49 protein-coding genes and 2 tRNA genes (1 of these 51 running past the window's edge) are annotated in these 57,671 nt (G+C 68.0%); 17 read left to right on the forward strand and 34 right to left on the reverse strand.

Annotated elements, in window-relative coordinates; genetic code table 11:
• A partial coding sequence (locus VNN10_15730; protein ID HXH23469.1) for a DEAD/DEAH box helicase occupies positions 1 to 1,208 on the reverse strand: 1,208 nt, incomplete at its 3' end.
• Positions 1,209 to 1,504: 296 nt separating this feature from the next.
• Between VNN10_15730 and VNN10_15735 the strand changes: the two genes are divergently transcribed.
• Both VNN10_15735 and VNN10_15740 read left to right on the forward strand, forming a co-directional pair.
• Positions 1,505 to 1,750 carry a helix-turn-helix transcriptional regulator gene (locus tag VNN10_15735; protein ID HXH23470.1) on the forward strand — a complete coding sequence of 82 codons (246 nt, stop codon included), beginning with the start codon at positions 1,505 to 1,507 and terminating at the stop codon, positions 1,748 to 1,750.
• A gap of 1,613 nt (positions 1,751 to 3,363) precedes the next feature.
• Positions 3,364 to 4,062, forward strand: a complete 699-nt coding sequence (locus VNN10_15740; GenBank protein ID HXH23471.1) for an acetate--CoA ligase family protein — start codon at positions 3,364 to 3,366, stop codon at positions 4,060 to 4,062.
• 251 nt (positions 4,063 to 4,313) lie between these two features.
• Here the strand turns inward: VNN10_15740 and VNN10_15745 are convergent, their stop codons facing one another.
• The 6 genes from VNN10_15745 to VNN10_15770 form a co-directional block, all read right to left on the reverse strand.
• Positions 4,314 to 4,649, reverse strand: coding sequence for a nitroreductase/quinone reductase family protein (locus VNN10_15745; protein HXH23472.1), 336 nt, complete (start codon positions 4,647 to 4,649; stop codon positions 4,314 to 4,316).
• Positions 4,646 to 5,392 carry a Type 1 glutamine amidotransferase-like domain-containing protein gene (locus VNN10_15750; GenBank protein HXH23473.1) on the reverse strand — a complete coding sequence of 249 codons (747 nt, stop codon included), beginning with the start codon at positions 5,390 to 5,392 and terminating at the stop codon, positions 4,646 to 4,648. Before VNN10_15750 ends, VNN10_15745 begins: the two co-directional genes overlap by 4 nt.
• Positions 5,389 to 6,264 (reverse strand): alpha/beta hydrolase, encoded by an 876-nt coding sequence (locus VNN10_15755; protein HXH23474.1) that lies wholly within the window; start codon positions 6,262 to 6,264, stop codon positions 5,389 to 5,391. The genes VNN10_15750 and VNN10_15755 overlap by 4 nt, the downstream gene beginning before the upstream one ends.
• An 8-nt stretch (positions 6,265 to 6,272) precedes the next feature.
• A complete protein-coding gene (locus VNN10_15760; GenBank protein ID HXH23475.1) occupies positions 6,273 to 7,082 on the reverse strand; it encodes an enoyl-CoA hydratase/isomerase family protein in 810 nt (269 codons plus the stop codon).
• A gap of 53 nt (positions 7,083 to 7,135) precedes the next feature.
• Positions 7,136 to 8,284, reverse strand: a complete 1,149-nt coding sequence (locus VNN10_15765; protein ID HXH23476.1) for a cytochrome P450 — start codon at positions 8,282 to 8,284, stop codon at positions 7,136 to 7,138.
• Between the two features lie 101 nt (positions 8,285 to 8,385).
• On the reverse strand, positions 8,386 to 9,381 hold the full coding sequence (locus VNN10_15770; GenBank protein HXH23477.1) for a hypothetical protein: 996 nt from the start codon (positions 9,379 to 9,381) through the stop codon (positions 8,386 to 8,388).
• 132 nt (positions 9,382 to 9,513) lie between these two features.
• Here VNN10_15770 and VNN10_15775 point away from each other — a divergent pair, with 132 nt between their 5' ends.
• The 4 genes from VNN10_15775 (at position 9,514) to VNN10_15790 (ending at position 19,534) form a co-directional block, all read left to right on the forward strand.
• Complete coding sequence (locus VNN10_15775; GenBank protein HXH23478.1) at positions 9,514 to 11,505, forward strand: alpha-1,4-glucan--maltose-1-phosphate maltosyltransferase; 1,992 nt, start codon at positions 9,514 to 9,516, stop codon at positions 11,503 to 11,505.
• A 9-nt stretch (positions 11,506 to 11,514) separates the two neighbouring features.
• Positions 11,515 to 14,823, forward strand: a complete 3,309-nt coding sequence (treS, locus tag VNN10_15780) for a maltose alpha-D-glucosyltransferase (GenBank protein ID HXH23479.1) — start codon at positions 11,515 to 11,517, stop codon at positions 14,821 to 14,823.
• Positions 14,820 to 16,793 (forward strand): 1,4-alpha-glucan branching protein GlgB, encoded by a 1,974-nt coding sequence (gene glgB, locus VNN10_15785; GenBank protein HXH23480.1) that lies wholly within the window; start codon positions 14,820 to 14,822, stop codon positions 16,791 to 16,793. Before treS ends, glgB begins: the two co-directional genes overlap by 4 nt.
• 323 nt (positions 16,794 to 17,116) lie before the next feature.
• Positions 17,117 to 19,534: a DUF3536 domain-containing protein gene (locus VNN10_15790; GenBank protein HXH23481.1), complete on the forward strand. Its 2,418-nt coding sequence runs from the start codon at positions 17,117 to 17,119 to the stop codon at positions 19,532 to 19,534.
• Here VNN10_15790 and VNN10_15795 read toward each other — a convergent pair.
• Positions 19,531 to 20,436 (reverse strand): SMP-30/gluconolactonase/LRE family protein, encoded by a 906-nt coding sequence (locus VNN10_15795; GenBank protein HXH23482.1) that lies wholly within the window; start codon positions 20,434 to 20,436, stop codon positions 19,531 to 19,533. The genes VNN10_15790 and VNN10_15795 overlap by 4 nt on opposite strands.
• A 134-nt stretch (positions 20,437 to 20,570) precedes the next feature.
• On the opposite strand from VNN10_15795, the gene VNN10_15800 reads away from it, so the two are divergent.
• Positions 20,571 to 21,776 (forward strand): AI-2E family transporter, encoded by a 1,206-nt coding sequence (locus tag VNN10_15800; GenBank protein ID HXH23483.1) that lies wholly within the window; start codon positions 20,571 to 20,573, stop codon positions 21,774 to 21,776.
• Positions 21,777 to 21,971: 195 nt separating this feature from the next.
• On the opposite strand, the gene VNN10_15805 is transcribed toward VNN10_15800, so the two are convergent.
• Positions 21,972 to 22,400, reverse strand: a complete 429-nt coding sequence (locus tag VNN10_15805; protein HXH23484.1) for a hypothetical protein — start codon at positions 22,398 to 22,400, stop codon at positions 21,972 to 21,974.
• Between the two features lie 1,612 nt (positions 22,401 to 24,012).
• Positions 24,013 to 24,088: transfer RNA gene (locus VNN10_15810), tRNA-Ala, on the reverse strand.
• A gap of 151 nt (positions 24,089 to 24,239) precedes the next feature.
• On the opposite strand from VNN10_15810, the gene VNN10_15815 reads away from it, so the two are divergent.
• Positions 24,240 to 24,860, forward strand: coding sequence for a hypothetical protein (locus VNN10_15815; GenBank protein HXH23485.1), 621 nt, complete (start codon positions 24,240 to 24,242; stop codon positions 24,858 to 24,860).
• An 8-nt stretch (positions 24,861 to 24,868) separates the two neighbouring features.
• Here VNN10_15815 and VNN10_15820 read toward each other — a convergent pair whose 3' ends face one another.
• Complete coding sequence (locus VNN10_15820; GenBank protein HXH23486.1) at positions 24,869 to 25,663, reverse strand: SIMPL domain-containing protein; 795 nt, start codon at positions 25,661 to 25,663, stop codon at positions 24,869 to 24,871.
• Positions 25,664 to 25,941: 278 nt separating this feature from the next.
• Between VNN10_15820 and VNN10_15825 the strand changes: the two genes are divergently transcribed.
• The 4 genes from VNN10_15825 (at position 25,942) to VNN10_15840 (ending at position 27,693) form a co-directional block, all read left to right on the forward strand.
• Entirely contained in the window at positions 25,942 to 26,301 is a 360-nt protein-coding gene (locus tag VNN10_15825; protein HXH23487.1) for a VOC family protein, read from the forward strand.
• A gap of 3 nt (positions 26,302 to 26,304) precedes the next feature.
• The gene (locus VNN10_15830) at positions 26,305 to 26,529 is read left to right on the forward strand and encodes a hypothetical protein (GenBank protein ID HXH23488.1); all 225 of its coding nucleotides are present in this window, start codon (positions 26,305 to 26,307) and stop codon (positions 26,527 to 26,529) included.
• Positions 26,526 to 26,864, forward strand: coding sequence for a VOC family protein (locus tag VNN10_15835; GenBank protein HXH23489.1), 339 nt, complete (start codon positions 26,526 to 26,528; stop codon positions 26,862 to 26,864). Before VNN10_15830 ends, VNN10_15835 begins: the two co-directional genes overlap by 4 nt.
• 121 nt (positions 26,865 to 26,985) lie before the next feature.
• Positions 26,986 to 27,693 carry a YafY family protein gene (locus VNN10_15840; GenBank protein ID HXH23490.1) on the forward strand — a complete coding sequence of 236 codons (708 nt, stop codon included), beginning with the start codon at positions 26,986 to 26,988 and terminating at the stop codon, positions 27,691 to 27,693.
• A gap of 87 nt (positions 27,694 to 27,780) precedes the next feature.
• On the opposite strand, the gene VNN10_15845 is transcribed toward VNN10_15840, so the two are convergent.
• The 21 genes from VNN10_15845 to VNN10_15945 all read right to left on the reverse strand — a co-directional run bounded on the left by VNN10_15845 (position 27,781) and on the right by VNN10_15945 (position 48,971).
• A complete protein-coding gene (locus VNN10_15845) occupies positions 27,781 to 28,656 on the reverse strand; it encodes a universal stress protein (GenBank protein ID HXH23491.1) in 876 nt (291 codons plus the stop codon).
• A gap of 110 nt (positions 28,657 to 28,766) precedes the next feature.
• Positions 28,767 to 29,297 (reverse strand): gamma carbonic anhydrase family protein, encoded by a 531-nt coding sequence (locus VNN10_15850; protein HXH23492.1) that lies wholly within the window; start codon positions 29,295 to 29,297, stop codon positions 28,767 to 28,769.
• A gap of 189 nt (positions 29,298 to 29,486) precedes the next feature.
• Complete coding sequence (locus tag VNN10_15855; protein ID HXH23493.1) at positions 29,487 to 30,569, reverse strand: TIGR03617 family F420-dependent LLM class oxidoreductase; 1,083 nt, start codon at positions 30,567 to 30,569, stop codon at positions 29,487 to 29,489.
• A gap of 100 nt (positions 30,570 to 30,669) precedes the next feature.
• Positions 30,670 to 32,007 (reverse strand): MFS transporter, encoded by a 1,338-nt coding sequence (locus tag VNN10_15860; protein ID HXH23494.1) that lies wholly within the window; start codon positions 32,005 to 32,007, stop codon positions 30,670 to 30,672.
• A gap of 155 nt (positions 32,008 to 32,162) precedes the next feature.
• Positions 32,163 to 32,975 carry a thioesterase family protein gene (locus VNN10_15865; protein ID HXH23495.1) on the reverse strand — a complete coding sequence of 271 codons (813 nt, stop codon included), beginning with the start codon at positions 32,973 to 32,975 and terminating at the stop codon, positions 32,163 to 32,165.
• A 128-nt stretch (positions 32,976 to 33,103) separates the two neighbouring features.
• Positions 33,104 to 33,484, reverse strand: coding sequence for an EthD domain-containing protein (locus tag VNN10_15870; protein HXH23496.1), 381 nt, complete (start codon positions 33,482 to 33,484; stop codon positions 33,104 to 33,106).
• Positions 33,481 to 34,869, reverse strand: coding sequence for an AMP-binding protein (locus VNN10_15875; GenBank protein ID HXH23497.1), 1,389 nt, complete (start codon positions 34,867 to 34,869; stop codon positions 33,481 to 33,483). Before VNN10_15875 ends, VNN10_15870 begins: the two co-directional genes overlap by 4 nt.
• An 83-nt stretch (positions 34,870 to 34,952) precedes the next feature.
• Positions 34,953 to 36,521 carry a glycerol-3-phosphate dehydrogenase/oxidase gene (locus VNN10_15880; protein ID HXH23498.1) on the reverse strand — a complete coding sequence of 523 codons (1,569 nt, stop codon included), beginning with the start codon at positions 36,519 to 36,521 and terminating at the stop codon, positions 34,953 to 34,955.
• Positions 36,518 to 38,020, reverse strand: a complete 1,503-nt coding sequence (gene glpK, locus VNN10_15885) for a glycerol kinase GlpK (protein HXH23499.1) — start codon at positions 38,018 to 38,020, stop codon at positions 36,518 to 36,520. The genes VNN10_15880 and glpK overlap by 4 nt, the downstream gene beginning before the upstream one ends.
• Positions 38,021 to 38,023: 3 nt before the next feature.
• Positions 38,024 to 39,340 (reverse strand): ArgE/DapE family deacylase, encoded by a 1,317-nt coding sequence (locus VNN10_15890; GenBank protein HXH23500.1) that lies wholly within the window; start codon positions 39,338 to 39,340, stop codon positions 38,024 to 38,026.
• Between the two features lie 5 nt (positions 39,341 to 39,345).
• Positions 39,346 to 40,164 (reverse strand): enoyl-CoA hydratase, encoded by an 819-nt coding sequence (locus tag VNN10_15895; GenBank protein HXH23501.1) that lies wholly within the window; start codon positions 40,162 to 40,164, stop codon positions 39,346 to 39,348.
• A gap of 337 nt (positions 40,165 to 40,501) precedes the next feature.
• Positions 40,502 to 41,464, reverse strand: a complete 963-nt coding sequence (locus VNN10_15900; GenBank protein HXH23502.1) for a hypothetical protein — start codon at positions 41,462 to 41,464, stop codon at positions 40,502 to 40,504.
• A gap of 109 nt (positions 41,465 to 41,573) precedes the next feature.
• A complete protein-coding gene (locus VNN10_15905) occupies positions 41,574 to 42,305 on the reverse strand; it encodes an ABC transporter permease (GenBank protein ID HXH23503.1) in 732 nt (243 codons plus the stop codon).
• Positions 42,298 to 43,200, reverse strand: a complete 903-nt coding sequence (locus tag VNN10_15910; GenBank protein HXH23504.1) for an ABC transporter ATP-binding protein — start codon at positions 43,198 to 43,200, stop codon at positions 42,298 to 42,300. Before VNN10_15910 ends, VNN10_15905 begins: the two co-directional genes overlap by 8 nt.
• An 11-nt stretch (positions 43,201 to 43,211) precedes the next feature.
• Entirely contained in the window at positions 43,212 to 44,060 is an 849-nt protein-coding gene (locus tag VNN10_15915; protein ID HXH23505.1) for a DUF4097 family beta strand repeat-containing protein, read from the reverse strand.
• 107 nt (positions 44,061 to 44,167) lie between these two features.
• On the reverse strand, positions 44,168 to 44,356 hold the full coding sequence (locus tag VNN10_15920) for a hypothetical protein (protein ID HXH23506.1): 189 nt from the start codon (positions 44,354 to 44,356) through the stop codon (positions 44,168 to 44,170).
• A complete protein-coding gene (locus tag VNN10_15925) occupies positions 44,343 to 44,576 on the reverse strand; it encodes a hypothetical protein (GenBank protein ID HXH23507.1) in 234 nt (77 codons plus the stop codon). The genes VNN10_15920 and VNN10_15925 overlap by 14 nt, the downstream gene beginning before the upstream one ends.
• Before the next feature lie 18 nt (positions 44,577 to 44,594).
• Complete coding sequence (locus VNN10_15930; GenBank protein ID HXH23508.1) at positions 44,595 to 45,125, reverse strand: toxin-antitoxin system HicB family antitoxin; 531 nt, start codon at positions 45,123 to 45,125, stop codon at positions 44,595 to 44,597.
• 88 nt (positions 45,126 to 45,213) lie between these two features.
• Positions 45,214 to 46,557, reverse strand: a complete 1,344-nt coding sequence (locus VNN10_15935) for a glycosyltransferase family 87 protein (protein ID HXH23509.1) — start codon at positions 46,555 to 46,557, stop codon at positions 45,214 to 45,216.
• A gap of 41 nt (positions 46,558 to 46,598) precedes the next feature.
• A complete protein-coding gene (locus VNN10_15940; GenBank protein HXH23510.1) occupies positions 46,599 to 48,116 on the reverse strand; it encodes a glycosyltransferase family 87 protein in 1,518 nt (505 codons plus the stop codon).
• A gap of 63 nt (positions 48,117 to 48,179) precedes the next feature.
• Positions 48,180 to 48,971 carry a GH25 family lysozyme gene (locus VNN10_15945; GenBank protein HXH23511.1) on the reverse strand — a complete coding sequence of 264 codons (792 nt, stop codon included), beginning with the start codon at positions 48,969 to 48,971 and terminating at the stop codon, positions 48,180 to 48,182.
• Positions 48,972 to 49,358: 387 nt separating this feature from the next.
• Between VNN10_15945 and VNN10_15950 the strand changes: the two genes are divergently transcribed.
• Both VNN10_15950 and VNN10_15955 read left to right on the forward strand, forming a co-directional pair.
• A complete protein-coding gene (locus VNN10_15950; protein HXH23512.1) occupies positions 49,359 to 49,856 on the forward strand; it encodes a hypothetical protein in 498 nt (165 codons plus the stop codon).
• Between the two features lie 132 nt (positions 49,857 to 49,988).
• Positions 49,989 to 50,063: transfer RNA gene (locus tag VNN10_15955), tRNA-Thr, on the forward strand.
• Positions 50,064 to 50,397: 334 nt separating this feature from the next.
• Here VNN10_15955 and VNN10_15960 read toward each other — a convergent pair.
• Entirely contained in the window at positions 50,398 to 51,123 is a 726-nt protein-coding gene (locus VNN10_15960; GenBank protein HXH23513.1) for an SDR family NAD(P)-dependent oxidoreductase, read from the reverse strand.
• 147 nt (positions 51,124 to 51,270) lie between these two features.
• Here VNN10_15960 and VNN10_15965 point away from each other — a divergent pair, with 147 nt between their 5' ends.
• On the forward strand, positions 51,271 to 54,726 hold the full coding sequence (locus VNN10_15965) for an AAA family ATPase (GenBank protein HXH23514.1): 3,456 nt from the start codon (positions 51,271 to 51,273) through the stop codon (positions 54,724 to 54,726).
• Here the strand turns inward: VNN10_15965 and VNN10_15970 are convergent.
• A complete protein-coding gene (locus VNN10_15970; GenBank protein HXH23515.1) occupies positions 54,719 to 55,309 on the reverse strand; it encodes an N-acetyltransferase in 591 nt (196 codons plus the stop codon). The two genes, VNN10_15965 and VNN10_15970, sit on opposite strands and share 8 nt — an antisense overlap.
• A gap of 136 nt (positions 55,310 to 55,445) precedes the next feature.
• Here VNN10_15970 and VNN10_15975 point away from each other — a divergent pair, with 136 nt between their 5' ends.
• Together VNN10_15975 and VNN10_15980 are read left to right on the forward strand one after the other, a co-directional pair.
• Entirely contained in the window at positions 55,446 to 56,681 is a 1,236-nt protein-coding gene (locus VNN10_15975; protein HXH23516.1) for a CoA transferase, read from the forward strand.
• A gap of 8 nt (positions 56,682 to 56,689) precedes the next feature.
• Positions 56,690 to 57,671 carry the 5' portion of a CoA transferase gene (locus VNN10_15980; GenBank protein ID HXH23517.1) on the forward strand. Its footprint extends 371 nt past the window's final position, so the window shows 982 of its 1,353 coding nt (coding positions 1–982); it begins with the start codon at positions 56,690 to 56,692; its stop codon lies off the right edge, out of view.

Consider the following 57,671-nt stretch of genomic DNA (forward strand, 5'->3'; position numbering starts at 1 on the left):
GCCGGCGCGCTGCCGTTGGCGGCCGGGCGCGGCTGCGGCTCCGGGCGCGAGCGCATGGCGGCGCGCATCTCGGGCAGCGGCTGGCGCGGGGCGATGTTCAACTCCGCCACGGACACGCGCGGCAGCTTGTGGCCCAGCTTCGCCTCGATCTCCCGCAGCTTCAGGAGGTCCACCGCGGTCACGATCGTGATGGCGCGGCCGGCGCGGCCCATGCGGCCCGTGCGGCCGACGCGGTGGGTGAAGAGCTCCGGCGTCTCCGGGATGTCGTAGTTGATGACGCGCTCGATGTCCAGCATGTCGATGCCCCGCGCGGCGACGTTCGTCGCCAGGAGGACAGGCACGTGGCCGGCGCGGAAGCGGGCCATGATGCGGTCGCGGGCCTGCTGGCCCAGGTTGCCCTGCAGCGCCTCGACCTCGTAGCCCATGCGGTTCAGGCGTCGCGCCAGGTTCTCGACGCCGTGCTTGGTGCGCCCGAAGACCAGGGTCGCGCCCTCGACCTCTTCGTCGAGGAGGGCGAGGAGGATGCCGAACTTGTCGGCGTTCCAGGCCTCGATGACGATGTGCTCGATGTCAGGCTTCGACTCCGTCTTGACCGACACCACCTTCGGGTTGCGCAGGTACTTCGCCGACACCTTGTGCACCCACTCCGGCGTCGTCGCCGAGAACAGCGCCGTCTGGCGCCCGCGCGGCGTGCGGTCCAGGATGCGCTCGATGTCGCGCGCGAAGCCCCGGTCCAGCATCTCGTCCGCCTCGTCCAGCACGGCGTAGCGGATGGAGCGCGTGTCCAAAGCGCCGCTGCCCAGGTGGTCGAGCACGCGGCCCGGCGTGCCAACCACGACCTGCGCGCCGGCGCGCAGCGCGTCCAGTTGGGGGCCGTAGCCGACTCCGCCGTAGATCACGGCGACGCGCAGGCCGGCGGGCTTGCCGATGTCTTCGAGCACCGACGCCACCTGCTGCGCCAGCTCGCGCGTCGGCGTCAGGACCAGCGCCTGCGGCGCCTTCAGCGCGGGGTCGCAGCGCTCGACCAGCGGCAGCCCAAAGGCCAGCGTCTTGCCCGAGCCCGTGTGCGCCTGCCCGATGACGTCGTGGCCTTCGAGGAGGAGGGGTATGGTCTGCGCCTGGATAGGGGTGGGGGTCGTGATGCCCTGGGCCTCGAGGGCCTCCACGGAGCTAGGGCGCAGGTTGAACGAACGGAACGACAAATCCATGTCCTTTCGGAGAATGCGGCTCTCCCATTCGGGTGCAAGCCCTCTCCGACAAGGACGCGTGGCCGTGATTCGACAAGTGGTTTGGGAAGGAGGCGGAGATTCGGTCTGGTCCGGACAATCGAGAACCCTTCACGTGGAAGGGAGCTGTCGGAGCGAGTGTCAGTTCGACGCTAATGAAATCGTTACTCCTTCTTGCGCTTATGTTAGCACACCAAAACGATATGCGGACGATAGACTCTCGCCCTGCGCGCCGCCTGCCCTGCCGCGATATGCTCTCAGGCGAGCTATGGCCCCGTATGAGGCCGACCACGAGCGGGCACGACAGCACGGACTCACCGAGCGCGGGGCTCGAGGTGTTACGCCTTGCCGCCGAGGGACTGAACAGCCAGGAGACCGGCTTGCGCCTCCACATCAGCGAGAACACCGTCCGGACACACTTCGCCAGGGTCGCCGGCAAGCTGGGGGCGAGGAATGCCTGCCAGCTCGGCGCCCGCGCGGTGGAGCTTGGGATACTGCGACCAAGTGATGTCAACAATCGTTGACACGACACGAGAATCAACGTTTGTTGATACCAACTTGACCTCCACAACTGTACGTTTGTCCCCACCAGATCATCTCGGAAGAGCCTAGGAGGGGGCCATGCGCCTTCTCAGAGGGCGCGAAGCATTTCGTCGATCATTCCTCGGCATTGCCGCCACAGGAACAGTGGTGGTCCTAGCGGCCATCTCAGTGTTTCTAATTGTCCGGCAAGCCGCGGTCGGTGGGGGCGTCTCTGCGCGCCCTCAGGCCACGGTCCTTCCCGGGACCCTTGTCTGTGGAAAGACCTTCGGGCCAGCAGGAGAGGTCGTGGAATCGTATTGTCTCCCCGGCTCGCCGCCTTCGGAGTTCTGGTACGTACCGCTCTTGGAGGCTGACAGTAAGAAGCCCCGGGCCAATGGCGTTGTGAACGGGATGCTGATCGGGCCTTCAGTCCAGCCCCGAGGTGGCCCGTGTGATACTCGCCTTCCTGATGGCCGCTTGCCTTCGCCAACTCCGGCAGCCGCCTCGGAAGCCACGGGGACCGAACTCGAGGTCAGGCCCAAATATCTGCCGGTAAAGACGGATTTCGTGAGCGCAGAGGCCCTGCGATGCGGTGCTGGACCGGCAGGATTGTCGTGGGTCGAGATGACCTTTCACGTTCGGCCAGATCCCGCCTCTCTGGGCGCTACGGCGGCATGCTGGTCATACTACGCACGCGTGGCGAACAAGCCGCGCAAGTGGATGTTCCTGCTGATCGCGTGGCGAGTACGACGGTGGCTGGGCGCCGGAGTGTCGCAGTCCGGCCGCTCACCGAGGATGGGTTCGGGGATTCAGCGTTAGTGATCGCCGAGCCATTTGGTGTCACCGTCATTCGCGCTCACGGGATTCCCTTCGCGGAACTGGAACGCATAGCGGCTGGACTCTACTAAAGGAGAAATTCATGCGCCGCATTTGTGCCTTCCTGATTGCTGCGACCCTTGGAGGGGCAGTAGTCGGGTCGCTTTTTCCCGTGTCCTCAGCTGCCGCAGTCTACGTAACGCTCTATTCCCATGGGGGAGCTGGCAACTACCTGGAGTGCGGTTGGCACGGCGTATGCATTAACCCTCCAAGCCCAGGAAACGCGCTGGATTGGTCGTCTCACAGCGGCTCTCCAGAAAACGTCTTTTGGCGGTCGTACGGTGAGAGGAGCGATTACACCGACTACATAGCAGTCGCTACTATCCGGACTCAACACAGTGGATGTCACAGGGTCCGGGTCGACGTGTCTGACGCCTTTGGATTCTCGAAGGGCTCGATTCTCTATACTCATACCAACACATCGAAAGCCGGACAGGCATTCTACATCTATGGGGGGCCTAATCCAGCCTGGACGAGCTCATTGATCGCGTCCACTGTGTGGGACGGGAGCAATTGCTCCTGGTCCGGCTACCATAATCACCAGTTATCCACGGGGTACCCTTGGTACGACAATTGGTCGAGGTATCCTTCCGCTCCCGCCAATGGCTGGTCAAACCCGACGCTCTGGCTCTGGCATCAGTCGCTCCAGGGATGGTGTTGGTCTTGTTAGTGGCGATCGCCGCCCGCTCCGCCCCATCCGCTTGCCCTCACACCACCCGTCACCTACGATTGCGAAGCTGTGACAACGCTTGCTGAAGTCGTGTCAGCGGCCCGCTCGCAGGGACGCCGGCTCCTGAACGAGGTCGAGGCGAAGCAGGTGCTGGCCGAGGCCGGCGTGCCCGTCGTGCCGGCAAAGCTGGCGCGGACGCGGGACGAGGCCGTCGCCCTGGCGCGCGAGGCCGGCTTCCCCGTCGCCCTCAAGGTCGTCTCGCTCGATATCGCCCACAAGAGCGATGTCGGCGGCGTGAAGCTCGGCCTCGCCGACGAGGCCGCCGTCGCCGCCGCCTTCGACGAGATCATGACCTCGGCGAAGCAGGCGCAGCCTGACGCCCGCATCGACGGCGTCTCCGTCCAGGAGATGGCCGCGCCCGGCACCGAGGTCATCATCGGGGTGAACACGGACCCGCAGTTCGGGCCCGTGCTCATGTTCGGGCTCGGCGGCGTCCTCGTCGAAGTGCTCGAAGACGTCGCCTTCCGCATCGTCCCCATCGAGCCCCGCGACGCCCGCCACATGGTGCGCGAGATCAAGGGCTTCAAGCTGCTCGAGGGCTACCGCGGCTCGCCGCCGGCGGATGTCGCGGCCCTGGAGTCGCTGCTGCTCAAAGTCTCGGAGTTCGTCGACGCCCACCCGGAGGTGGCGGAGCTGGACCTTAACCCCGTGTTCGCCTACCCGGACGGAGCGGTGGCCGTGGACGCGCGCATCGTCCTGGCGGATTAGCGGGGAGGACAGAGCGCGGTGCCAGAAGGGTGCAGCGCGGACCTGAGCGGACTGTCAGCCGTCAGACGTCGAGGGAGTAGGGATTGAACAAGCGTAAGAGAGTGGCCTGGGCGAAGCACCGCAAGAAGGCGAAGAAGCTGCTTCTCAAGAAGCGAGCCGCCAGGGAGTCGAAGTAACAGGCCTCACCTGAATTCCGCCCGCTGTCCCGGGCCGCTGCCGGCCCCAGCGACAGCGTCACAGCGTCCGCAGACTCAACCCTCGAGGTCGATAGCCACGGGAAGCGCGGAGCGGCCCCAGTCCGCGAGGTCTCCCGAGTACCCCGGACTGTACTTCTCGAGTAGCAGGCGCCGGGCGAGGGCGTCCTCTTCGCTGTCCGCGTCCACGAGCCGGGCGCGGCCGGCATGGTCGACGTCGGCGATGCGCACCCGCACCTCCGGGTTGCGCATGAGGTTACGCACCCAATCGGAACGGTGGCGGCCGCCGGCGAGCAGGTACAGGGTATCGCCCTGGCGAGCAAACCAGATCTCGATAGTGTGCGGCCTGCCGGTGACGCGGCCTGTAGTGGTGAGATAGCAGTAGGGTGTCACCGCGCCCGCTCAGGCGGCGGGAGCGAGTCGATGACGTCGCCCGGGCGGTAGAGGCGGGGCGCGGCGCCTTTCTCGAAGACCTGGACGCGCTTGTGGCCCATCGCCCGCCAGGCGCCGTCGTGCCAGACAATCGCCGTATCCTCGTCCACGCCGGCAAGCTTCTGGCCCGGCGCGAGACCATCGATGGCGCGCTGCAGCATCTCCGGCCGGCGCTCGGCGAAGCGGTCGAAGTGGGACATCGCCCGCACCGGCGCGGCCAGACCAAGGCCCGTAGGGCCGGGTGGCGCCTGGCCATCGGGACCGGGCTGGTGCACGTGGGGGTTCAGCACCCCGAGGCCGCCGCTGGCCCCGGCGACCGCCGCGCCGGCTGCATTCGCATCCTGGAGGGCTGCCCAGGCGAGGGTGCCGTCGAAGGAGCGGGCGAGGTAGGCGGCGCTGCCGCCGGAGAACCAGACCAGGCCGGCGTTCGCGATCAGTTCGGCGTGCTTCTCGATGTTCGCCTCCTCCTGATTGCGGATGCGCACCGGTATCGCCTCGACCCCGAACTTACGGAAGTGTCGCACGCCGAGCTGCTCCCACCAGGCCATGCGCTCGTCCCCCTCCATGGCGCAGGCGGTGGCGATGAGGATGACGGCGCGCCCGTTCAGCACTTCCAGCAGGAAGCGGTCGACGACCTCCATCGTCTCCGTGTACTCGCCGGAGCCGGCGAGCACCAGGGGGCCGATACCGCCGTTCGCGGTCATGGCGCGCTCCGTGCCGGGACCTCGGCGGCGATGCGCTCGGCCCAGGAGCGGAGGGCCGCCGCGGCTTCCGGGTGGCCGAGGATGCCGTGCCGGCCGCCTTCGATGGCGTGGAACTCGGAACCGGGGATGCCTTCGTGCAGGGCCTTGCCCCAGGCGAAGGGCACCGTCTGGTCGGCGGTGCCGTGGATCACGCACACAGGCATCTTCAGCTCGGCGAGCCTGGGCGCGAAGTCGAACCCCACGTAGGCGGCGAAGTTCCGGATCTCGCCGGAGGAGTAGCGGAAGAGTTCCTCGTCCGAGAGCGCCTCGAGCGCCGCCTGGAGGGCGGCACGCCGCTCCTCGGTGCCGGGTTCGCCGGCCTGGGCTTCCGCTGCCGGCGCCTCGCGCAGGCGATGCTTTCTCGACTCGAAGACAGCGCGGGCGCCCTCGCTGCGGAAGCGCTCGACGAGCGCGAGCCGCTGGCGGGAGACTTCGCGGCTCTGATCCATCAGGTTGGCGCCGGTGTTCGGGAGCGCGAGGGCGGTTGTGCGCTCAGGCCGGCTGAGCGCGAACTGCAGCGCGATCGGCCCGCCGGCCGAGCTGCCGATAATGACCGCGCTCCCGATACCGAGATGGTCGAGGAGGGCCGCGGCGTCGTCCGCCAGGTCCTCGAGGTCGTAGTCGCCATCCACGTACTCGGTCTGGCCGCGGCAGCGGCGGTCGTAGGTGACGAGCCGGAAGCGGTCTTCGGGAAGGACCTCGCGGATAACCTCCCGCGGTGGGGCAAGGGTGGTCGCCGCCCCGCCGTAGCCACCGTGAATGAAGAGCACCGGCAGGCCGGAGCCACGGTCCTCGTAGCTGGTCATGACCCCGTTGACGCGCGCGAAGGGCATGCGGCCTCCTATCGTCCCGTGTACTTCGGGTCTCGCTTCTCGCGGAAGGAGGCGACGCCTTCCCGCGAATCCTCGGTCGCCCGGTGGGCGACGTTCAGGAAGCGCTCGTACTCGGCGTAGCCCTCGGCTTCCAGCAGCACTGAGCGGTTAACGGCGAACTTCCAGGCGGCGTAGTTCTTCGTCGGCCCGGATGCCAACTCATCGAGGAAGGTCTGAAGCTCCTGGTCCCAGGTCTCGGCCGGCCAGACGCGCGTGACGATGCCGTAGCGCTCCGCCTCGGCGGCATCGATGACGCGGCCCGTCATGAGCAGGTCCATCGCCCGGGACTGGCCGATGAGGCGGGGGAGAAGGAGCGGCGCCAGTTGGCCCGCGAAGATCGAGCGCCGCGAGCGGATGTCGCCGATGAGGGCGTCGCCGCGCATGACACGAAAGTCGCAGGACAAGGCGATCACCCAGCCGGCGCCGTGACATGGGCCGTTGATCGCGGCGACCACGGGCTTCGGCATGCTCATGAGCGTGCGGGTCATGTGGTAGTGCGGCCCGAACTCGCGCGTCAGGGTCGCCGGCTGACCGCTGGCCATCGGCGGGGCGCCGGGACGTTCGCCCATGCCGCCAACGATGTCGTCGCCGGCGGAGAAGGCGCGCCCTGCGCCGGTGAACACCACGCAGCGGACGTCATCGTCGCGGCCAACGTCCTGGCAGAACTTGATGATCTCGTCGATCATCCGCCAGGTGATGGCGTTCAGCTTTTCGGGCCGGTTTAGCGTAATCCAGGCGATGGGGCCGCGCCGTTCGAAGAGTACGTCCTGAAAGTCCAAACCTCACCCCCTGACCCCATCTCCGCGGGCGGAGAAAAGGGATCTGTCCTTAACTATGGAGAGGGCACAGCCGCCTTGAACCGAATGGGAAGGCGGGCCGGACCCCGGATCAGAGGCGAAGGCAACCACTCGACTGCCTCCTCGACCATGCGGATGTCGCTCAGGCGGGGCAGCAACTCTTCGAACGCGACCTGGGCCTCGAGACGGGCGAGGGGTGCGCCGAGGCAGAAGTGGGGACCATAGCCAAACGCCAGGTGGTCGCGGGCGTTCTCGCGGGTGATGTCGAAGGTGTCCGGCTCGGGGAAGTGGCGCTCGTCGCGATTCGCCGAGGCGTACATGGGGATCACGCTGGCACCGGCCGGGATAAGGCTGCCGCCGACCTCGGTGTCCCGCACGCAGCTGCGGAAGATTAGCTGCACCGGGGACTGGTAGCGCAGCGCCTCCTCGACCATCGCCGGCACGAGCGAGGTATCGGCGCGGACGCGGTCAAGCTGCTCGGGGTGGTCGAGCAGCGCGAGCATGGCGTTGCCTATGAGGTTCGTGGTCGTCTCGTTGCCGGCAATGAGGAGCAGCAGCGCGAAGGACATTACTTCAGCGGCGGTCAGTGTGTCGGCCTCTTCTGCCCTGGTGAGGGCGCTGATCAGGTCGTCCCGCGGCTCGCGGCGCCGCTCGGCAATGACCTCCCCGAAGTAGGCCCGGAACTCGTCGCGGCTTTTGTCCAGGCCGCCCATCATGGCACCGGAGAACACGAGGCTGTCCGACCAGCGCTTGAAGTCGTCCCGCCGTTCGGGATCGACACCGAGTATCTCGGCGATGACGATAACCGGCAGCGGCACGGCGAGGTCGCGCACCAGGTCGCACTCGCCCCGGGCCGCCAGGGCGTCAATCAGGCCGCGCGCAATCTCGCGGATGCGCGGCTCCATTGCCGCGACCATCCGGGGAGTGAACGCGCGGTTGACGATGTTGCGCAGGACCGTGTGCTCCGGGGGGTCGAGACCAATGACGGTGCGCGCCCCGAAGCCGAAGCCCAGGGGAGCGGAGGAGAACGCGGCGGTGTTCTTCAGGACAGCCACGACATCGTCGTAGCGGGAAACGGCATAGGTACCCGGAGCGACCTGTACCGCCGGGCCAGCGGCGCGCAAGCGGGCATAGAGGGGGTAGGGATCGTCGAGGCGCCCGAGGGCGAATAGGCCGCCGTTCATGTAGATGCTCCCTTAATGCGCAGTACGGAGATGATTCGCGAAAGCGGCGCCGGAGGCAACCCCCCGGCGTCTCCGGAGACCTGCGACCAGGTCCCGCCCGTTCAGCGGCCCGCGAGAAGGGCGATCTGGCCGAGAGGCACGCCGGCAGCGAGCTTGACGGCAAGTCCCGTGGCCGTGTCGATGCGCCAGAAGGCCCCGGGGCCCAGGACGTAGACGAAGGCGCCATCGGCGGACCAGGCGATGGACGGCATGTTCTCCGCGATCTCGGAGAGGCGGCGCAGGCCGGTGCCGTCGCTGTTCACCAGCCAGATGTCCTGGGCGAACGGATGCCAGGCGAAGGTGCCGCCCGGCCGAACGGGGAGCGCGCCGCCCTGGAGCGGCTGGCTGATGTCGACCGCGGCAAAGGCGATCTTGCTGCCGTCCGGCGAGAACGTCTGGCCCGAGAAGAGGGCGAGGTTGTTAGCCGCGCCCGCGACCGCGCGTGCACCGCGCAGGTCCGCGCTGGCGACGGTGAGGGTCTCGGCCTGAGTGAGCGGGTCGATCGCCACGTAGACCAGGAGGCCCCTATCGGGCGAAACCGCGGCGTCGATCGCAGACTCGATGTAACGGCGGGAGGCGCCGGTCTTCAGGTCCAAGCGCTCGATGCGGAGGTCAGGCAGACCGTTCGGGCCGCGGCCGCGGTAGGTGTAGAGGAGCTCGCTCTCCGAGAGCCAGGCAGGCGCGCGCAGGAACTCGGCGACGCGCTGGTGCTTCGCGAGGATGCGCGGTCCCTTGCCGTCAATGCCTGCAAGGGCCAGGTCAGAGCCGAAGTCGACGTTGCCGTCGGGCAGGGGCTTCGCGGGCGGCTGCAGCGCGAACGCGACGCGGGTGCAGTCCGGTGACACGCTCGGGTCGAGAGGATAAGTCTCGTCGCGCCAGCCGAGGATCAGGCGGCGCGACCCGTCGGCCCGCATTTCGCTGATGCCGTCCTCGCTCGTCAGCAGGAACCTCGGCTCGGACGCCGGGCGGCAAGGCGTGACGGCCTGACCGTCGCCGCCGCACGCGGCGAGGATCAGGGCGGTCACAAGCCAGCCGCGCCCCAGCGCCCGGCCTAGCATCGATGGTCAGAATAGCCGACCATCAATTCAGAAACCGCACGCGGTTGCCCGGAAGGGTCACCGGGCTGGCCTGTCGAGCCATCGTCTACTCCGGTGGCATCGTCTACTATCGATCCGGAGGTTGACAGCAACTTGTCCCTTCCTTCAGAAGACCGGCTGCGCCGCGTCGTCATCACTCACGTCACGCCCGAAATCGAAGGCGGCCGCTATGCCGTGAAGCGGGTCGTGGGCGAGAGCGTCACCGTCGAGGCCGACGTCTTCCTTGACGGACACGACCACCTGGCTTGCGAGCTGCAGTACCTTGCCCCGAATTCGCGAGAGTGGTCCGCCGTGCGCATGGACCCCCTGCCGAACGATCGCTGGCGGGGGTCCTTCACCGTGCTCGAGCAGGGCCGCTATCGCTACCGCATCGAAGGCTGGCCGGACCCGTTCGAGACCTGGCGGGCCGACCTGAAGAAGCGCGTCGAGGCGGGCCAGGATGTGGCCGTGGAGTTGCTGGTGGGCGCTGAACTCGTGCGCGAGGCGGCCGCGAGGGCCGAGGGCCCCGACAGGCAGCGTCTGCTCGACCGGGCCGGCGCGCTGGAGAAGGACTGGGATACGACCCTGCGCGTCAGCGTTGGGCTGGAGCAGGCGCTCTCCGAGTTGATGGCCCGCTATCCGGACAGGTCCCGCTCGACCCTGTACGACGCCGGCCAGGAGGTCGTGGTCGACCGCGAACGGGCGCGTTTCAGTACCTGGTACGAGATGTTCCCGCGTTCGGCCTCTCCTGATCCATCGCGGCCGGGCACGTTCGATGACGTGATCGCGCGCCTGCCATACGTAGCCTCGATGGGCTTCGACGTGCTCTACCTGCCGCCGATACACCCTATCGGCAGGACGGGACGCAAGGGCAAGAACAACAGCGTCGTCTGCTTCGAGGACGACCCCGGCAGCCCCTGGGCCATCGGCTCGGCGCTGGGCGGCCACAAGGCCGTGCACCCTGAGCTCGGGACGCTCGCGGACTTTCAGCGCCTGGTGGCAGCGGCCCGCGACCACGGCATCGAGATCGCCCTCGACCTTGCCTTCCAGTGCTCGCCCGACCACCCGTACGTGCAGGAGCACCCCCAGTGGTTCGCGCACCGGCCCGACGGAAGCATCCGCTTCGCTGAGAACCCGCCGAAGAAGTACGAGGACATCTACCCGCTGGACTTCAATACCGAGGATTGGCAAGCGCTCTGGCAGGAGCTCCGCAGCGTCGTCGAGTTCTGGATCGAGCAGGGTGTCCGCATCTTCCGCGTCGACAACCCGCACACGAAGCCGTTCGCCTTCTGGGAGTGGCTGATCGGCAGCCTCAAGCCAAAATATCCGGACCTGATCTTCCTCTCCGAGGCCTTCACGCGTCCGAAGGTGATGTACCACCTCGCGAAGATCGGCTTCACGCAGTCCTACACTTACTTCACCTGGCGGAACACAAAGCACGAGCTGACGGAGTACTTCACCGAGCTCACGCAGACCGAGGTCCGAGAGTACTTCCGGCCGAACCTCTGGCCGAACACTCCCGACATCCTGCACGAGTACCTCCAGACCGGCGGCAAGCCGGCCTTCATCGCGCGCCTGGTGCTGGCTGCGACGCTCGGCGCCTCCTACGGCATTTACGGCCCGGCATTCGAGCTGTGCATCAACGCGCCGCGTGAGGAGGGGAGCGAGGAGTACCTGGACTCAGAGAAGTACGAGGTCAAGCACTGGGACCTCGAGACCTCGGCGAGCCTGCGCCACCTCATCGCGAGGGTCAACAAGATCCGCCGGGAAAACAGCGAGCTTCAGTCGAACGCCGGCCTGCGGTTCCACAACACGGACAACGAGGCGATCATCGCCTACTCGAAGTCGGGCCGGGATGGGACAATCCTTACGGTCGTAAACCTGGACCCGCACCACACTCAGAGCGGCTGGGTCGAGCTGCCGCTTGGCGACCTTGGCCTGGACGAGCACGAAGCCTTCATGGTGCATGACCTGCTGGCCGACGGACGCTACACCTGGCACGGGGCCTGGAATTTCGTGCAGCTCGACCCGCACGTGCTGCCGGCGCACGTCTTCAAGGTGCAGAGGCGGCTCCGAAGCGAGCGCGACTTCGACTACTACCGGTAGGTGGGCGAGATGGTAGGGCGGCGCAGCCAGGACTTGCCACTTACGGACGACCCGCTCTGGTACAAAGACGCCGTCATCTACGAGGTACACGTCCGCGCCTTCTACGACTCCAACGACGACGGGATTGGCGACTTCAGGGGGCTGACGGAGAAGCTGGATTACCTGCAGGACCTGGGCGTCACCGCCATCTGGCTGCTTCCCTTCTATCCCTCGCCCTTGCTGGACGACGGCTACGACATCGCTGACTACAACGCGGTCCATCCCGCTTACGGCACCCTGCGCGACGCGCGCGATTTCATACGCCAGGCACACCGGCGCGGCCTCCGTGTGATCACGGAGCTGGTGTGCAACCACACCTCCGACCAGCACCCCTGGTTCCAGCGGGCGAGGCGGGCGCCCCGGGACAGCAACGCCCGCAACTTCTACGTCTGGAGCGACAGCGCCGATCGCTACCGCGAGGCGCGGATCATCTTCAAGGACTTCGAGACTTCGAACTGGACCTGGGACCCGATTGCCGGGCAGTACTACTGGCACCGCTTCTATCGACACCAGCCGGACCTCAACTTCGAGAACCCTCGCGTACACCGGGCCATCCTGGACGCGATGGACGGCTGGCTCGACCTCGGCGTCGACGGCTTGCGGCTCGACGCCGTGCCTTACCTGTATGAGGCCGAAGGCACTAACTGCGAGAACCTGCCCCAGACCTACGAATTCTTGAGAAAGCTCCGGGCGCACGTTGACGGCAAATACGCCAACCGCATGCTCCTGGCCGAGGCCAACCAGTGGCCGGAGGATGCGGTCGCCTACTTCGGCCAGGGCGACATGTGCAACATGGCGTTCCACTTCCCTCTCATGCCGCGCATGTTCATGGCCATCCACATGGAGGATCGCTTCCCGATCATCGACATCCTGCGCCAGACGCCGGCAATACCGGACAACTGCCAGTGGGCCCTTTTCCTGCGGAACCACGACGAGCTGACGCTGGAGATGGTGACGGACGAAGAGCGCGACTACATGTACCGCGTCTATGCCGTCGAGCAGCAGATGCGCATCAACCTCGGTATCCGGCGGCGGCTGGCGCCGCTGCTGGGCAACCACAGGCGGCGCATCGAGCTGATGAACGGGCTCCTTTTCTCTTTGCCTGGCACGCCGGTCATCTACTACGGGGACGAGATCGGCATGGGCGACAACGTGTATCTCGGCGACCGCAACGCCGGCTTCTCGCGCGCCAATCCCCAGAAGCTCTACCTGCCGATCATCATCGACCCCGAGTACCACTACGAGACGGTGAATGTGCAGGCGCAGAGGGACAACCCCCACTCCCTGCTCTGGTGGACGAAGCGTTTGATCGCGCTGCGGAAGCGGTACAAGGCCTTCGGCCGCGGCACGCTCGAGTTCTTGCAGCCGGACAACCGCAAGGTGCTCGCCTTCGTGCGGGCTTACGAGGACGAACGGATCCTCGTAGTCGCGAACCTGTCTCGCTTCGTGCAGGGAGTGGAGCTGGACCTTTCGGCGCACAGGGGCCTGGTCCCGGTAGAGATGTTCGGGCGAGTGGAATTCCCGCCAGTCGGGGACAAGCCGTACTTCATCACCCTGGGGCCTCACAGCTTCTACTGGTTCTCGCTGGAGCAGGTGAGGCAGCGGGCGCCGCAGATACGGGTCGAGCCCGAATTCGTGCCCTCCCTGTCGGCCGCGAACTGGCAGAGTTCGCTGCAGGAGCAGCCGGACCGCGACGTTTCCCTGGCGCTTTCGGACTTCCTCATCAAGCAGCGTTGGTTCGGGGGCAAGGCGCAGGGGATCCGTTCCGTCAGCGTCTGCGAGCGTACACCCCTGAGGGCGGGTGACGCGGATGCGGTGCTTTCGCTGATCGAGGTGCAGTACAGCGACGGCGGCGCGGACATGTACCAGGTGCCCATCGCCGCCGCGTATGGCGACCAGGCGAAGCGGGTGGAGCGGGACTGGCCGGATGCCGTGATTGCCCGGCTGCGGGGCGGAGAGCCCAGCCGTGAGGGTGTGCTCTACGATGGCCTGTTCAATGAAGACGTCGCGGAGGCGCTGTTGGCGCTCATCGCGAACAACCGGCGCCTCAGGGGTGAGCGCGGCGACATCATGGGCAGTCGCACACGCCTCTTTCGCCAGCTCGCGGGGACGGCAGACGTCGGCAGCCTGAAGGCGACCGCGGTCAAGACCGAGCAGTCGAACAGCGCCATCTCCTTCGGCGACAGGCTCTTCTTCAAGCTCTTCAGGCGGGTCGAGCCAGGCGTGAACCCGGACCTCGAGATATCGCGCTACCTCACGGACAGCGGCTTCCCGAACGCGCCCCGCCTTGCCGGCGCGATCGAGTACGTCCAGGGAAGGATCGAGCCTCGGACGCTGGCCGTCCTCTACGAGTTCGTCCCGAACGAGGGCGACGCCTGGAGCTACACGCGCGACACGCTCAAGGACTTCTTCGAGCGGGCCCTGGCGTCGCAGGTAAAGGCGGATGACATCCGCATCACGGCTGGCTCCCTGCTCGACCTCGCGGAGCAGCCGGCCTCGCCGCAGGCCCTGGAGATGGTGGGGCCCTACCTGGAGGCGGCGAGGCTGCTGGGCCAGCGCACCGCCGAGCTGCACACGCTCCTCGCCGCGGCTACGGAGCCATCGCTGGCCCCGGAGACGTTCACGAGCTACAACCAGCGCTCGCTCTACCAGTCGCTTCGCAATCTGACCAGCAACACCATGCGCCTCCTGGCGCGCCGCGTGCGAGAGGACGGCGAGTCCGTGCCGCCGGAGGCCCTCCGAGTCCTCGCCCTCGAGGACCGCATCCTGCAGAGCTTCGGGCGCTTGCTGGAGGTATCGCTCGAAGGACTGCGGATACGCGTCCACGGCGACTTCCACCTCGGCCAGGTGCTGTTCAAAGGCAACGACTTCGTGATCATCGACTTCGAGGGCGAACCGGCTCGGCCGGTAACTGAGCGCCGCCTGCGCCGGACCCCCCTGCGCGATGTCGCCGGCATCCTGCGCTCATTCAACTACGCCGTCCACGATGTACTCATCGAGGAGGAGGCGACGGGCTTGCGTGACCGGGGCGGCTCCCGCCTGGACGTGTGGGCGCGCTTCTGGAGCGCGTCGGTCTCGGCGGCCTACCTGCGCGGCTACCTGCAAGTCGCAAGGCCGGCGGGACTGGTGCCCGCCGACCGGGGCCAGCTCGAAATGCTGCTCGGCGTCTGCCTGCTCGAGAAGGCCGTCTACGAGATCGGTTACGAGCTCAACAACCGGCCGGACTGGGTCGTGATCCCGCTCCGGGGCGTGCTGGAGCTGCTGGGGGCGGAGGGGTGACGCGCCATCAGCCCGCGCGCTCCCCGGACACCCCGGGTCCGGCGGCCGTCCGCTACGACTTCAGCCTCCTCAGCCGGGACGACCTCTACTTGTTCAACGAAGGGAGTCACCTCAGGCTTTACGAGAAGCTCGGTTGCCATCTCATGACCCTCGATGGTGTGCCGGGCGCCTACTTCGCCGTGTGGGCGCCTGACGCCGAGTACGTTTCGGTTATCGGGGCCTTCAACGGCTGGGACAAGGGCGCCCACCCGCTCCTGCCGCGCGAGAGCTCGGGCATCTGGCATGGCTTCGTGCCCGGCGTGAAGAAGGGGGACGCTTACAAGTACCACGTCGTTTCCCGCTATCACGGCTACCGTGCCGACAAGGCAGACCCCTACGCGCTCTACGCCGAGGTGCCGCCGCGCACTGGCTCGATCGCCTGGGACCTCGAGTATGAATGGCAGGATGCGGAATGGATGCGCGCGCGGGCGGCGCGCAACTCCCTCAAGGCGCCTATAGCGGTGTACGAGGTGCACCTCGGGTCGTGGCGCCGGGTGCCGGAGGAGGACAACAGGCCCCTGACGTACCGGGAGCTGGCGCCCTACCTCGCGGATTATGTGAAGTCATTGGGGTTCACCTATGTCGAACTGCTGCCGGTCATGGAGCACCCCTTCTACGGCTCCTGGGGCTACCAGACCACGGGCTATTACGCGCCCACCAGCCGCTACGGCACGCCCCAGGACTTCATGTACCTGGTCGACCACCTGCACCAGAACGGCATCGGCGTAATCCTTGACTGGGTGCCGTCTCACTTCCCCTCAGACGAGCACGGGCTCGGCTACTTCGACGGGACGCACCTGTACGAGCACGCCTACCGCGAGAAGGGATACCACCCGGATTGGGGCAGCCTCATCTTCAACTACGGCCGCAGCGAGGTGCGCAGCTTCCTGCTCTCCAGCGCGATGTTCTGGCTCGACCGCTATCACGCTGACGGCCTCCGGGTCGACGCCGTGGCCTCGATGCTGTACCTCGATTACTCGCGCAAAGAGGGCGAGTGGATGCCGAACGAGTACGGCGGCCGCGAGAACCTCGAAGCCATCTCCTTCCTGCGGCGCCTCAACGAAGAGGTATACCGGCACTATCCGGACGTCCAGATGATCGCCGAAGAGTCGACGGCCTGGCCTATGGTGTCGAAGCCGACGTACGTTGGCGGCCTGGGATTCGGGCTGAAGTGGGACATGGGCTGGATGCACGACACGCTGGAGTACATGAAGAGGGACCCCGTGTTCCGCAAGTACCACCACAACGAGCTGACTTTTCGCAGCATCTACGCTTTCACGGAGAACTTCATCCTGCCGCTCTCGCACGACGAGGTCGTCCACGGCAAAGGGTCTCTCCTGGGCATGATGCCTGGCGACGACTGGCAGAAGTTCGCGAACCTGAGGCTGCTGTTTGCGTACATGTACAGCCAGCCGGGGAAGAAACTGCTGTTCATGGGCGGTGAGTTCGGCCAGCGGCGTGAGTGGGACCACGAGAACAGCCTGGAGTGGTGGGTCCTGCGCTTCCCAGAGCATGCGGGCGTCCAGAAGCTCATCGCCGACCTCAACCGCCTGTATGCCGCCGAGCCGGCGCTCCACGAACTCGACAACGACCCCGCAGGCTTCGAGTGGGTGAACGGCGGCGACTGGGAGCAAAGCGTGCTGAGCTACCTGCGAAAAGGCACGAGCGGAGAGCAGGTCCTGGTCGTCTGCAACTTTACGCCGGTCGTGCGCCACAACTACCGGGTCGGCGTGCCCACAGGCGGCTACTGGCGCGAGGTGCTGAACTCAGACGCCGGGTACTACTGGGGAAGCGGGCAGGGGAACCTTGGCGGCGTCGAGGCGGCGCCGGTCCCGTACCAGGGCCGGCCGTGGTCGCTGGTGCTGACGCTGCCGCCGCTGGCCGCCCTGTTTCTGACGCCGGCTGCGGCGCCCGCCGCGGACGGACCGTGAGCAAGCGCGCCAGGCTGGAGCCGTGGCGGGCGGCCGGCGCGGCGAGCCGGCGATCGACGCTAGTGAGCAGCAGCGCCTCGTCGGTGACCCGGGGAGGCACCAGGCCGCCGCGGGGCCGCCCTGAGGCGCCGGCCAGGGCCGTTGCCCTGGAGCGGCGTCGCAGACTAAATCAGGCGAGGCCAACCGGCGCCGCGAAGGCAGCCCCGGCTACGCCTCTGCAAGCGCTCTCCGGCCGCTTGAGACTCTCTTCCCGCCGCCGCGGGCAACGCTTATGTCAATGTCGCCTGCCGCGGAGGCCGGCTGCGTAGCCTAAGATTGCAGCAGTGATCGACAAGTACGTCTGCATTCACGGCCACTTCTACCAGCCGCCGCGCGAGAACCCCTGGCTGGGCGTGATCGAGGTCCAGGACTCAGCGGCGCCCTACCACGACTGGAACGAACGCATAACGGCCGAGTGCTACCGGCCGAATTCGCGCTCTCGCATCCTCGACCACGAGGGGTGGATCGAGCAGATTGTCAACAACTACTCGCGCATCAGCTTCAACTTCGGGCCGACGCTCCTGAGTTGGTTGGACGAGTGCGCGCCGGACGTATACGAGGCCATTCTTGCGGCCGACAGAGATAGCGCCCTCCGCTTCGGCGGCCACGGGTCGGCGATTGCCCAACCCTACAACCACATGATCATGCCGCTGGCGAACAGCAGGGATAAAAGGACACAGGTCCTCTGGGGAATCGCCGACTTCGAGCGGCGTTTCCGGCGGAGGCCCGAGGGGATGTGGCTGCCCGAGACGGCCGTAGACCTCGAGACGCTCGACATCATGGCTGAACAGGGCATAGCGTTCACCATCCTCGAGCCGAGGCAGGCGCGACGCGTTCGCGCATTCGACCGCCCGGACTGGCGCGACGTCAGCGACGGCAGCATCGACCCGAGGCGTCCGTACCAAGTTTCGTTGCCCTCCGGCCGCACGATAGCCGTCTTCTTCTTCGACGGCCCGGCCGCGCGCGCGGTAGCCTTCGAGGGGCTGCTGGCAAGCGGCGAGAAGTTCGCGGAGCGGCTGGCAGGCCTGTTCGATCCCTCGAGAGGTCCACACCAACTCGCGCACATCGCGACCGACGGCGAGACCTACGGGCACCACCATCGCTTCGGCGACATGGCGCTCGCCTACGTCCTCGACTTCTTCGACAAAAGCCGCGACTACTCGCTCACCAACTACGGCCGCCACCTGGAGATGTTCCCGCCCCAGCACGAGGTCGAGATCATCGAGAACACGTCCTGGAGTTGCGCCCACGGCGTGGAACGCTGGCGCGGCGACTGCGGCGACAGCACGGGGGGCGCTCCGGGCTGGAACCAGCAGTGGCGCGCGCCGCTCCGCCGGGCCCTGGACTGGTTGCGCGACGAACTCGCCCCCATGTATGAGCGGGAGGCCGCCAATCTCCTGAAAGACCCCTGGGCAGCCCGGGACGACTACATCAGCGTGATCGCAGACCGGTCGAGCGCGGCTGTCGAGGAGTTCCTCGCACGCCACGGTACGGGCCCCTTGGACCAGGCGGAACGCATCCGGGCCCTGAAGCTGCTGGAGATGCAGAACCACGCCATGCTCATGTTCACGAGTTGCGGCTGGTTCTTCAACGACATCTCCGGGATCGAGACAATACAGGTCCTCCAATACGCCGGCCGTGCCGTACAGCTGGCCCAGGAGGTCTTCGGGGACCACATGGAGCAAAAGCTGATCTCGATGTTGGCCGAGGCCCGGAGCAACCTCCCCGAGCAGGGCGACGGCGCTCGCGTGTACGAGCGATACGTGACCTCCGCGCGCGTGGACCTGCCGAGAGCGCTCGCGCACTACGCCGTAAGCTCGCTGTTCGACGACTATGGCTATCGCGCGAAGGTCTTCCACTACGTCGTCGAGCGCCAGGACTTCAAGCTGGAGTCGGCCGGCCGCGCGAAGCTCGCCGCTGGGCTGGCGCTGATCACGTCCGAGATCACGCAGGAGAGCATGCTCATGAGCTTCGGCGTGGTGCATCTGGGCGACCAGAACATCACTGGTGGCATGCGTCCCTATGAGAGCGCACGCGAGCACAACGACATGGTGCGCGAGCTGCACCAGACCTTCGGGCGGGGGGAGCTAACGGATGTAGTGCACCTTCTGGACCGGCTCTTTCCGGGCCGGCCTTTCTCCCTCAGGTCGCTGTTCCGGGACGAGCAGAGGAAGATCGTCCGCCAGATCATGCAGCCGGCCCTGGAAGACGCCGAGCGCGTCTACAGGGCCTTCTACGAGGAGCACATCCTCCTCTTCCGGTTCCTCGCCCACATCGACTTCCCCATACCCAATCGCTTCCGCGCCGCGGCGGACTTCGCCCTGCACCTAGAGCTGCGCCGGGAACTTCAGAAGCTGGACCTGGACCAGGAACGGATCGCGCTCATTCTGGAGGAGGCCCGCCTCGTGGCGATCGAGATCGACACGGAGGGCGTGGGCTTCGAGGTGCAGCAGAAAGTCGACAAGCTCGCCGCGGCGTTTGCTGCCAGGCCGGAAGATCCGGCGACGGCGCGTCGCCTCCTCGAGACAATCGAGGTCGCGGACCTGGCGAAGCTGCCCATCGACCTCGGGGAGGCGCAGAACGCCGTGTGGGACGTGACGCGTTCCGAGCCGCCGGCCTACGAACCCGCTTCGGAGGCGGTAGCCCTCGTCCAGAAGCTGGCAAGCCGGCTCAAGGTGAGGTTGCCGGCCCGCCAGGGTTAGCGCGGCGGCACAGGCTGCCCGGCGACTTTGAGGCGCACACGGTAGACGGAGGTCTGCGCCGTCACGAATAGCGTGCGCCAGTCCTCGCCGCCGAAGCCGCAGTTCGCCGGATTCTCCGCCACGGCGATCTGGCCAAGGAGCCGCCCGGAGGGGTCATAGACCCAGACGCCCTGCGGCCGGCTCGACGTCACGTAGAGGTTGCCGCGCTCGTCCAGTTTGATGCCGTCCGGCCTGGCCACCACGCCCTCGTGCTCGGTATGGACGAACACCCGCTCGTTCGCCAGCGGCCCGTCAGGCGTGACGTCGAAGGCGCGGACGTGGGCCCGGTCGGTGTCGGCGACGAACAGCGTGCGGCCGTCCGTAGAGAGGGCTATGCCGTTGGGCCGGACGAAGTCGTCGACGAGCAGCGTCAAGACGCCGGTCGCCGGCGAGAATCGGAAGACGCCGAAGAAGCCAAGCTCGCCCGGTGCGAAGGTGCCGTCTGGCTGACGCAGGCCATACGGCGGGTCCGTGAAGTAGACGTCGCCCAAGGCCGAGACGACGACGTCATTCGGGCTGTTCAGCCGCCGCCCCTCGTAGCGGTCGACGAGGGTCTCGACAGGGCCTCCTGGCTGGCCGTAGCTGACGCGGCGGTTCGTGTGCTCGCAGGTAAGGAGCGCCCCATCCGCGTCGATGGTGTTGCCGTTGGCACCGCCGCTTGGCTCGCGGAGGACGCGGAGGCCCCGGTCCGGCGACCACTCGTACATTCGGTCTGCTGGGATGTCGCTGAAGATGAGGACATCGCGGCGGCTGTCCCAGACCGGACCCTCGGTGAAGACGAAGCCGCCGGCCACCTTCTCCGCCTCAGCTTCGAGGTCGACGATCTCGCGGAATTCAGGCCTGACGGCGACAATTGCCGGCATGAGTCCTCTCCTAAGCGAGCGCTTTGGGCCTCAGCAGGCCGGGCGGCGATGCCGGCCCTCGCCAGCCGCGCTGGCCCCACCGCGCGAGGGCGCGGGACAATGTGTACAGTGCTGAGTATGGGACGGCCACGCTCGTGATCAGACTCGAAGTCTCGTACAGGGGCATCATCGTAATCCTGCTCGCCCTGGCGACGTTCTGGGCGCTGACCGAACTGTGGCCGGTCATACTGCTGGTCCTGACCTCGCTGATCATCATGATTGGGGTCCTGCCCTACGTGGAGGCATTAGTCGCGCGGGGCATCCCCCGCAGCCTGGCAGTCCTGGCGCTGGTGCTTACCTTCCTCGTCATCATGGCGGCGCTTTTCAGCGCGGTCGTTCCCGTGATGATCGACGAGTTCCAGGACCTGCGCAATAACCTGCCGCAGTCGGGCCGGGAGATTGACGAGCTGCTCGGGAGCCTGGGGATCGACACGAACCTCGAGCAGCGGGCACGCGAGGTCAACTGGAACGAACTGATCTCCGGCCGCGCGGCTGTCGACTACGGCCAGCGGGTGCTGAGCGCCACCCTGTCGCTGATAACCGTCGTCGTCATGACGGCATATCTCCTCCTGGAAATGCCGAACCTGGCGCGTTTCCTGTACCAGTTCATCCCGGCCGACAAAGAAGAGGACTACGACAGGCTCTTTCAGGACATGAGCCGGGTGGTGGGCGGCTACCTGCGGGGGCAATTCATAACCTCCCTGACCATCGGCGTCTACACCTTCGTCGTGCTGCGGATCATCGGCATCCCCAACCCGCTGGCATTCGCTGTGGTGGCGGCCTTCGCGGACATAATCCCCATTGTCGGCGCCTTCATCGCGATCATCCCGCCCGTCGCCGCGGCGCTGCAGGAGTCGTCCACGCAGGCGCTGATCGTGCTCGGACTCCTTATGGCCTACCAGCAGTTCGAGGACCGCTTCTTCGTGCCGAGGGTCTACGGGCGGACCCTTAACCTGCCGCCGGTGATCGTCCTCATCGCGGTCCTGGCCGGCGCGGAACTCCTGGGCATCACCGGCGTGCTGCTGGCGCTGCCGTTGACGGCGGCCGGCCGCGTCTGGCTGGACTACGCCCTTCGCCTGAGGGGAGTGTCGCTGAGCCCCGTCGAGCCGGAGGTTGCACCGGCAGCAGAGGGCGAGCAGCCGTTTGCACCGGACACGGAGCCTGAGAAGCCGGCCGAGCCGCCGCGGACATCACTCACCGCGCTGGCCGGGCGGCGCCTGCCGCGCCTTCGCCGTGGCCGTGAGGGCGCACCGGAGGCGCCCCAGACCCCGGCCCAGGGCCAAGCGGAGGGCACCCGATAGGCTCGATCCGGCCACAGCGCCGCCCTGCTGCTCGACGTGGTCCACTCCGCGCCTGGTAGCCGCGGCCTGCCGGACGCCCGGGCCGTGGGAGGAGGTCTTGTGGCAGGGAGAGCTCGCACGCGGCCGGGGGCGCGGGGCGCCAGTCAGGGTCCCTCGGCGGCGGCGTGACGATGCTGTCCCTGGCCAGGCTCCAGGTCAGCTTGATTGGCTATGACTACAGGCTCTGAGAAGCCCGCTAATGGAGCCGGCCCGCTGGATAACGGCGGCCAGGTCCCGGGCCGAGGCCACGCCGAGCCGGATCACCGTCGAGTGCCCTGGGCCGGGCAGGACAAGCCGCGTCGCTGGACAGGCGCGGGCGGCTCTCCTGATGGCGGCGGCCACCTCCGGCGGACACGCCAGCCCGGCAGCCTCACCGGCGTGGGTCACGGCGATTCCTTGCAGCAGCGCCGCGGCATCATCGATGCTCGCGGCGCAGTACAGGCCGTGCAGCCGCCCTGCATGCGGCTCGCCGTGCGCCAACGAGAGCGAGGTGCGGAGGAGATGAAGGGTGACCGCACCCGGGCTGCGGTCCAGCAGGAACACCTCGCGCGGCGATCTGGGAGCGGATTCTAGTTCTCTTTCCATGACCCAAACCTAAGGCCGGCCCATTAGTGCCACATGAACGCCGGTTAACGTTTCCCTAAATGTCAGCGCTGGCGGTCGCAGGACCGCATCCGCGGCTCGCTGCGGGCGCCAGGCGGGCCCGGGCGCGGGCTTTGTCCGGGCGTGGCTGGTCGGTCCGGAGGAGGAGCCGGACGCCACGAGGTTGCCGAGTCCGATTAGACCCCGGCCACTTAGCAGCTAGGACGCATGTCGTCTGGCAGGCCGAACCGCCTCGAGCTCCGTCAGGCATCCGGCACTCCTGCCCCCGGAAGCCCGGCGCGCGCCGGAGGGTCCAACTCCGGTGATCGAGGCTCCTTAGCTCACGATAGTAACCACATACTCCGAGGCCTCGGCGCGGATGACCGGCTCCACTTTGTGCGCCTCGCATAGGCGCAGCATGTGAGACCTGCGCCCGCTCCAACCGCACGATTTGCCAGATGGGCCAACAGACGCCGTCATCCCAAGAAGTCGTAGTGCTGCACCTCTCTCAAAACACGCTCTAGCGGAGCCAATACGGGTACTCTATCGGCGGAAACAACCGCTTCCACGCGCCGACGGTTTCGTTCGTGCTCAAGCCGTGGCACTTCGCCTTGTTGGCGTTCGTCGCTGGTGTTGGCTTGACCGCCCTCGTAGCTGTCGTTCTGACATCTGGCGACGGCAAAACCCTCAGCGGGCGCAGCGCCGGCGACTTCTGAGCCGGCAGCGAGTTTGCAGACCCCTTCGCAACCGGCCCCGCAGCAACAGGCGCCTGTCCAACCGAATCCAGAACCGACGAGCGTGCCGGCTGTCCAGGCCGGGACACCTCCAATTCGGACCTGTGCAGAGATTCGCGCGTCCGGAAGCTACAACAGCGATGCAGAGCGAACATTCTTCTTAACCAACTGCGCTGCAACGCCGCAGGCCGCCGCTCCCTCATCGCCAAACCAGAACCCTGCTCCCGCGGCCCCGTCAGCGCCAGAAGGTTGCTTCGTCACAGCGCCAATATTCGACAACACAATCCTTCCCAACCAGTCGGCCTCAATAGCAGCGCGGTTTACATGCAATGGGTCGCCAGTTGCGGGCGTGCCCATGCTGTTTACGGTCTACTCGGATCTTGGTACGCGATCCTCCTGCTCGGCTTCGACCAGCAGCACTGGATTTGGTAGTTGTTCGGCTGTCATTCCGAGAGCGAACCGCTCCATTCTCATGGAGGTCTGTATTAGCTGGCAAGGAACGGTGTACTGTAACGACGAGGTGTTTACGAGAAATTAGCTGACCCGACTACAAGGGTTCTTCCCGAGGGAGATCTGCAGCCTATGCTGGCATGATGTGGAGTTCGGGCAGGATGGCTCTCCGTCGGGATCAATCGCCACCCCTCGACGCTGGCGCTTTCGCCAGTTTGCAAGCTCGGAAACAGCAGCACCGTCGTGTCGGTGGACGTGTACAGCCTCACGCCCTGGCTGAGAGGGACAGCCACGCCGCCGATGCCGTGGCCGCCCTCTTTGCACCCCCTCAAGGAAGGAATCTCGCAAACGCACGGCTGATTTTGGCTCATGGCCCTGCGCGTTCATGGTAGAAGCCGGCTTCTAGAGCCGGCTTCTGAATCTGCGAATTCTGGTGGAGCTGGGGGGATTCGAACCCCCTACCTTTTGACTGCCAGTCAAACGCTCTCCCAATTGAGCTACAGCCCCAGCGACTACAGCCTAGCATAGCGGCAACGCCGAGTGCAGCGGCGGCGTCCAGGCCCCAGCCCTGGTCGCGAGGACGCACCCCGCGCCGGACGAGAGGTTTCCGCCGGCCCTTGCTGGGCGCGTTTGCCCGGGTGCGGCTATCATCCGGGCGATGTCGACGGAAGAGGCGATCATCGCGGCGGCACGGGTCGCCGGTTCCCTGCTCGTGCTGCGCTGGGCCTTCGTGGGCGGGGTCATCGCCGTGCTGGTTGACCTCTCGGACCTCTTCATGATGAACCTGCTGCAGCTCGGCGGCGTGAGCAACTACCAGGCGTTCGACAAGTGGCTGGACCAGGTCTACATGGCCTGCTTCCTGTTGGTGGCGCTGCGTTGGCCGGGCCCGGCGCGCGAAGTGTCCGTCGCGCTCTACGGCTTCAGGTTGGTCGGTTTCGTGGCGTTCGAGGCGACCCACTCGCGCGAGGTCCTGGTAGCCTTCCCGAACGTCTTCGAGTTCTGGTTCCTGTTCGCCGCCTACCTGGCGCCGCAGGCGGCGCCCCAGGCGGCGCCGGTCGCTGTGCCGGCCGACGTGTCGACGCCGGCGCGCGCCGTGTCCCGTCGCCGACTCCTTGGAAGGAGGTTCCAGTTCACGAACAGGAACCTCGCTCTGGCGCTGTTGGTCCTTCTCGCGCTGAAGGAGGTCCAGGAGGTCGCGATCCACTGGCTGAAAGTCTTCGATAGCTTCACGGCGGTCGAAGCAGTCCAGGCGATCTGGGACTGGGTCACGCCTTTCTGACGCCGGCACTACTTCTCGAGGTCGTAGATCACGTTGGCGGTGACGACGATGTCATTCAGGCCGACCACGATCTCGGGCGACTGCTGGAATGGTGGACCGCCGCCCGTCCGCGGGGCGGAGATTGCGCGGCCACCCGAGAACTCATAGCCAAACTGGGGTATCTGGGTGAACGTGCTCACCTGCCGGACTCCCGCCAGGCGCACACCGAGGGCCGCGGCCTGAGTCTCCGCCTTCTTGCGGGCGTCCTCGAGCGCCCTGATGCGCGCGTCCTGGACCGCTTGCTCTGGCTTCTCGACGGTGAAGCGGATACCGCTGATCAGCACGGTTGGCGCGGCCGCCGAGATCACGCCATCGATGATGCGGTCCACGCGAGACAGATCGCGGATGCGCGCCTGCAGGCTGCTCAGGACGCAGGCCTGGATCGGTCCCGGATCGGCGACCGGCGCCGGAGCGGGCGCGCCAGGGAATGACGGCTGCGGGTTCGGCGAGCTCTGATCACAAGTCCGCCCCCAACCGTAACGCAGCACGAACTGAGAAGTCTGAATGTCCTCGGATGCCACTCCGCTCTCGCGCAGGACGGCCAGGACCTTGGCCAGCGCGTCCGAGGCCTGGGTCCGGGCCGCATCTGCGACCGGCGACTGGGCCTCGATCCCCAGGACCAACAATGCGATGTCCGGCTTGGCCTGCACTAAGCCAACGCCCTGGACCTGAAACCCTTCGGAGTACAAAGGCTGCCTGGCGTCTACGCGCGTACAGCCTGCAATGGTTAGCGCCACCAGCATGGCAAAGCAAATCGACCGCACCGCTTCCCCCTCCGCTAACAGTCTTCGACACAGGCGATAACGCTGGTACAAGCCGCGTGGTTAACGACTTTCCGTCGCCGCGAGCCTGGTGATAGACGATTGATAGGCCCGCGGCAGGCGCCGACGGAGGGCGAGACCCGTGATCGCTACCGGGGCGCCAAACTGCCATACTCCTGCCATAACGGTGTCAGCAATGCTCGCCCTGAATACGACATCCTGACACTATGCTGGCAGCAGTCCTCCCTTACTGTGGCGCAAAACCTCGAGGAGGGGGCGTGATGAGAGTCCAATCGTTCGTACTCAAGCTGACCAGCGAGGACCCGGAGCTGCTGCGGTCGTTCTACGAAGACATCCTCGAGCTGCCGCCGCGAGAGGGCATGGGCGAGGGGGCGTTCGCGCTCGGCGATGCGACACTGATAATCGACTGGCACAGCGAGACTAAAGGCCAGACCAACGAGCCCCACCGCGTCCTGCTCGACTTCTATGTCGAGGACCTGCCTGAGGAGCAGGCCCAGCTGGAGGCACGAGGGGTCGAGTTCATCAGGCGCGAAGGCAAAGAGTGGTGGGGCGGCATCATCTCCACCTTCCTCGACCCGGACGGCAACTACTGCCAGCTGATCGAGTACAGGCCGGACTAAGCCATGCTGGAATCCGAGCTGTACGCACAGATGAAGCTCGCCTTGCTCGAAGACCCGCGACTGCTGGAGCGCGGCAGGGTGCTGGCACACTTCCATGCGGAGGCCGGCGAGCGACCGGGGCGCCTGGCGCGCTTCCTCGGCATGCGGATGGTCGCGCTCGGCACCTGGCTCGAGAAGGCCGGGGCGTCTATGGCCTTCGAGCCGCAATCACAGGAGAGGACCGCATGAGGCAAGACGGCAAGCTGGACTACCTGGAGCTGCCCGCGGCCAACCTGGCCGAGAGCAAGCGCTTCTATTCCGAGGCTTTCGGCTGGACCTTCACCGATTACGGCCCGACCTATGCGTCCTTCGAGCAGGGCCTCGATGGCGGCATCAACGCCGAAGACCCGTCCGGGGCGCCGGTCCCGATCCTCTACGCGCACGACCTCGAGGCGATGGAGGCAAAGGTGACGGCAGCTGGAGGCCAGATCACTCGCCCCATTTTCAGCTTCCCCGGCGGCCGCCGGTTCCACTTCCGGGACCCCGCTGGCACGGAACTGGCGGTGTGGTCGGCCAGTGAGTAAGCCTGGGGCGCCGCCGCGGCTGCACCCCGGCTGGCACCCGGCGCATCCCATGCCGCGGCGCCCGGGCCAGGCGGAGACCGGCCGTCGCCGGGCCGGCCAGCGGGGGTAAGCGAGGAGAGCCGTGCGGCGCGCCGACCGCCTCTTTCAGATCATCCAGCTCCTTCGCCGCCACAAGGTCGCGACTGCCCGCAGCCTGGCCGCAGAGCTGGAGGTCTCGGAACGGACCGTCTACCGCGACATCAGCGACCTGGTGTCCTCGGGTGTGCCGATCGAGGGCGAGGCCGGTGTGGGTTACGTGCTGCGCAGGGGCTTCGACCTGCCGCCGCTGATGTTCACGGAGTCGGAGGTAGAGGCACTCGTCCTCGGGATGCGCGTCGTCGCCAGCTGGGCAGACGCCGACCTGGCGCGTGCGGCCGAGGCGGCGCTGGGAAGGGTGGAGGCGGCATTGCCGGACAGGCTGCGCACCCGGCTGACGGAGTCGCGCCTGTTCGCGCCCGGCTTCCACGTTAGGCCGCAGATGCTGGCGCGAATGGGGGACATTCGTCCGGCGATCGAAGCGCGACGAAAGGTCTGGCTGCACTATCGCGACGTCAACGAAGCGGAGACCGAGCGCGTGACGCGGCCGCTGGGCCTGTTCTTCTGGGGCTACACCTGGTCGCTGACTGCCTGGTGCGAGCTACGCTCCGACTTCCGGAGCTTCCGGCTCGACCGGATCGTGGAGTTCCGGATCCTGGAGGAGGGCTTCCAGGACGAGCCGGGCCGGACGCTTGACGACTACTTCGACGCGCTGGCGGCCGAACACGAGCGCCACCACAACGGGGCGACATAGTCCACAGGCAGGCACGGACGGGCCGCGCGTGGCCGCATTCGGGCAGGCGGCGCTAAGCCGAAGCGCTTTGCATTCGGGCAGGCGGCGCTAAGCCGAAGCGCTTTGCGAACGCGCGAGGATGACCGGCAGGCGTGAGCGCTGCAGGACGAGTTCCGCAGTATTGCCGAGCACGAGGGCGCGGGCGGTGGAGCGGGCGCTCAGGGACATCGCGATAGCGTCGGCGTTCACCTCGACCGCGTGGTCGACGATCGCCACGTCGACGCCGCCGCCGGGGGCGATCGCCCGGGTCGCCGTCTCCACTACCGGGCCAGCGGGCAGCAGCGCCTTGATCCTGTCCAGTTCGGACTGGAGCCTGGCGCGCACCTTTGCCTCGTCCTGGCCGGCCTCCCGAGTAAAGACCTTCAGGAGGTAGACCCTGATCGGCGCACCTTCCAGGAGGCCGGCCATGGAGCGCAAGACCGCCTCCGAAGCTGCTGAGCCGTCCGTCGTCGCGACGATCGAATAAGGAGCTACAGGGGCCAGAGGCTCGAGGTTCGGCCCGCCCACCATGACGGGCACGCGCGCCTTCTGGACTACATCGTGGCTTACGCTGCCGAACAGCGCCACGCGCACCATGCCAGACCCGCGCGACTGCATGGCGATGAGGGCAGCGCCGGTTTCCTCCGCCGCGCGCAGGATCGCCTCGGCGGTCGCCTCGCCGGCCCGTGGCGCGACGGCGAGGGCCCGCGCTTCCAGGCCAAAACGGGCGATTCCGGCCTGAAGCTCCTTTTCCATGCGATCTAGACCCCGGGAGAGCGCGGCCTCCTGGCTTTCGCCCGGCTCCGGTATGACGTCATTCCTGGGGTCCAGCACGCGGCAGAGGATCATCGAGGCGCCACATGCCCGGGCCAGCGCCGAGGCGTGGGGAATGATCAGGTGTGAGCGCGGAGAGCCGTCGGTCGTGACCAGGATCGTCTTGGCCAAATCAGGTCCTCATACACGAAGGCCACGCCGGGCCCCTCGTCCCAATCCGGTGCGCGAGCGATGTAGCCGCGACCCGGCCAGGGGCATCGTAGCATCTGCCGCAGTAGCGGTCAGTTGCCGACAGGCTCAACCCCGTTCTTGTGGCGCCGCGCCAACTGCTGGTAGCCGAGCGGGTTGGTCCGCACCCAGCGTTCGGCCGGCGTGCCGGCGAGGGGGCGCCTCACCTCAGCGGGCACGCCCATCACCAACACGCCTTCGGGGAGCTCGGTGTTAGAGGTAACCACGGCTCCGGCCGCGACCAGAGTGCGCGCACCGACCTTCGCCCCGTCCAGGACGATCGCGCCGTTCGCGATCAGCGCTTCATCCCCGATGGTGGCGCCGTGTACGACGCAGTTGTGGGCGATGGTAGCGCCTCGGCCGATGGTGGTCGGATTCTCCGGCGGCGCATGAACGACGGAACCGTCCTGGATATTGGCGCCGGCCTTGATGAGCACGGGCGAGAAGTCACCCCGGACTACCGCTCCGTACCAGACCGACGCGTTCTCCTCGATCGTGACATCGCCCACGATGCTCGCCGTCGGAGCGATGAAGGCAGTGGGGTCGATCTTCGGGTACTTGCCCTCGAAGGCAAATACGGGCATGACGTGACCTCCTTCGCATCTTCGGCCCAGCGGCCCGCGCGACCGGGACGAACGGGGGACAGGCTGGAAGCCCGGCCAACGTGCAGGGCCGCCGGAGGCCTGCACGGCAGGCAGCCCCCAGGCCCGGGCCGCGACCGGGCCAGGATAAGGACTCCGCGCTCCTGGCAGCCGGGAAGAAGCCTTCCGCGCCTAGGCGCCGGCCCTAGCTTCCTTCCTTATCTCCAGTCCCCTCGGGACGCCGGGCGTCTTGATCGCCTGGATCTGGCGCATGACGTGCTGGAAGCGCTCGCGTTCTGCCGGAGTACGCATGGGCATGCTGAAGCCGATGCGGCTCGCGTACTCGCGGTGGTCGCGGATGAACTCCGGCAGCTTGTCGTACGTTGACGTCTGGGCGAAGGTGCGCAGGATGTCTTCCGTGACCAGGTTGCGCATCTCCTCCCACTTGTTCGGCTTGTCCGAGATCGAAAGGGCATGGAGCTGCATGCCAAAGTCCTTGAGGCCGTGCACCTCGAAGACCTCGTGGTAGCTGCGCGTGCTCCCGTAGAACGAAATCGGCTGCTTCAGCCGCTCGAGCCCCTGCTCGATCTCGGACTCGTTCTCGCCGAAGACGGTGAAGCCACCGCCTGAGAGCTCGATGTCACTCCAGTCACGCCCCGAGCGCTCGAGTCCGATCTTGACGTTCGGCAGGACCACCTCTCGCATGTACTTGTCGGTCATGAAGCCGTGGGGCAGGACGCCGTCGGCGACTTCACCGGCCGTCCGCGCCATCGCGTCACCCACGCAGGCGAGGAACACCTTCGGGCGCGGGTACTGGATCGGGCCAGGGTTGAAGTTCGGCGTCATGAGGGTGAACTGATAGTACTTGCCGACGAAGTTCGGCCGGCTGTTGTTCTGGAAAACGTCCCAGGCCGCCTTGAGGAACTTGATGTACTCGCGCATGCGGTTGGCGGGACCGGGCTGCCACTGCATGCCGAACCGCCGCTCGTTGTGGCCCTTCACCTGGCTGCCCAGGCCGAGGACGAAGCGGCCCTTGCTGAAGGCCTGCAGGTCCCAGGCCTCATAGGCGAGGACAAGGGGGCTGCGCGGGAAGGCGATCGTGACCGAAGTCTGCAGCTCGACGCGCTCGCTGTTCGCGGCCGCGACCGTCATCGTGAGGATGGAGTCATGCGACAGCTCGCCGCAGGACACGAAATCGTAGCCAAGCTCGTCGGCGCGACGTGCCGCTTCCGGTACCTGAGCCAGCCAGCCGCCAACGCCCGTTCCGACTTTCATCGACAGTTCTCCTTGAGTTATTCGTCCTGCGGGGCCGGCTAATAATACGCCTATTCGGGCGTTCGGGCAGCGGGTCCGGCGCCCGCCGTCCGCGATGGCGTCACGTACGGCTGCGGACGGCAGCGGCGGGCGCGTGGCCGGCGGGCGCCGCGGATGCTGCCGCCGCTTCGGGCGGCTCTTCCGCTCCCGACCTGAAGTCGCGGATCTCGGGCACGGCGGCAGCGGCCAGGGCCGCCACCAGGGCGACAACCGCCGCCGAAAGCGCCACTGCCTCCGGCGTGCCGATGGCCGTCGCGAGACTGCCGGTCATGAGGCCGCCCAGGGGCGCCAGGCCCTGCATCGTGACTGTAACGAGGCTCATGACGCGGCCACGCATTTCGGGCGCAGCCCGGAGCTGCAGCATGGTCGTCATCATGGAGCTGAAGAGGATCGACGTCACGCCGACGAGGAAGAGGAGGCCAATCCCGGGAAGGAACTCCCGGTTCAGCGTGAAGACCACGAGCGTGAGGCTGAACATCACCATCCCGGCGAGAAAGAGGACGCCTTTCCGCTGAATGTCGGCGAGGACGGCCAGCGCCGCTGCCGCGGCCAGCGTGCCCGCGCCGGGCGCCGACATCATCAGCCCGAGGCCGAAGCTCCCCTCGTCGAAGACGTCGCGCGCGAAGACGGGGAGGAGCTGCTGATATGAGCGCCCGAAGATGTTGGTTGCCGCGGACAGGAGGATCAGCGCCAGGATCAGGCGGGTCCCCCGGACGTAGCGCAGCCCCGCTACGAGGTCGTCCGTGAGGCCTTTGCCGCTGGGCTCCGCGGAGCGTTCCGGCACGCCGCGCATCAGAAAGAGGGCCGCGATCACGCCGAAATAGCCGAAGGCGTTGGCGTAGAAGGCCCCCGCCAGGCCGACCGCGGCGATCGTGATGCCGGCGAGGGTCGGGCCGAAGAGCGACGCGCCCTGCCAGGCGGAGGAGTACAGGGCGACGGCCTTGGCCAGGTCCTCCCTCCGGACCAGGTCCGGCAAGAGCGCCTGGCGGCTGGGCTGGTCGAAGGAGTTCAGGGCCCCGGCGAGGAAGGCGATGAGCACGATCTGCCAGATCTGGACGGTCTCGGTGTGGACGAGACCGGCAAGGACGAGCGCGTTCAGGAACATTGTGGTCTGAGTGACCTTGAGCAGCTTCAGGCGCGGCATGCGGTCGGCGATGACGCCGCCCATGGGTGGCAGCACGATCATGGGTATGGCCCGCGCCATGCCCACGACGCCCAGGTAGAAGGGCGAGTCTGTGAGGTTATAGACCAGCCAGCCCTGGGCGACGATCTGCATCCAGGCGCCGGAGTTGGAGATGATCTGGCCGAACCAGAGGAGGCTGAAGTTGCGGTTGCGCAGGACGCTGAGGCGCCCTCCGCCGCTGGCTTCGCGCCCAGGCGGTTGGCCGTTCTCACCCATGGACAGCGCCAGTGTAAGGCGGAGAGCGGCGCCAGTGCGAACCTACCGGGCGCTGACTCCATCGCTGCCAGGTCGTTGTGAGGCGTCCGCTGCTGCGCCCCGCTGCAGCAGGCCAGAATCACTCGCGGCTCCCGAGGCCGGGCCGCGGCGCTGTGCTAGCGACGCTGGTTGGCGATCACGGCCTCGACGACGGCGCCGATGGGTCCGCGTTCGTCGTGCAGGACCGCGGTCGAGACGGCGAGACCGTAAGGCTGCGCAGCGCGCAGAGTCTCGAACCCGATCCAGTCGCCGGCAGGGTAGCGGTGGAGGTAGAGGCTGATGTCGGCATTGATGAAGCCGGTCGGCGCCCGCCCTCCCATGTTGGTGAAGGCGTTCGTGAAGTCGGACACGGTGGCGGCGAGGACCAGGGGCGTGTTCTCCTCGCCCTCCACGAGCGGGAGGGGCAGCCGCACCCAGGCCCTGTTCCGGTCGGCCGGGTCGCCGCGATTGAGCCAGCGCACCTCGATTGTCGTATGCAGGCCGGTGCGGCCGAGAGCGGGAGGCGGAGGCGGGCCGCCGGGTGTCTGCGACCAGCCGCTCAGGTTCGATGCCGGCAGGCCATCCGGAGGCGGCAGCGAGGCCGCCGGCGGCTCGATAGCCAGCTCCTCATCGAGGCGTCTCAACAGGAGGGCGGTCGCCTTCGTGACCAGCTCGCCATCGCTCAGGAGGACTGCTTCGACCACATGGATACGGCCACCACGGCGCACGGTGGAGGCATGGGCCTGCAGGGGCGCATTCGGCACCGGCCGAAGGAGGTCGACAGTCAGCCGCGCGACCTGCAGGCCCGGGTCGTCGCTAAATTGCTGCACGGCGCGGGCAAGGAGGCCGGCCGCAGAGCCGCCATGAAGCTGGCTCTCGGACCACGGGCTTCGCGCGGCCTCGGTGGGGACAAAGCGCTCGCCGTCGAGGCGGAAGATGGCGTCGGGCACAGGCGAAGCATATGGCGCGAGCGGGGCAGGGCCAAGTGCAGCGAGGCTAAACGGTTGCACTGCTGGCGCCGCCAAGGGCGAGCTGCCGGCCTGCTGCGAGGCCCTTCCGCCGCCGGACGCAGGCTGACTCAATCGATCGGCGTCGCCGGCCCGATCATGTGCACCTCTTCGCCGCGCGTGATACAGGAGCGCGAGAAGTCGATGAAGTTGGCCTCGTCCTCGGCGAGGACGCGCGCGGCCTCGCGGCGCTCCTCGGGCGTGCCTGTAGCCTTCGCGGGGTCGATCCACCACTCCGCGATCCCGTCGTAGGGCTCCGGCATCTGGCCCCGGATCGGGTCTGCCGGCCGCTCGGCCGGCGGCGGCACTGCGTGGACCTGGATGTAGCGCACCATGCCGATCTTGGGCGCCCACTTGCGCACGAGCGGCCCGTGCACCTCCCGCCAGTACCGCTGGAACTCCTCCAGCGACATGCCGGGCTTTCGCCTCAGGACGTAAGCCGACTTCATCATGGATAGGCCTCCTCCACCTGTTTGTGCTCCGCGACACGCCGCAAATTCCGCGGTCCCACCCTTGCCTTAAGGGCGGTCCAGCCAGACCAGCAGCAGGCCGCCGCTCTGCGGCGCGGGTAAACGTTCTCGCCGCCGGAAATGATCATGTCCTTGACGCGGTCCTGGATGTAGACGTAGCCTTCGGCGTCCATGACGCCCGCATCGCCGGTGTGCATCCAGCCGCCGCGCAATGCGGCGCCGGACTCGTCCGGCAGGTTCCAGTAGCCGCGCATCATCTGTGGCCCCCGGACGATGATCTCGCCGATGCTTCCGGGAGCCAGCGGGCGGTCCTCCTCGTCCACGACGCGGATCTCCGTCCCCATGACGGCGCGGCCGGCAGAGGTTAGCAGATGCGGCCTGCCATTGAGCGCAGCGACGTGATCGTCGGGGCTGAGGACCGTCGCGACGGCCGTGAGTTCGGTCATGCCGTAGGCCTGCATGAAACCGCAGCCAAACGTCTGCATCGCCGCCCGGAGGGTGCTCTCCGCAATCGGTGAGGCGCCGTAGGCGATGGAGCGCAGGCTTCGGTACTCGCGCTGAGCGACATCGGGGACGGCGACGAGGCAGGCCTGGATCATCGCCGGCACCAGAGTGCAAGCGTTGATGTTGTCTTCGCTCAGGGCGCGCACGACTTCGGCGGGGATGAAGTCCTGGTGTATCACGGAGGTGCCGCCGGCGGCGACGGTGTCCAGCAGGCTGATGACGCCGGCCGCGTGGTACAGGGGGACGACGATGAGATAGCGGTCTCCGGGCTGGACCAACACCGAGCTGGTAAGCACCTGCATGACGTTGGCGGTTACCGCGCGGTGGGTGAGCAGCGCCCCCTTGGGATGGCCGGTGGTGCCGCTCGTGTACATCTGGTAGGCGTCTTCGTCCTCCCGGACGTAGCGCTGCGGCGCTTCCGTCGAGGCCCCTGCGAGCCAGCCGCCGTAAGCCTCCCAGCCCGCCGGCGCGCTCTCGGCGAGCGCAACGAAGCGCCTCACGCCGCGAAGGCTGGTGCGAACGCCGTCGATTCCGGACGTGTACTCGGCGCTGGCGATCAGGAGCTTGGCGCCGGCATCGTTGATGATGTACTCCCATTCAGGTGGAGCGAGCCGGTAGTTAAGGGGTACTGGGACGAGGCCGGCCTTCGAGGCGCCGAAGTACATCAGGGCATAATCGAGGCTGTTCCGCGACAGGTAGGCAAAGCGCTCCCCGGGCGCGAGGCCGGACGCAAGGAGAGCGTTGGCGAGGCGGTTGCTCTCCAGGCGCGCCTCGGCATAGCTCATGCGCCGGCCGCCGTAGACGGCGAAGTCGTGTTGTGGCCGGACGCTCGCCTGGTAGTCGAGAAGGTCGTGTAACCGCACGTTCTCTACCTCCCGCTTAGCACTTACTTAGGCGAGCGGAGTCTAGATCGGCGGACACCGCCTTACAACGGGGCCGCGAGACATTAGCGCCAGGCAGGCGCGTGCGAGAGCCGGTCCGCCTCTTCTCTCAAGGCGGCGGCGCGCCCGCCGAGCAGGGGCGCGAGGACGTCCAGGACGGCATGCGCCTCCCGCGGGCCAAAGTCTGGTTGCCAGACCAGGCGTGTGCGGCGCTGCACCAGGTCTTCGAGAGTGCGTGCCTCCTCGCGTACCAGGGCAAAGGCGAGCTGGCCGGCGAGGACGGGAGACGACTCGACGACGCGTCGAGTGTAGCGCTCGTCTGCCGCGATGAAGTCGAATGCTTCGCCTGCGCGGGGGCCGTACACGCCCTGGAGGTAGCGGTACAGGTCGAGGCGGTCGGTCATGACCGGCGTTGCCGGATACGTCTCGCGGAAAAACGGGGCCTTCCTGGTGGGCGAAGGCACGTGCGGGCGCCCGAGGACTCGCAGGAGGCGGTCGACCGCTTCCGCCGCCATGTGGCGATAGGTCGTGTACTTGCCTCCGAGTAGCGTGACGAAGGCAGGCGGTGTGACGAAGACGCGGTGGCGGCGGGAGATCGCGCCAGCGTCCACCCCCGGCTTGTCGGGGGCGATCAGCGGCCGCAGGCCGGCGTAGGCGAAGGAGATTGACTCCTTCGATAGTCCTGAGTGGGGCAGGTATCGGGCGGCAGCCGACAGGAGGTAGTCGACGTCCTCACTAGTGGGCTCGACGGCGTCGGGGTCGCCGTCGAAGGGCGTGTCGGTGGTGCCGACCAGCGAGCGGTCCGCCCACGGGATGACGAAGAAGACGCGGTCGTCGGGGCCGGTCGGCAGGATGAGGGCGTCGTCCAGGGGCAGGCGGGGGACAACGATGTGCGCGCCCCTGGTGGGCCTCAGTTTCCCGCCTTCGAGCCCGGCCAGCCTTGCGACCTCATCGCCCCAGGGGCCGCCGCAGTTGACGACGGCCGCGGCGCTGACGCTGCCCTCATCGCCGTCGCAGCTCCGGTAGCGGACGCGGTAACCGCGATGCTCGCGTTCGATGTCCAGCACCTCGGTGTAGCTCCGGCATTCAGCGCCGGCCCGGGTCGCGGAGAGGGCGTTTTCGAGGCACATGCGGGCGTCGTCCATGCGGTCGTCCCAGTAACGGACGGCGCCGCGCAGCCCCTCACGGCGCAGCCCCGGGTTGGCAGCCAGGGCCCCAGCCGGCGAAAGCCGGCGGCTCCGCTCCACGTTGCGGAAGCCCGCGAGGAGGTCGTACACGGCAATGCCCAGGCGCACCTTCCAGAGTGGGTCGGGGTCGCCGTCGTAGACCGGGTAGAGGAAGCTCTGCGGCCAGACCAGGTGAGGCAGGAGCCGGCCGAGGATGTGGCGCTCCCGCTGGGACTCGAAGACCAGGCCAAACTCGTAGTGCTTGAGATAACGCAGGCCGCCGTGGGCGATCTTCGTCGACCGCGACGACGTCCCGCTGGCATAGTCACCCTTCTCGAAGAGACACACGGAGAGCCCGCGCAGGGCGGCATCGCGCGCGACGCCCGTACCGTTGATGCCACCGCCGATCACTACGGCGTCGAAATGACGGCCGTCGAGCGGAGGCCGCCGCGGCGCGCCAGCGGTCATTCGAGCCCTTCGAAGGGCGGTAGCCTGGTGGCCAGGAGGCCCTCGACCGCCGCAGACCAGCGGCCTCTTTCGCCCCGCCGCGCCGCCGCGCGGGCGGAAGGGGTGAACCGCCGCTCCTCGCGCCGGAGCGCCGCCACCTCCGCCTCGTCTTTCCAGAGGCCCACGGCAATCCCGGCCAGGTAAGCGGCGCCCAGGCCTGTCGATTCCACGGACTCGGGCCGGGACAGGACGGCGCCGCAGAGGTCCGCCTGCAGCTGCATCAAGAAGTCGTTGCCGGCGGCGCCACCGTCGACGCGCAATTCGCGCACCGCCACGCCCGCTTCCTCGGCCATTATGTCGAGGACATCTTGCGCCTGGTAAGCCATGCTCTCCAGGGCCGCCCGCACGATGTGCGCCGGCCGCGTGCCGCGCGTGAGCCCGAAGATCGCCCCGCGCGCGTCCGGGCCCCAGTACGGCGTCCCGAGCCCGACAAAGGCCGGCACGAACACCACGCCGCCGCTATCAGGCACGCTCGTCGCCAGCGCTTCGGCCTCGCCCAGGTCCCGGATCAGGCCCAGGTTGTCTCGACACCACTGCACCGCCGCGCCGGCCACGAAGATCGATCCCTCGAGGGCGTAGACGGGCCGGCCGTCGCCCGAGGCGGTGGGAGTCGAGAGCAGGCCGCCGCTGGAGTCCACCCGGCGCCCCGTGTTCAGGAGGATGAAGCAGCCGGTGCCATAGGTGGCCTTCGCCTGGCCGGCCTGGAAACAGGCCTGGCCGAAGAGGGCCGCCTGCTGGTCCCCCGCCTGTGCCGCGATGGGCACGCCCGCCGCTATCGCTCCGCAGGCGACCGTCTCGCCGCGGACGCCGGCCGAGGGCCTGACCTCCGGCATGGCCGCGCGCGTCAGGGCAAAGGCGTCCAGAAGGGCGTCATCCCAGTCGAATCGGTCGATGTCGAAGGCGAGGGTCCGCGCGGCATTCGTAACGTCCGTCACATGCAGGACGCCGCCGGACAGCCGGTAGGCCAGCCAGGAGTCTATGGTGCCGAAGGCTGCGTCCCCGGCGGAGACCATCCGCGCGACCTCCGGCTGCTCGCGCGCCAGCCAGAGCGTCTTCGTGCCGCTGAAGTAGGGGTCAAGGAGGAGGCCCGTCTTACGCCGCACCTCGGCTTCCAGTCCGGCCGCCTTCAGCTCTTCGCAGATAGCGGCGGAACGGCGGCACTGCCAGACGATGGCGTTGTGCAGCGGCCGGCCCGTCCGCCGGTCCCAGAACAAGAACGTCTCACGCTGGTTCGTTATGCCGATGGCGACGGGGTCCACTCCCGAGCCCCGGAGGGCGTCCGCCGCGGCCGCGAGAGTCGCCTCCCATATCTCCTCGGCGTCGTGCTCGACCCAGCCCGGCTTCGGATAGTGCTGGGGGAACTCGCGGTATCCGCGGGAAAGCACCCGCCCGTCCTCGCCCACCGTGAGGACGGTGACGCCCGTCGTGCCGGCATCGATCGCGAGGACGGCGCCAGGCATCTCCTAGGCCTGAGCCGCGCCCGGCTTGAACGTCAGGGCGGCCGCAGCGTAGACCTTCGCCGCCCGGACGAGGTCGGCTATCTTCACGAACTCGTTCGGGCCGTGCGCGCCGCCGCCGGCCGAGCCGGCGCCAAAGCCGACGGATGGTATGCCGGCGATGTGGTGGGTGGAGATGCCATCGGTGCCGCCGCTCAGGAGCCGCAGGGCCGGCAGCGTCCCGGTCGCGGCCTTGACCGCCGCACGCATGTGCTGGACGAAGGGGTGCGAGGGCGACTCGTAGTAGCCCGCGCTGCCGGCCAGGCTCGGCCGGACCTCGGCTTCGACGCCCTGCACGCCCGCCTCGGCGACGAGCTCCAGCATGCGGGCACGGACCTTCTCGCGGTCGCAGCCGGGCGTGAGGCGGATGTCGAAGGTGGCGGTGGCCTCGTCCGGGATGACGTTGGTCTTGACGCCTCCGTTGATCATGGTCAGGGCCACGCTCGGGTAGAGGAAGAGATTGCGCGCCATCTCGGCGTCCGCGCCTTCCAGGCCGGAGTTGGCGACGAGGTCCTCGCCCGAAGCCTTAGCCACCGGGTACAGCTCCTCCGGCAGCTCCAAACGGAACTCGCCGATGCGGCGGGCGTAGGGGATGACCGCGAGGAGTTTGTCGATGGCGTTGTCGCTGCCCATGGGACGGGAGGCGTGGCCGGCGGTGCCCCTGGCACGGAGCGTGGTGCCCATGCCGCCCTTGCAGCCGATGTCTACGGTCGGCGAGGCGCCCGTCCAGCCATCGCCGATAAGGCAGGCGTCAGCGCGGAAGAGGCCGGCTTCTGCGATCTTGCGAGCGCCGTCGGCGCCGCCGACCTCCTCGTCGCAGGTGAACCAGAACTCTACCGTCGGCCCGAGGCGGTCTCCGAGGCTGTGCAGGAGACCGGCCACTACGATGGCCGCGGCGTCGCCACCCTTCATGTCGGTGGTGCCGCGGCCGTAGACGCGGCCGCCCGTGATCTCGCCGCTGAAGGGGTCGCGCTCCCAGGCGTCGAGTTTGCCCGGCGGGACGACATCTATATGGCCGAGCCAGATGAGCCTTCCCTCTCCCCGGCCCGGGACCGTCGCGCAGAGGCTGGCCTTGCCGGAGACGAACTCGTGCACCCGCGTCTCCAGGCCCTGCCGGCGAAGGACGGCGTCGACCGCCTCGACCAGGGCAGCAGTGTCGCCGGGCGGGTTGACGGTAGGGATGCGCACCAGGCGCGAAGTGAGCTCGGCGAGCTCATCCCCAAGCGAGTCGATCCGCGTGAGCAGGTCTGAAAGGGTCTCGCTGGCAGAGTTCTCGGAAGTCACCGGCGCTACTCCCCTGTGAAGCGCGGCTCGCGCTTCTCGGCGAAGGCGCGCGCGCCCTCTCGGTGGTCGGAGCTCAGGCGGCCGTAGCGCTGGTAGAACGCCTCCTGGTCCAGCACGGCCTGCAAGGTGCCGCTCTCCGCCAGGTTCAGGTTCTCCTTCATGCGCGCCATGGCCGCGGTCGGGCCAGCAGCGAGGCCGGCACAGAAGGCCAGCGCCTCTTCCATGAGGCTGTCGTGCTCGTAGACCCGGTTGGCGATGCCGAGCTCGAGGGCCCTCTGAGCGTCGACGATCTCGGCCGTGAAGAACAGCTCGCGCGCCCGGCCGGAGCCGACAATGCGGGGCAGAAAGAAGCTGGCGCCGAAGTCGCCGCTGAGGCCGACGTTGCGGAAGGCGGTCCCGAAGCGGGCTCGGTCAGAGCAGAGGCGGACGTCGCAGGCAAGGGCGATGCTGAAGCCGGCGCCAGCAGCAACGCCGTTGACGATGGCCACCGTGGGCTTGGCCATGGTGTGCAGAGGTAGCGAAACGGCGTTCTGGAAGCCCCGCAGCTGCGCGGCGGAGCGGTCGACCATGCCCGCCGGCGACCCGGTGGAGCCAGCGCCGCGTGAGGCCATGGCCGCCATGCCCTTCACGTCGCCCCCGGAGCAGAACGCGCGGCCCGCGCCGGTGAGGGCGACGCAGCGGACCGCGCGGTCGCGCGCGCACTCCGCCAGGGCCTCGCCAAGCGCCTCGAACATCGTGTCGGTGAGGGCGTTGAGGCTGTCCGGGCGGTTCAGGGTGATGAGGGCGACGCCGTCGCTTCGCTTTTCGAAGAGCAACTCTTCCATGCGCTCCTCCGCCGGCATCCGGCCGCGAGTAGCTGTCGCCACGGGCGCGGCAGCCGCTGGCCCGAATGCTAATTGCAGCGAGGCACGAGGGGCAAGGAATCCAGGGAGCGTCGGGCGGCGTATTAAGGGATGAGGCGCTGTCAGCCCGGTGCGGGAGCGTGGGGCGAACAGAGCCTGGAGGGAAGAGACGGGGAGCGACTCTTCCCTCTTTTTCTTTGTCCGGGCTCCCCGGCGGGGCCGTGCGCGATCGGGATTCATCGACCGCCGGGAGAGGCCTGGTGGTGCCAGACGGGGCGACCGGGCGCCTGTGGCCGGTCAGCCCCGGCGCTGGAGCTCGTCAGGCAGCTATCGGTTCGCGCGAGGGCTCGCGACGGCGCAGCCGGCGTATGGCGGCGCGCAAGGGCGCCGGCCGCAGGGGCAACTCGAGGGCGTGGTGGCGCAGGCGCAGCGGTGGATGTGCAACGCCTTCCCACTCTCCATTCTCCAGGCGCGTGTAGCGCATGAAGACCACGTCGTGGTTTGCCTGACGGCCCGCGGGCCAGCCGGCGCGTTCCACGGCCGGTACCTTGAAACCGGCGGCAAATCCGGCAGGCAGGGCGCCGCCGCGATAGTGGAAGCGGACCGGCGGGACGCTTTCCGGATCGCTCGCGAGTGTGAAGCCGTCCGGGACGGGAGTCGTCGTAAGCGCGAAGCGGACGCTCGGCGGAAGCAGGTAGAGCGCGGCGTCGCGCAGTCGGGAGCCAACCCCCCGGCTGCGGTCGCCGAAGGCCGTGATCTGGAGCAGGATTGCGGTATCGCCGCGCATCGTCGCGGCCGTGTCCCAGGTACCGCCTCCCGTTATCGCATCGAAAGTCGGGTAGATGGCAAGCAGCCGCTGAGGGTCGCCGCCCGCCTCGACCAGGCCGGTCTGGAGCAGGCCCTCGACCGGGCCGAGCCCCGCCTCCTCGAAGAACCGGATCGTGTAGACGAAGCGCCCGGCGTTGCGCGCCATGCGCCTCATTTCCTCGAGGTCACGGGGCGCGAAGGGCCCCCACTCCGCGAGCAGTTCTTGCTGGATCGATTCGAGGGCGGCGTCGTCGTCCTTGAGGTCATCGAGGGTCGAGACCCGGTAGGGGTGCTCGTCGTCGAGGACGTCGGCGTAGACGCGGCCCTGATGGCGCATGACGTAAACGGTGCCCACGGCCACCGCGGCCGAGCCTGCGCCTACGAGCGCGGCCAGGCGCGGGTAGCCTCGGGCGCGTCGCACGTAGGTGAACGCGTCCCGCGAATGCTCAAGTAGGTGCAGCGCCTGGCCCTTCATCACATATGAATGATAGCCCTATAGGTATCGGCCGTAATGTGACAGCGATAACAGCCGGCATATCCGTCATATTTCTCGCTGCGCCGTTCGGCCGGCAGGCGGGCGCGGCTCAAGACTCGCGCCAGCGCATTCCCCAGATGCCGGCGGCAAGGGCCGTAGCGGTGATCGCGGCGAGCAAGCCCATCTCCGCGTAAAGGACGCCCGCGCCGGAGAGCACGCCATCGATTGCGGTCGCCGCGTGGGTGTAGGGCGAGAGCCTGGCCGGCCACTCCATCCAGTCCGGTAGCCGCGAGAGCGGGTAGTACAGCGGCGAAAACAGGACGACGAGGATGCCGATGGTGTTCGACAGCAGGTTCCCCATCTGGGCGCTCGGCGCCCAGGTACCGATTACAAGCGCCAGTCCCGTAAGCGAGAGAGCGCAGAGCACGAGCAACGGAGCGAGCCAGAGGCTTAACTCGATATCGATGCCGAACATGGGCGCGAACAGCAGGATGATGGCCGATGTGAGCAGCCCGCGCAGTAAGCCGGAGACGATGATCCCGGCCGCGTAAGAGGCTTTGTGCACGGGAGAGGTCACGATCAGCTTCAGATGCTGGTTGAAGCGTTCGTTGACAAGGGTCTGCGACAGCTCATTCACGATCGTCAGGCCCAGGCTGAAGACAAGCGAGCCGGTGATGAGCCTGCTGCCGACATCAACGCCTTCCGGCGAGAGGTTCTGGGCGAAGAAGAGGAAGGAGAGCGGGAAGAGAGTGAAGATCAGGAGATAGATGACCAACTCGCGCCGGATCACGAGAAAGTGGATCCAGGCCACCACCGCCGCATCGCTGATGAGCTTAGGCAACTTCCGCCTCCCCTAGCTCCGTACCGGTCAGCTCCAGGTAGAGGTCCTCCAGGCTCGCCCGCATCAGGGAGTACTCGGCGGCGCCCGCTCGTTCCAGTTGCTCGGCCACCTCCCGCTGGCTCTGGCCATACACCACCTGGCGCTGGCCGCGCTCGTCCTGGTAGACGCCCTTGAAGCGGTTACGGCAGCGCGCGCGCAGCTCGTCGACGCTGCCCAGAGCGAGGATGCGGCCGCTGCCGATCACGGCAACGCTGTCGCTCAATTCCTCGGCCTCGTCCATGTAGTGGGTCGTGATGAGGACGGTCGACCCCTGGTCGCGTATGTCGCGGATCAGGGACCAGACCTCGCGGCGGGAGTGGGGGTCGAGCCCGGTGGTGGGCTCGTCGAGGATGAGCACCTCGGGCTCGGCGACCATGGCCATGCCGACCAGGAGCTTGCGGCGCAGCCCGCCCGATAGATGGCGCGCCTGCTTGCCGTCATGCTGGCGAAGGTCGAGCGCGTCCAGCAGGGCCTCGGCGCGCACGTCTGCCTGGCGGCCGGAGAGACCCCGGAGCCGGCCGAAGAGACGGAGATGCTCGGAGGGGCGCATGTGCATGTATGGGAGGGCCTCCTGCGGCACGACGCCCATCAGCCTCTTGGCGCGCAACGGCTCCCGGAGCACGTCCACCCCCAGGAGCTCGATCTCGCCGCTGGTCGGCTTCAGTTCGGCGGTTATCTGGCGCACCAGCGTGGTCTTGCCGGCGCCGTTCGGCCCCAGGAGCGCGAACACGGCGCCGCGGGGGATCGTCAGCTCGATGCCGTCGTTCGCCAGCGCGCCGTTGCGATAGCGCTTCGTGACGCCGCCCAACACGATCGCTGGTGCGGCCGCTACCGCCGCGCCGGTAGCTTCGGGCAAGGCGACCGCCATCACAGTTCCGTGAGGCGGATGCCGCCGTTGACCGTCCGGAGACGCACCTTGTAGAGGGGCCCACTCTCCCCGCCCGGCGGCGTCTCGCGGACGGGCAGGTCCGAGTGCACGCCGCCGTGGACGGACTGAGCGTCTATCTCGAAGCGGCTGTCCGCCGTCACGGCCATGCGGATGCCGCCGTTCGTAGCCTGAAGCTCGACGTCCCCGTTGACTTTGCCGCTGAATCGGACGGGGCCGTTGGTGCTGGTGGCCTTCACCCCGGCCAGAGGGTCCTGGACCTCGACGGCGCCATTGCGGGTGCTCACGTCGACATCGCCCCCGGGGCGCTCCACGGACACCGCGCCGTTGGTCGTGCTTACCGTCACGCCACCGGCGCAGCGCGTCACCGACGTGCGCCCGTTGTTGTTCTCCACCGTCACGTCCGCGGCCACGTCTTCGAGGGTCACGCGGCCGTTGCGGTTCTCGACGCGGACGGGGCGGCGCGTGCCCCTCACTCGCACCGGCCCGTTGCGGGAAGTAACCTGCACCTCCGTATCCGCCGGCACCCGAATGTCGTAGTCGACCTTCGGGCCGCGGCCGAAGAAGAAGATGCCGAATTCCGGCCGGCGCAACTCCGGGGTAAAGACCTCGACCCTGTCGCCTTCAACCGTGATTGCTTCCTGGAGGCGGCGCAGGAGCTCGTCTGCCTCGGCCTCGGAGGCCGCGTAGATGTCCGCCGTGACCTCGATGGTCACGCCCGGCTCCTCGTGGCTGGCGATGTCCACGCGGCCGTTCCGGTTCTCGACGCGCAGGCGCGCCTGATGGCCAGTATCCACCTGGCGCCGGAAAGAGCGCCGGTATAAGTCCATGCCTTCTACTCCCAGCTCCCAGTCCTGATGCTCGGCGTCCCGGTCCGCGCGCGGGCGGAGGCGGACACGTACGGGAGGAATCCTGCCGATGCCGAAGAAGCCCATGGCTATCGCTCGTCCTGCCAGCCCAGATGTCTGGAGCGCGGGCCGATGTAGATACGCGGCGCGCCGGACCAGCCGAAGACCGAGAGGCCGGTGAACACCGTCAGGGCGATGAACCATCCTTGCTCGGCGGCCACAGCCCCGGTGACCAAGAGGAGGCTGATGATGAAGGCCGCGACCCTAATCGCGAACACCGGCCGCCTCCAGCGCCATCTGCCCGGGTGTAAGGTTCAGGGCCTCGGGGTCGAGGCGCAGGCCGGCGCCCACCAGGGCTGCCGCAAGGCGGCGCCGGAGGCCTGGCGCCTTCGGTCCCGAGGTGTGTTCGCCCAGAAACCGCAGTAGCTCCGCCTCCCGGGGCGTTAGCGGCGAAAGGGCTTCCATCGCCCTGTATTCGATGGACCAGAAGTCGAACATGACAGCTCCTTCCGGGCGCTAGTCGCGCCCCACGAATCCGCGCAGGCCGCGGTTGCGGCGCTCCTCGCGTCTTGATTCGCGCCGCTGGTCCCGGATCTCATCCCGCACCTGCCGGGAGATGGTCCGCGCCAGCTCGCGCACGTACCACGTGTTTACGGACATGCCTCGCAGATTGGCCGCCTGCGCGATCAGCTCCTTGAGCTCGGCCGGCAGGCGGATGGTGACCTTCTCGATGTCGCCCTCGGCGGAAAAGAGGCGCTCCGTCTCAGGACCGGCCTCGGCTTCGCTGGCGCCTTCCACCACCAGGTAGAGCTTCCCGCCCTGGTACTCGAGGCGGACGCTTGCTCCCACGCCGGCCTCGCTCACCGTGGTGGCGACATCCGAAAGGATGTCGAAGATGGCGCGCTCGAGGTGGATCCGCGCCGCCTCCACGTAGCGCTGCATGTCGGCCCGCCGCTCGGGACTATCGATGAGGGCGAGCGGCCGCTCGAGCGCCTGGAAGACGGCGCTGAGGTCTATCTCTCGTTGCTGGCGTTGTGCTTGTGTCATGCCAGCATGGTGCCAGCATCGTTGATGGCATGTCAAGGGCCTGCAAACGAAAATTCTTCAGGATTTCTCGCAGTCGCTCGGGCGGCGCCTACTCCGCCAGCTGCGCCTTCGCGGAGAGGCGAGCCTCGACATAGGGCAGGGCGCTGACCAGCAGCAAGAGGCCGAAGCCGGCCAGCGTCACCCAGTAGGCCGCCGTGTGGCCGGCTGCGACCGTCGCGGAGGCGTTGGGCCAGTCGTTGGCCGCGAAGTACACCGCCAGGAAGCACGCCCACACGGTGACCCGCGAGACGGTGGGGGCACTCCTGCTGAGGGCGACCGCGACGGCGACGAACACCACTACCCAGTCCTGGGGGTGCGAGTGGGGCACGACGAGCAGGGTGCTGAGGATGGCCGCGGCCATACCCAGCTCGAGGTCGCCTTTCAGCAGGGCGTGCGCGAACACGGCCAGCGTCAGGCCCGCTGCCGCCAGCGAAAGGGCCGGCTGCGGCGAGCCCGTGATCGCCCGCATGAAGCCCGACCAGCTGAGGATTGCGCTGCTGTAGGTCTGGTCGGAGAGGTCGCCGCCGCCTCGGTCGAGCGTTATGTCGATGTAGTCGCGGAAGCCGTCGACGCCGACGAGCCCGAAGGGCAGGACGAGGACGACAAGGGCGGCGGCCGCGGACCAGAGGAGCGCCCGCGGATGGCGCCTCGCCGCGACCAGGGGCGGCAGGGCCAGCCACTGGGGCTTCATCCCGCCCAGGACCGCGAGCACCGCTCCTGCCCGCCAGGCGCCCGAGCGCCACAGGAGGTAGCTCCCCGCGAGCACCAGGGCCAGGAGCAGCGACGACTGCGCATGCTGAAACACGAAATACAGGGGTGTGTAGCTGAGCAGCGCCAGTATGAGTAGCGTCCTCTCCAGCTGACGCCAGCGCAGAAGGCTGCCCATGATCACTGCCAGGACGGCCGTCGCGGCAATGTTCAGGCCGAGCACGATCAGGTAGGCGGTGTGGAGGTCCACCAAGGACAGGGGCGCCAGGACGAGCGCGAAGGCCGGCGGATTGTAGAAGCGGCTCCATTTGCCGTCGCCGGCGTAGACGTCGCCGGGCTGCCAGCCCTGCGTCTCGAAGACCCTGGGGATGAAGTAGTCGGGGTCGTACAGTCGCGAGCGCTCTTCCGAGACGATGACGTCTCCCGCCGTGTAGAAGACGGTGATGTCGCCGGCCTCCGGGAACTTCGGCGGCCCCTTCGCCTCGTAGGCGGTCGAGATGATCTCCTCGTATGTCTGCATGAGGTCCAGGGCCTTGTAAGCCATGTAAACGGCCAGCAGCACCGCGGCCGCCAGGAGCACGACGCGGCCCGCGGCAGCGAGCAGCTCACGGCTGCCAGCCAGACCAGAGCGGGCGGCTTCCGGGACAGCTTCCCTTGGACCCTGCCTCGAGCCTAAGCGAGCCAATGGCCCTCCTCAGGGCGACCGTGATTGACGGCGCCCTCGCTTCAGACTCTAGGGAAGGCGCCTGGTCGCGGCAATTCCGCGGCCTTGCGGGCCTCGGGTGGCGCCCCGCCGTCACCGTCGAAGGCGGGGCCGGCCTGCCGGCGCGAGAGGACGACGAGCGCCGCGAGGACGGCCGCGAGCAGCGATAGCGCCGCCAGGCGAATGGGCGGCACGAGGGAGAGATGGCCGCCCAACCACGGCGGCAGCGGGTAAAGGTCGACCACGTCCTCTACGACGATCCCCGGCACCCACTCCGGGTGATAGAAGACGGAGTTCACGTCGAAGAGGTAGTGGTCGCCCGGGTAGTTGAGGGCGATGTAGCAGGCTACCAGGACGGCGGCCGCGCCAGCGCGCAGGCTTCGAGGTCCGGGCAGGACTTTCTCCGGCGCCAGGAAGGCGGCGAGAAAGAGCGGCAGCAGCCAGACGACGTAGAACTCCCAGGTCACGCTGCTGGCGAGCAGGGAGACGGCGACCACCAGGTAGTACTCGAGGACGTAGGTCTGCGCCCCCGGCGCGCTCTGCTCCCGGGGCCGCCGTTGCCGGCCGGCAACGGCGGCGGTCAAGCCGAGGAGCGCGAGCATGGTCACGGCGCCGAGCAGGCGCGCGCCGCTACGTGAAGGCACCTCCTCCAGGGTCAGGAGCGGGCCGAGCGCGCCGCCAAAGTCATCGCCGGCGAAGAGTCGGTTGTAGACCCCGCTGATGGAGATGTTTGCGTAATGGGTGCTGCCCTTCATCAGCGCAGGTACCGTCTCGGTGATGTAGGTCCAGTACGTGTCGACGCCGGCGAGAGGGAGGCTCACGAGGAACAGCGCGGCCCCGATCGCCAGTCCCCAGACGGCGAACCTGTACTCGCGCTTCCACAGGAAGTAGGCGAGGAGCAGGACGGGTATGAGCTTGATCGCCGTCCCCAGGGCGATCGCCCCGCCGGCGACCGCGGGCCGGCCGCGGCTGTAACCCCAGAGGCCAAGGGCCAGCAGGAAGGCGATCGAGGCGTCGACCTGGCCGAGGGCGAAGGAACCGTAGACCTGGCTGTAAAAGGCGACGATGACGGCGGCGCCCGCGATGGCCCAGCGCATCGGGACCGTGGGGCGCACGGTCACCAGGGTCAGGGCGGCCGCCCCGAGGAGGAGGGTGTTGTTCGCAAGGAGGTAGAGGCGCGTCGCTTCGCGCCAGTCGAGCACGGTGATCGGCAGGAGGAGCAGCGCCGATACGGGCGGCTGTATGTAAGAGGTGAAGAGGGTCTGGTAGATGAAGGGCTCCGGGCCTCCCAGGTCCGGCGGCGACTTCAGCTCGCGCGCGCGCTCCAGGAGGGCCTCTTCGCCGTAGGGGTTCTGGCCCTCGCGCATGGTGTGCGCGGCCGTGAAGTTGATCGAGAGGTCGACGTGCAGGGCGCTGACGCTGCTGAAGAAGGCGCCGTTCATGTAAATGAAGGCCGCCGCGAGGGTGATAGCGGCTGGCGCAAGCCAGTCGAGTCGCAGGAGGCCGGAGACAGCGCGCAGGGAGGCGGCGGTGGCGCTCATCCGGGGAAAGTCACCATTGCACCCAGAAGTGTACAGCCGCGGACACGCGGGACTGGCCTCGCGTCAGCGCCGCGGCAGGGGCGGCACGGGGATGACGCAGGGCGGGTCGAACGGCTCCGCGCCGCCGCCCGCGAGCGCCTTGACGAGCTCGACGCTGTCATCGCTGGGGCCGTTCCTGAAGACGTACATGTCCGCCGCGAGGGCGAGTTCGAAGCGTTTCTTGTTGCGGGCGAGCTGGAGCTCGACCTGGTCGTCTGCGGGCGGGCGCGGCCGCGGCAGGGGCGTGACCTCGGCGTTGAGGTCGACGCTGAAGCCGCAGACCCGGGTGGTGCCGCGGAACTGCCAGATGGCCGGCCGGCGCCAGCCGCCATAGGGCCGGAAGCTGTCCGCCGATGGCGGCGCCTCGATGGAGCCGGTGTATTCGGCGTGCCAGAGGGGCAGGTGGCCGAAGGCCGTGGAGTCGCCGGTGGCGGGAGGCCACCACCAGCGGCCGGTGTAGATCCCCAGGGGCGTCTCGCCGCCAGCGCGGGCCGCGGCCTCGATGCGGGCGACCACCTCGGCCGGGGAGAGGCCGGCAGCGGCGTCCTCGCAGTCCAGCCAGACGCGGGAGACGGGCAGGTCGTCGAGGGCCTCGAGGGCGCGGCCGACCTCGGCGGCGGTGTCCCGCGACCAGTAGAGGTAGACGTAGGCCTGCACCTCGAAGCCGGCCTCGACCGCCGCAGCGACCTGCTGCCGCGTGATCGAGGCGGCCTGCGTGCCCGCGATGAGGAAGTCGAAGCCGGCGGCGCGGAGGCAGCGCGCGGACTCTGCGGTCAGGGGCCCGCTGTAATTGCTGCAATCGACGCCAAGCCTCATCCGTCCCTCCCCCGGCTGCTCTTGTCTCGTTCGGCAAGGAGTACCCGCGGGCCCGCCCTCTGGAGACGCCCTCAGGCGGCTCCAGGGCAGCGCGCGCATTCGACGGGAGGAGCCTAAGGAGAGAAGGCGACATCTCCTAGCGGCTCGTGTCAGCCCCGGCGGCCGTTGGAGATGTCGCCAGGCGTTCCTTGGGGTCGGCTCTAGTCCGTCACGGCTGAGCTTCGGCCGGGTCGTTGACGGACGCGTACGCCCGCTAGGCATCGAATCTAGAATAGAAGCACGCCGACGCCGCTTAACGGTAGGGCACCATCGATAATCTCAACCGCTGAGTCGGTCGGTGCCGCCTCTCGAACTCGATGGCCAATGGATGCCGCCCATCGGGAGCTCGTGGTCGTCGACATTACCTGCCACATGAGTTCAGATCCAGCAGCCAAAGTCGTTGTCCCCTCCCCAATAGTTGTCCCCCTGTCGCCGGCGGCTTTTCATCGCTGGGCCACTCAGTTCCTGGAAGCAGCCCGCGTGCTTCCGCCGACGCCCGACTTCTCGCCAGTGCCGCTCCTCCTCCTGAGTCGCGCAATAGAGTTGGAACTCAAAGCACGTCACCTAATCACTAAGAATCAAAATGCAGTAAAGAAGGAGTTCGGGCACGACCTCGTCAAGTCCTACAACGCCCTTCCACGTGAACAGCAGATCTTACGGACTGAGGAAATGGATGTTCTTACCAAGTGCAGCAAGTCGTACAACGTGCCAAATAAGTACTTCGACTTCTGGAGCCCCGCCGCGGCCTTGAGAGGCTTCTCCATGTTTCCGAATCAAGCTGAGCTCCTTCGCATTACCGAAAAGTTAGTCGCATTCGGCTCTTCCATGCCCGACCTTTCGGTTTGAGATCCGACCCGACGACGAACACGCAGGAATGTCAATGACAGGCTGTGGGCGGCACGTGGTACGCTGTCACTGGCGTCAAACTCGCTGACGACCTGTAGCGCGACGTCGAGAGCGAATCTAGAATATAGACGCGCCGACGTGGCTCAGTGGTAGAGCAGCCGATTCGTAATCGGCAGGTCGTGAGTTCGAATCTCACCGTCGGCTCCATCATGCACGGCCGGGCCCCGCCTCGCGGGGCCCCTTCCATTTCCGCGGCCAGTTGCGGGCGGATGAGGCCTGTTTGGCTGATGGGGCGCAGCGGGCGCGGCGGCGCTACGCCCCGAATCCCACGGTGGGGTTATGGCGCGCTGACGGGCCTGCGCGGCAGGCGTGGTGTCGCGGGCGCAGCGGTGCTGCGCCCCTACGCACCCGGTGGGGTTATGCCGCGCAGACGGGGCCTAAGCGGCAGGCGAGGTGTCGCGGGCGCAGCCGTGCTGCGCCCCTACGCCCCTGGTGGGTTATGGCGCGCTCGGAGCCAGCCGCGCGGACGCGGGGCGCGGGGTCAGCGGGCGGTCCAGCCCCCGTCGACGACGAGCGCGCAGCCGGTGACGAAGGACGCCTCGTCCGAGGCGAGGAAGAGGAAGGCGTTCGCGATCTCCTCCGGCCTGCCGGCGCGCCCTAAAGGCGTCTGGGACTCGATGCGGCGGCGCCCGGCCTCGTTCTCCATGATGCCGCGCGTCATCTCCGTCTCGATCCAGCCGGGGCAGACGCAGTTGACGCGCACCCCCCGCGGCCCCAGCAGCAGCGCGAACTCGCGCGTGAGGCCGATGACGCCGTGCTTGGCCGCGACGTACGGCCCCGTGCCCCCCAACCCCACGAGGCCGGCGATCGAGGCCGTGTTCACGATGGCGCCGCCTCCGGCCGCTGCCATGGCCTCGCCGGCGATGCGGCAACCGTAGTACACGCCGCTGAGGTTCACCGCGATCGTGCGGTCCCAGTCGAAGCCGCCGCCGACGCCGGCGTTGTTCACCATGATGTCGAGGCGGCCGAAGGCCTCGACAGCCTCCCTTACGGTCGCCGCGACCTCGCCTTCATCCGACACGTCGAGCAGCCGGTAAGTGGCCTGGCCGCCGCCTTTGCCGATCGCCTCGGCGACCTCGGCGGCATTGCCAACGTCGATGTCGGCGACCAGCACGCGACAGCCCTCGCGGGCGAAGGCCTCGCAGATCGCGCGGCCGATGCCGCGGCCGCCTCCCGTGACGATCGCTGACTTGCCGGACAGTCGCATTCCTTTCCCCCTTCTCCCAGGACGCGTCCGCGGGATCATAGCGCAAGCCCTACGCCCGGCCTCCTCGCGCCGGCAGGGAGCGCGCGGCTTCGTCCTTGTAGCGGTAGGACGGCGGCCTTAACCTTCGTGTACCGGAGGAGGGGCCGAGTGGTACTGGACGGATTGCGCTGCGAGCTCTGCGGTCAGATGAACCCGCCCGACGCGCGGTTCTGCAATTCCTGCGGCTCCAGCCTCGAGGCGAAGTGCCCGGACTGCGGGCGCCTGAACCCGCCCGGCAGCGCCTTCTGCAACAACTGCGGCCGCCGCCTGCGGCCCGCGCCCGCGCAGGCCGCGATCGAGACGCCGCGGCACCTGGCCGAGCGCATCCTCCGCGACCGCGCCGGCCTCGAGGGCGAGCGGCGCAACGTGACCGTCCTCTTCATCGACGCCGCTGACTCCACGGCCACGGGCTCCCGGGTGGACATGGAGGTGCTGCACGCTGTCGTGCGCGAGTGCACGCAACGCATGGCCGACGCCGTGCACCGCTATGAGGGCACCGTGACGCAGTTCCGCGGGGACGGCATCATGGCCATCTTCGGCGCGCCCATCGCGCACGAGGACAGCGCCCGGCGCGCCGTAGCCGCGGCCCTGGCGATGCGCGACTCGCTGGTGGCATTCAGCACCGAGCTGCAGGCCGCCGGCAGGCCCCACTTCCGCTACCGCATCGGCCTGAACTCGGGGCCCGTGGTCGTGGGCCGGATCGGCGACGACCTTTCGATGGACTACACGGCCATCGGCGACACGGTGAACCTGGCGGCGCGCATGGAGGCCGCGGCCCGGAACGACTCCATCTACATCACGGACGCGGTGTACCGGCAGGTGCGCGAGTACTTCGAGTTCAGGCCCCTGGGCCAGCTCGAAGTGAAAGGCAAGGCCGAACCGGTCGAGGCCTACGAGGTGCTGCGGGCGCTGCCCGTGCGCGACCGCCTGGAAGCGATCGCGGCGCGCGGGCTGAGCCCCTTCGTCGGGCGTGAGCGGGAGCTTGCGGCGCTGCGCGGCTACTTCGAACAGGCGCGCCGCGGGCAAGGCCACGTGGTCTTCATCTCGGGCGAGGCGGGCATGGGCAAGTCGCGCCTTCTACTCGAGTTCCGCCGCTCGCTGGGCGAAGACGGCGCTACCTGGGTGGAGGCGCACTGTAACGCCTACGCCCGCAACACGCCCTACGTCGCGATCACGGAGGTGCTGAAGAGCGCGTTCGCCCTGGACGAGGCCGACACCGAGGACGTGGTGGTAGGGCGCGTCCAGGCCGCGGTGGCCGAGTGGGACGAGGCGGCGCAGCCCACGGCCGCCTATCTGCGCTTCCTCCTGAACGTCGACCCGGGCGACGCGGCGCTGGCGTCGATGGACGCCGGGGCGCGCCGCGCCGGAGTGCTGGACAGCCTGCGGGCCCTCCTCCTGCAGCTGTCGCGGCGGCGTCCCGTCGTGCTGGTCGTGGAGGACTTGCACTGGATCGACGCCCAGTCACAGGACGCGCTCGCCGGACTGATCGACGTCAGCGCTTCGGCGCCGGTGCTGATGCTCCTCACCTTCCGGCCGGGCTACAGCCAGCCCTTCGGCGACCGCAGCTACTTCAGCCGGATCGCCCTGAGCAACCTCGGCGCGGAGGAATCGGCGCTCATCTCGGAGTCGTTGATCGAGGGCGCCGCATTGCCGGAGGAGGTCCGGCGGCTGATCTTCAGCAAGGCGGAGGGCAACCCCTTCTACGTCGAAGAGGTCACGAAGTCGCTGGTCGAATCGGGCGCGCTCAGGCGGAGCAACGGCACGCTGGCGCCAGCCCGGCCCCTGAGCCAGATCCAGATCCCGGACACCATTCAGGGCGTCATCCTCAGCCGCATCGACCGCCTCGACCGCCGCGCGCGGGAGGCGATCCAGCTTGCCTCGGTAATCGGGCGCGAGTTCACGGTGCGGCTGCTGCAGCGCATCTCGGACGTCGAAGCACAGCTCGAGGGGCTGCTCGGGGAGCTCAAGGGCCTGGAGCTGATCTACGAGAAGGCCTTCTTCCCCGAGCTCTCCTACATGTTCAAGCACGCCCTCACGCACGACGTCGCCTATTCGACCCTCCTCGTGGAGCGGCGGCGCGCGCTGCACAGGGTCGTCGCGCAGGCGATCGAGGACCTCTACTCGGAGCGCCTGGCCGAGCACTACGAGATGCTTGCGCACCACTTCTACGAGGCGCAGGACTGGGACAAGGCGCTCGACTACCTGACGAAGGCCGCCCGCAAGGCGCTCGACACCTATGCCCACGCGGAGGCGACATCCTTCCTCGAACGCGCGATGGAGGCGGTCGAGCGCGCATCGACGCCGGAGCGGGACCAGGTGCGCGCTGACCTGCAGGCCTACCGGGGCCGGGCGCTGATCCAGGCCGCGGCGTGGCCCCGCGCGCGACCCGACCTCGAGTCGGCGCTGGCGGCACTCTCGCCCGAGCGCCTGGAGCGCAGACTCGAAGTCCTCGGGGACCTGGCGATGGCCTGCTGGTGGAGCCGCGACACTCCCGCGATGCGCCGCTACGCCGGCGACCTGCGCGCGCTGGCGAGCGAGATGGGCCGCGAAGACCTGGTCACCGTCGCGGACGCCTGGCTCGCGGCCGCGCTCAGCGCCGAGGGTGACCCGCTGCGCAGCCTCAGTGAACTGACGGCAATCGCGGAGCGGGCGCGGAAACTGCGGGTCACGATGCCGCCCGGCCCGGGGTCATTCGTCCCGCTGTGGAACTACTGGACGGGGCGTCTGGACGAGGCGGTGCGCGTGGGGCGCGAGGCGGTCGAGCGCGCGCGGCGGGAGAATCATGTCCTCATGCTCATGGAGGCCTTGCCTCACTTCGCGGTGTCGCTGGCGGCGCACGGCGACTACGCCGAGGCCCTGGAGGTGTACCGGGAGGCGCGCCAGGTAGGCGAGCGCTACGGGGCCAAGGCGCCGCTCTCGCGCGCGATCGCCATGGAGGCGGGCATGCACCTGGACCTCCTCGACTTCGAGGGCGCCGCGACGCTCCAGCAGGAGGCGCGCGAGGTCGCGGCCGCGGCAGGCTTCCCGCCGGCGGCTGTCAGCGCCGGGATCGACCTGCTCCTGAACCTTGCGCGCCAGGGCCGGCCCGCGGAAGCGGAGGCGATCGAGCCGGAGATCGCGGCCGCGGTTGAGCGAGAGGCCGGTTGGCACGGCTGGCTCTGGCGTCTGCGGCTCGCCCAGGCGCGGGCCGAGTTGGCGCTGGTCCGCGGCGACTGGCAGCAAGCGGTCCGGCAGGCGGACGAAGCCATCGAGCGTAGCCTGGCGACCGGGCGCGTGAAGTATCAGGTGGCGGCGCTGGGCGTGCGCGGCGCCGCTCGTTCGGCGCTGGGCAACCGCGAAGACGCCGTAACCGACCTCCGGCGGGCCATAGACCTGGCCCGCGGGACGCGCGACCCGGCCATGCTTCTGCGCGCCATGCTTGCGCTCCTGGTTGTCCAGCAGGACGAGGCGGCCCTGACCGAGGCGCGAGAGGTGGCGGACCGCATTGCCGCGGCGCTCCCGGGCGGCCTGCAGGGGCGGTTCATCGCGGCAGCGCCCCTGCGCCTGATCCGCCGGTCTACATGAGCTCAGGCTCGAAGCGGCCGATGCCCGCCATCCCGGACAGGGCGCCAGCGCGCAGCTCGACGGCCTGGAAGGCGTCCGGCGCGGCGAGCTCGCCGGCGTAGCGAATGCCGAAGGCGCTCGCGGGACGGAACCCGAAACGGCCGTAGTACGCCGGGTTGCCCAGGAGGAACACAGCTCCATAGCCGAGCGCCCGGCAGCGCTCGAGGCCTTCCCGCGCGAGCGCCGACCCGATGCCGCGGCCCTGCCAGGCGGGGAGCACGGCCAGCGGCGCCAGCGCCGCCTCGGCACGCATCTCCCCGCCAGCCTCGATGGTGAAAGGGCTGAACATCACGTGGCCCACGACCTCGTCGCCGATGACGGCGACGAGCGAGAGGAAGGACTTGCCGTGGTCCCGCAGCGCGTCGACGATGCTCGCCTCGTCCGGCCTCCCGAACGCGAGCTCGTTGACGTTCCGGATGGCGCCAGCATCGGCGTCCGTTTCTTCGCGGATGGTGACAGGTGCCGAGACCACGCCGCCACGGTAACGGCGCCCGCCCTCTCGCTCCAGGCCTTCGCGGAGAAAGCGGAACTGGCGTAAGGCCACCGACCGGCACCCCGGCGGGACCGGTTCAGGCCGGAAAGGACTAAAGGCCCGCGACATGGCCCGGATGTAGTCCTCATCTCATCCCCTCCGCCTCTGCTAGAATCGGGCAACTCGGCTGAAAAGCCAGGGAGGTGCCATGACCGAGGCTTCGCGAGACGGCGCTATGCCGCCGGCAGCGCCACAGGCCCTCGACGGCCTGCGCGTGCTCGACCTGACGCAGTACATCGCCGGGCCCTTCTGTACCAAGCTCATGGCAGACTTCGGCGCCGAAGTGATCAAGGTCGAACCTCCCGGCATCGGCGATGTCAGCCGCGGCTACGGCCCTTTCAGGGGTGACCTGCCGGACCGTGAGGCGAGCGGCCTTTACCTGTACTGCAACACGAACAAGAAGAGCATCACGCTCGACATCGAGACCGAGGCCGGCCTGGAGATAGCCCGCCGCCTCGCCTCACAGGTCGACGTCGTCGTCGAGAGCTACCCGCCCGGGCGCATGGCCGAACTCGGGCTGGGGTACGAGCACCTTTCCCTCCTTAACCCGAAGCTCGTCCTCCTCTCGATTTCGATGTTCGGGCAGGACGGCCCCTGGCGCGACTGGAAAGCGGACGAGGTCAACCTGCACGCCATCAGCGGCCTGATGTCGATTACGGGCGAGCCGGACCGGGAGCCATTGAAGAACGGCGGCCACCAGGCGCTGTACAACACCGGCATCAATGCCTTCACCGCCGTCACTATGGCGGTCTACGCCCAGCAGACCATGGGCGTGGGCCAGCACGTCGATGTCTCCGCCTACGAAACCATGTCGTTCCTCCTCGAGCCGCCCCGGGTGTTGCAGGCCTCTCAGCAGGGCACCTTCACCGAGCGCGTGGGTAATCGCACCACGCTTCTGCCCGCGGCCGATGGTCACGTGAACGTGATCCGCGGCGGCTCCGGCGTCTTCGTCGAGGTGCTGGCTAAGGTGACGGGAAACGACTCCTTCCTGGTCCCCCACCTGCGCAACGCGCCCCTAGTCGGGCCTGGCGCCGCTGAGGCGAACGAGGAGATCGAAGCATTGCTCATGCCCTGGACCATCGAGCATGGCAAGGAGGAGTTCTACCACGCCGGCCAGGCGGGAGGTCAGAACTTCGGCTACGTCGCTTCGCCGGCGGACATGCTGAACTCGCCCCAACTCCGTGCCCGCGGCTACTACGTCGAAGTTGACCACCCCGTTGCCGGCCGGCTCACCTACCCGGGAGCTCCGTTCAAGATGAGCGAAACGCCCTGGCGCGCCGGCCGCGCCCCGCTCCTGGGCGAACACAATGAAGAGGTCTACTGCGGGCTGCTGGGGTACTCCCGCGCAGAGCTTGTCGACCTCAGCCGCGCCGGCGTCATCTAGGAGGAGACATGGCTGGTCTGCTCGAAGGCATCCGCGTGATCGACCTCAGCACGATCTGGGCCGCCCCTCTAGGCACCCGCTGGCTGGCCGACATGGGCGCCGAGGTCATCAAGGTCCAGGAAGTGCCCAGGCTGACGCCCGCGATAATCCAGCGCCTCCGACGCCTGCAGGAGCAGCGGCAGCAGGAGACCGCGGCGGCAGCTGCCGGCGGCGGCGCCGCCACGGCCGCGCCGCCCCGTCCCGCCGGCCTCAACCCGAACCAGAATCCCGTGATGGCCGAGAAAGGCCTCACCGGATATGTGCTCCAGGCCGAGGGCAACAAGAAAGCCGTCAGCCTCGACTTCGAGAAGCCCCGCGGCCGCGAGCTGCTCGTCCGCCTCATCGAGATGTCCGACATCGTCGTCGACAACCATCGCCCCATCGTCCTCGAGCGCATCGGTCTCGACTTCGAGGGCCTGACGCGCATCAAGCCCGGCATCATCCTCCTAAAGGTCGCCGCCATGGGGCAGACCGGGCCGGAGCGCAACTATTCCGGCTTCGGCGCGACCATCGACGGCCTTGGCGGCCTCGCTTTCCATACCGGCTACCACGACGTGCCCGACCAGCCCGTGCGCAGCGGGATCAACTACGCGGACCCCATCGCCGGCATGTACGTCGGCAGCGCCCTCATGATGGCGCTCCTCCACCGCCGGCGTACCGGCCGCGGCCAGGAGATCGACGTCAGCCTCCGCGAGACGCTGCCCATCGCCGAGATGTTCATGGAGTACTCCATGAACGGCCGCTTCTTCCCCCGCATCGGCAACCGCGAGATGGGGCGCGCGCCCCACGGGGTCTACCGCTGCCAGGGCGCCGACCGCTGGATCGCCATCGCCGTCAACTCCGACGCCGAGTGGCGGTCCCTCTGCGCCGCAATGGGCGATCCGGAGTGGGCGCACGCGCCCGAATTCGCCGACATGCACAGCCGCTGGCGCAACCACGACGCCCTCGACG

Source organism: Dehalococcoidia bacterium (assembly GCA_035574915.1).
Taxonomy (GTDB): Bacteria; Chloroflexota; Dehalococcoidia; order DSTF01; family WHTK01; genus DATLYJ01.

Bases quoted from the DNA above. Each gene is read 5' to 3' on its own strand.
- VNN10_15855 (HXH23493.1), bottom strand. From the start codon at position 30,569: ATGAAAGTCGGAACGGGCGTTGGCGGCTGGCTGGCTCAGGTACCGGAA.
- VNN10_15750 (HXH23473.1), bottom strand. From the start codon at position 5,392: ATGACCGCGAACGGCGGTATCGGCCCCCTGGTGCTCGCCGGCTCCGGC.
- VNN10_15815 (HXH23485.1), top strand. From the start codon at position 24,240: ATGTCGACGGAAGAGGCGATCATCGCGGCGGCACGGGTCGCCGGTTCC.
- VNN10_15735 (HXH23470.1), top strand. From the start codon at position 1,505: ATGAGGCCGACCACGAGCGGGCACGACAGCACGGACTCACCGAGCGCG.
- VNN10_15915 (HXH23505.1), bottom strand. From the start codon at position 44,060: ATGGACTTATACCGGCGCTCTTTCCGGCGCCAGGTGGATACTGGCCAT.
- VNN10_15870 (HXH23496.1), bottom strand. From the start codon at position 33,484: ATGATGAAGTCGGCTTACGTCCTGAGGCGAAAGCCCGGCATGTCGCTG.
- treS (HXH23479.1), top strand. From the start codon at position 11,515: ATGGTAGGGCGGCGCAGCCAGGACTTGCCACTTACGGACGACCCGCTC.
- VNN10_15960 (HXH23513.1), bottom strand. From the start codon at position 51,123: ATGCGACTGTCCGGCAAGTCAGCGATCGTCACGGGAGGCGGCCGCGGC.
- VNN10_15925 (HXH23507.1), bottom strand. From the start codon at position 44,576: ATGTTCGACTTCTGGTCCATCGAATACAGGGCGATGGAAGCCCTTTCG.
- VNN10_15975 (HXH23516.1), top strand. From the start codon at position 55,446: ATGACCGAGGCTTCGCGAGACGGCGCTATGCCGCCGGCAGCGCCACAG.
- VNN10_15945 (HXH23511.1), bottom strand. From the start codon at position 48,971: ATGAGGCTTGGCGTCGATTGCAGCAATTACAGCGGGCCCCTGACCGCA.
- VNN10_15765 (HXH23476.1), bottom strand. From the start codon at position 8,284: ATGAACGGCGGCCTATTCGCCCTCGGGCGCCTCGACGATCCCTACCCC.
- VNN10_15940 (HXH23510.1), bottom strand. From the start codon at position 48,116: ATGAGCGCCACCGCCGCCTCCCTGCGCGCTGTCTCCGGCCTCCTGCGA.
- VNN10_15835 (HXH23489.1), top strand. From the start codon at position 26,526: ATGAGGCAAGACGGCAAGCTGGACTACCTGGAGCTGCCCGCGGCCAAC.
- glpK (HXH23499.1), bottom strand. From the start codon at position 38,020: ATGCCTGGCGCCGTCCTCGCGATCGATGCCGGCACGACGGGCGTCACC.
- VNN10_15900 (HXH23502.1), bottom strand. From the start codon at position 41,464: ATGAAGGGCCAGGCGCTGCACCTACTTGAGCATTCGCGGGACGCGTTC.
- VNN10_15860 (HXH23494.1), bottom strand. From the start codon at position 32,007: ATGGGTGAGAACGGCCAACCGCCTGGGCGCGAAGCCAGCGGCGGAGGG.
- VNN10_15795 (HXH23482.1), bottom strand. From the start codon at position 20,436: ATGCCGGCAATTGTCGCCGTCAGGCCTGAATTCCGCGAGATCGTCGAC.
- VNN10_15880 (HXH23498.1), bottom strand. From the start codon at position 36,521: ATGACCGCTGGCGCGCCGCGGCGGCCTCCGCTCGACGGCCGTCATTTC.
- VNN10_15755 (HXH23474.1), bottom strand. From the start codon at position 6,264: ATGCCCTTCGCGCGCGTCAACGGGGTCATGACCAGCTACGAGGACCGT.
- VNN10_15770 (HXH23477.1), bottom strand. From the start codon at position 9,381: ATGCTAGGCCGGGCGCTGGGGCGCGGCTGGCTTGTGACCGCCCTGATC.
- VNN10_15830 (HXH23488.1), top strand. From the start codon at position 26,305: ATGCTGGAATCCGAGCTGTACGCACAGATGAAGCTCGCCTTGCTCGAA.
- VNN10_15895 (HXH23501.1), bottom strand. From the start codon at position 40,164: ATGGAAGAGTTGCTCTTCGAAAAGCGAAGCGACGGCGTCGCCCTCATC.
- VNN10_15930 (HXH23508.1), bottom strand. From the start codon at position 45,125: ATGACACAAGCACAACGCCAGCAACGAGAGATAGACCTCAGCGCCGTC.
- VNN10_15805 (HXH23484.1), bottom strand. From the start codon at position 22,400: ATGGAAAGAGAACTAGAATCCGCTCCCAGATCGCCGCGCGAGGTGTTC.
- VNN10_15825 (HXH23487.1), top strand. From the start codon at position 25,942: ATGAGAGTCCAATCGTTCGTACTCAAGCTGACCAGCGAGGACCCGGAG.
- VNN10_15850 (HXH23492.1), bottom strand. From the start codon at position 29,297: ATGCCCGTATTTGCCTTCGAGGGCAAGTACCCGAAGATCGACCCCACT.